The 55,164-nt window shown below is 70.3% G+C and carries 51 protein-coding genes (1 of these 51 only partly in view); 22 read left to right on the top strand and 29 right to left on the bottom strand.

Annotated features, from left to right (window positions below):
* A protein-coding gene (efp, locus tag ACG04Q_RS04825) for an elongation factor P (protein WP_394509732.1) crosses the window boundary here: on the top strand, positions 1–137 show its 3' end. 418 nt of this gene lie to the left of the window's left edge; the window shows 137 of its 555 coding nt (coding positions 419–555); the start codon falls outside the window, past its left edge; its stop codon occupies positions 135–137.
* Positions 138–193: 56 nt separating this feature from the next.
* On the opposite strand, the gene ACG04Q_RS04820 is transcribed toward efp, so the two are convergent.
* The 7 genes from ACG04Q_RS04820 to mltG form a co-directional block, all read right to left on the bottom strand.
* Positions 194–415, bottom strand: coding sequence for a hypothetical protein (locus ACG04Q_RS04820; protein ID WP_394509731.1), 222 nt, complete (start codon positions 413–415; stop codon positions 194–196).
* Between the two features lie 118 nt (positions 416–533).
* Positions 534–1,187, bottom strand: coding sequence for an ankyrin repeat domain-containing protein (locus ACG04Q_RS04815; protein ID WP_394509730.1), 654 nt, complete (start codon positions 1,185–1,187; stop codon positions 534–536).
* Positions 1,184–1,969: a TatD family hydrolase gene (locus tag ACG04Q_RS04810; protein WP_394509729.1), complete on the bottom strand. Its 786-nt coding sequence runs from the start codon at positions 1,967–1,969 to the stop codon at positions 1,184–1,186. Before ACG04Q_RS04810 ends, ACG04Q_RS04815 begins: the two co-directional genes overlap by 4 nt.
* A gap of 11 nt (positions 1,970–1,980) precedes the next feature.
* A complete protein-coding gene (locus ACG04Q_RS04805) occupies positions 1,981–2,430 on the bottom strand; it encodes a PilZ domain-containing protein (protein ID WP_394509727.1) in 450 nt (149 codons plus the stop codon).
* Between the two features lie 13 nt (positions 2,431–2,443).
* Positions 2,444–3,448, bottom strand: a complete 1,005-nt coding sequence (locus tag ACG04Q_RS04800) for a DNA polymerase III subunit delta' (protein ID WP_394509726.1) — start codon at positions 3,446–3,448, stop codon at positions 2,444–2,446.
* Entirely contained in the window at positions 3,448–4,062 is a 615-nt protein-coding gene (gene tmk, locus ACG04Q_RS04795) for a dTMP kinase (RefSeq protein WP_394509725.1), read from the bottom strand. The genes ACG04Q_RS04800 and tmk overlap by 1 nt, the downstream gene beginning before the upstream one ends.
* Positions 4,059–5,054 carry an endolytic transglycosylase MltG gene (mltG, locus tag ACG04Q_RS04790; protein ID WP_394509724.1) on the bottom strand — a complete coding sequence of 332 codons (996 nt, stop codon included), beginning with the start codon at positions 5,052–5,054 and terminating at the stop codon, positions 4,059–4,061. The genes tmk and mltG overlap by 4 nt, the downstream gene beginning before the upstream one ends.
* Before the next feature lie 47 nt (positions 5,055–5,101).
* Here mltG and ygfZ point away from each other — a divergent pair, with 47 nt between their 5' ends.
* Positions 5,102–5,983, top strand: coding sequence for a CAF17-like 4Fe-4S cluster assembly/insertion protein YgfZ (gene ygfZ, locus ACG04Q_RS04785; RefSeq protein ID WP_394509723.1), 882 nt, complete (start codon positions 5,102–5,104; stop codon positions 5,981–5,983).
* Positions 5,984–5,986: 3 nt separating this feature from the next.
* On the top strand, positions 5,987–6,235 hold the full coding sequence (locus tag ACG04Q_RS04780; RefSeq protein ID WP_394509722.1) for a DUF4936 family protein: 249 nt from the start codon (positions 5,987–5,989) through the stop codon (positions 6,233–6,235).
* Between the two features lie 25 nt (positions 6,236–6,260).
* Here ACG04Q_RS04780 and ACG04Q_RS04775 read toward each other — a convergent pair whose 3' ends face one another.
* From ACG04Q_RS04775 to ACG04Q_RS04765, 3 genes are read right to left on the bottom strand one after another with little or no spacing between them, the layout of a single operon-like run.
* Positions 6,261–7,118: a YbgC/FadM family acyl-CoA thioesterase gene (locus tag ACG04Q_RS04775; RefSeq protein ID WP_394509720.1), complete on the bottom strand. Its 858-nt coding sequence runs from the start codon at positions 7,116–7,118 to the stop codon at positions 6,261–6,263.
* On the bottom strand, positions 7,115–8,011 hold the full coding sequence (locus ACG04Q_RS04770; protein WP_394510471.1) for an alpha/beta hydrolase: 897 nt from the start codon (positions 8,009–8,011) through the stop codon (positions 7,115–7,117). Before ACG04Q_RS04770 ends, ACG04Q_RS04775 begins: the two co-directional genes overlap by 4 nt.
* Positions 8,012–8,040: 29 nt before the next feature.
* A complete protein-coding gene (locus ACG04Q_RS04765) occupies positions 8,041–9,732 on the bottom strand; it encodes a S10 family peptidase (RefSeq protein WP_394509718.1) in 1,692 nt (563 codons plus the stop codon).
* Between the two features lie 58 nt (positions 9,733–9,790).
* Here ACG04Q_RS04765 and ACG04Q_RS04760 point away from each other — a divergent pair, with 58 nt between their 5' ends.
* A complete protein-coding gene (locus ACG04Q_RS04760) occupies positions 9,791–10,930 on the top strand; it encodes an iron-containing alcohol dehydrogenase (protein ID WP_394509716.1) in 1,140 nt (379 codons plus the stop codon).
* Positions 10,931–11,123: 193 nt separating this feature from the next.
* Positions 11,124–12,674, top strand: coding sequence for a methyl-accepting chemotaxis protein (locus ACG04Q_RS04755; RefSeq protein ID WP_394509715.1), 1,551 nt, complete (start codon positions 11,124–11,126; stop codon positions 12,672–12,674).
* On the opposite strand, the gene ACG04Q_RS04750 is transcribed toward ACG04Q_RS04755, so the two are convergent.
* Together ACG04Q_RS04750 and aceA are read right to left on the bottom strand one after the other, a co-directional pair.
* A complete protein-coding gene (locus tag ACG04Q_RS04750; RefSeq protein ID WP_394509714.1) occupies positions 12,671–13,462 on the bottom strand; it encodes a hypothetical protein in 792 nt (263 codons plus the stop codon). The genes ACG04Q_RS04755 and ACG04Q_RS04750 overlap by 4 nt on opposite strands.
* Before the next feature lie 143 nt (positions 13,463–13,605).
* Positions 13,606–14,904, bottom strand: a complete 1,299-nt coding sequence (gene aceA / locus ACG04Q_RS04745) for an isocitrate lyase (RefSeq protein WP_394509713.1) — start codon at positions 14,902–14,904, stop codon at positions 13,606–13,608.
* A 250-nt stretch (positions 14,905–15,154) separates the two neighbouring features.
* Between aceA and ACG04Q_RS04740 the strand changes: the two genes are divergently transcribed.
* From ACG04Q_RS04740 to ACG04Q_RS04730, 3 genes are read left to right on the top strand one after another with little or no spacing between them, the layout of a single operon-like run.
* Positions 15,155–15,706, top strand: coding sequence for a GNAT family N-acetyltransferase (locus ACG04Q_RS04740; RefSeq protein WP_394509711.1), 552 nt, complete (start codon positions 15,155–15,157; stop codon positions 15,704–15,706).
* A 38-nt stretch (positions 15,707–15,744) separates the two neighbouring features.
* Positions 15,745–15,891 carry a hypothetical protein gene (locus ACG04Q_RS04735; protein ID WP_394487942.1) on the top strand — a complete coding sequence of 49 codons (147 nt, stop codon included), beginning with the start codon at positions 15,745–15,747 and terminating at the stop codon, positions 15,889–15,891.
* Positions 15,891–16,571 (top strand): GNAT family N-acetyltransferase, encoded by a 681-nt coding sequence (locus ACG04Q_RS04730; RefSeq protein WP_394509709.1) that lies wholly within the window; start codon positions 15,891–15,893, stop codon positions 16,569–16,571. Before ACG04Q_RS04735 ends, ACG04Q_RS04730 begins: the two co-directional genes overlap by 1 nt.
* Here ACG04Q_RS04730 and ACG04Q_RS04725 read toward each other — a convergent pair.
* The 6 genes from ACG04Q_RS04725 to queG all read right to left on the bottom strand — a co-directional run bounded on the left by ACG04Q_RS04725 (position 16,550) and on the right by queG (position 23,366).
* Complete coding sequence (locus ACG04Q_RS04725) at positions 16,550–17,152, bottom strand: MarC family protein (RefSeq protein ID WP_394509707.1); 603 nt, start codon at positions 17,150–17,152, stop codon at positions 16,550–16,552. The genes ACG04Q_RS04730 and ACG04Q_RS04725 overlap by 22 nt on opposite strands.
* 24 nt (positions 17,153–17,176) lie before the next feature.
* Positions 17,177–19,546: a TonB-dependent receptor plug domain-containing protein gene (locus ACG04Q_RS04720; protein ID WP_394509706.1), complete on the bottom strand. Its 2,370-nt coding sequence runs from the start codon at positions 19,544–19,546 to the stop codon at positions 17,177–17,179.
* Positions 19,547–19,742: 196 nt separating this feature from the next.
* Entirely contained in the window at positions 19,743–20,618 is an 876-nt protein-coding gene (gene xerD, locus ACG04Q_RS04715) for a site-specific tyrosine recombinase XerD (RefSeq protein WP_394509705.1), read from the bottom strand.
* Positions 20,611–21,585: a tripartite tricarboxylate transporter substrate binding protein BugE gene (locus ACG04Q_RS04710; protein WP_394509704.1), complete on the bottom strand. Its 975-nt coding sequence runs from the start codon at positions 21,583–21,585 to the stop codon at positions 20,611–20,613. The genes xerD and ACG04Q_RS04710 overlap by 8 nt, the downstream gene beginning before the upstream one ends.
* Positions 21,586–21,615: 30 nt before the next feature.
* Positions 21,616–22,221 (bottom strand): chalcone isomerase family protein, encoded by a 606-nt coding sequence (locus ACG04Q_RS04705; RefSeq protein WP_394509703.1) that lies wholly within the window; start codon positions 22,219–22,221, stop codon positions 21,616–21,618.
* Entirely contained in the window at positions 22,218–23,366 is a 1,149-nt protein-coding gene (queG, locus tag ACG04Q_RS04700) for a tRNA epoxyqueuosine(34) reductase QueG (protein ID WP_394509702.1), read from the bottom strand. Before queG ends, ACG04Q_RS04705 begins: the two co-directional genes overlap by 4 nt.
* On the opposite strand from queG, the gene tsaE reads away from it, so the two are divergent.
* Together tsaE and ACG04Q_RS04690 are read left to right on the top strand one after the other, a co-directional pair.
* The gene (gene tsaE, locus ACG04Q_RS04695; RefSeq protein WP_394509701.1) at positions 23,367–23,834 is read left to right on the top strand and encodes a tRNA (adenosine(37)-N6)-threonylcarbamoyltransferase complex ATPase subunit type 1 TsaE; all 468 of its coding nucleotides are present in this window, start codon (positions 23,367–23,369) and stop codon (positions 23,832–23,834) included.
* Positions 23,831–25,201, top strand: coding sequence for an N-acetylmuramoyl-L-alanine amidase (locus ACG04Q_RS04690; RefSeq protein WP_394509700.1), 1,371 nt, complete (start codon positions 23,831–23,833; stop codon positions 25,199–25,201). Before tsaE ends, ACG04Q_RS04690 begins: the two co-directional genes overlap by 4 nt.
* A gap of 4 nt (positions 25,202–25,205) precedes the next feature.
* On the opposite strand, the gene ACG04Q_RS04685 is transcribed toward ACG04Q_RS04690, so the two are convergent.
* The 5 genes from ACG04Q_RS04685 to ACG04Q_RS04665 are packed head-to-tail and all read right to left on the bottom strand — an operon-like array spanning position 25,206 to position 29,851.
* The gene (locus tag ACG04Q_RS04685; protein WP_394509698.1) at positions 25,206–25,889 is read right to left on the bottom strand and encodes a phytanoyl-CoA dioxygenase family protein; all 684 of its coding nucleotides are present in this window, start codon (positions 25,887–25,889) and stop codon (positions 25,206–25,208) included.
* Between the two features lie 16 nt (positions 25,890–25,905).
* A complete protein-coding gene (locus tag ACG04Q_RS04680; RefSeq protein ID WP_394509697.1) occupies positions 25,906–27,105 on the bottom strand; it encodes an FAD-binding domain-containing protein in 1,200 nt (399 codons plus the stop codon).
* Positions 27,098–28,645: a cryptochrome/photolyase family protein gene (locus tag ACG04Q_RS04675; RefSeq protein WP_394509696.1), complete on the bottom strand. Its 1,548-nt coding sequence runs from the start codon at positions 28,643–28,645 to the stop codon at positions 27,098–27,100. Before ACG04Q_RS04675 ends, ACG04Q_RS04680 begins: the two co-directional genes overlap by 8 nt.
* A complete protein-coding gene (locus tag ACG04Q_RS04670; RefSeq protein WP_394509695.1) occupies positions 28,638–28,808 on the bottom strand; it encodes a DUF2256 domain-containing protein in 171 nt (56 codons plus the stop codon). Before ACG04Q_RS04670 ends, ACG04Q_RS04675 begins: the two co-directional genes overlap by 8 nt.
* Positions 28,805–29,851, bottom strand: coding sequence for an NAD(P)/FAD-dependent oxidoreductase (locus ACG04Q_RS04665; protein ID WP_394509694.1), 1,047 nt, complete (start codon positions 29,849–29,851; stop codon positions 28,805–28,807). Before ACG04Q_RS04665 ends, ACG04Q_RS04670 begins: the two co-directional genes overlap by 4 nt.
* Positions 29,852–29,951: 100 nt before the next feature.
* Between ACG04Q_RS04665 and ACG04Q_RS04660 the strand changes: the two genes are divergently transcribed.
* Positions 29,952–30,953 carry a MerR family transcriptional regulator gene (locus ACG04Q_RS04660; protein WP_394509693.1) on the top strand — a complete coding sequence of 334 codons (1,002 nt, stop codon included), beginning with the start codon at positions 29,952–29,954 and terminating at the stop codon, positions 30,951–30,953.
* 56 nt (positions 30,954–31,009) lie between these two features.
* On the opposite strand, the gene ACG04Q_RS04655 is transcribed toward ACG04Q_RS04660, so the two are convergent.
* Positions 31,010–31,213: a YbdD/YjiX family protein gene (locus tag ACG04Q_RS04655; RefSeq protein WP_394510470.1), complete on the bottom strand. Its 204-nt coding sequence runs from the start codon at positions 31,211–31,213 to the stop codon at positions 31,010–31,012.
* A gap of 1 nt (position 31,214) precedes the next feature.
* Positions 31,215–33,278: a carbon starvation CstA family protein gene (locus ACG04Q_RS04650; protein WP_394509692.1), complete on the bottom strand. Its 2,064-nt coding sequence runs from the start codon at positions 33,276–33,278 to the stop codon at positions 31,215–31,217.
* A 246-nt stretch (positions 33,279–33,524) separates the two neighbouring features.
* Between ACG04Q_RS04650 and ACG04Q_RS04645 the strand changes: the two genes are divergently transcribed.
* Positions 33,525–33,905: a hypothetical protein gene (locus ACG04Q_RS04645; protein WP_394509691.1), complete on the top strand. Its 381-nt coding sequence runs from the start codon at positions 33,525–33,527 to the stop codon at positions 33,903–33,905.
* A gap of 6 nt (positions 33,906–33,911) precedes the next feature.
* Here ACG04Q_RS04645 and ACG04Q_RS04640 read toward each other — a convergent pair whose 3' ends face one another.
* The 4 genes from ACG04Q_RS04640 to ACG04Q_RS04625 form a co-directional block, all read right to left on the bottom strand.
* Complete coding sequence (locus ACG04Q_RS04640; RefSeq protein WP_394509690.1) at positions 33,912–34,547, bottom strand: response regulator transcription factor; 636 nt, start codon at positions 34,545–34,547, stop codon at positions 33,912–33,914.
* A complete protein-coding gene (locus ACG04Q_RS04635; protein ID WP_394509689.1) occupies positions 34,544–35,911 on the bottom strand; it encodes a cache domain-containing protein in 1,368 nt (455 codons plus the stop codon). The genes ACG04Q_RS04640 and ACG04Q_RS04635 overlap by 4 nt, the downstream gene beginning before the upstream one ends.
* Positions 35,911–39,270 (bottom strand): S41 family peptidase, encoded by a 3,360-nt coding sequence (locus tag ACG04Q_RS04630; RefSeq protein WP_394509688.1) that lies wholly within the window; start codon positions 39,268–39,270, stop codon positions 35,911–35,913. The genes ACG04Q_RS04635 and ACG04Q_RS04630 overlap by 1 nt, the downstream gene beginning before the upstream one ends.
* Positions 39,271–39,334: 64 nt before the next feature.
* Positions 39,335–39,982, bottom strand: a complete 648-nt coding sequence (locus tag ACG04Q_RS04625; protein ID WP_394509687.1) for a DedA family protein — start codon at positions 39,980–39,982, stop codon at positions 39,335–39,337.
* Between the two features lie 57 nt (positions 39,983–40,039).
* Between ACG04Q_RS04625 and mutL the strand changes: the two genes are divergently transcribed.
* From mutL to ACG04Q_RS04575, 10 genes are all read left to right on the top strand, one after another.
* Positions 40,040–41,905 (top strand): DNA mismatch repair endonuclease MutL, encoded by a 1,866-nt coding sequence (gene mutL, locus ACG04Q_RS04620; RefSeq protein ID WP_394509686.1) that lies wholly within the window; start codon positions 40,040–40,042, stop codon positions 41,903–41,905.
* Positions 41,906–41,908: 3 nt separating this feature from the next.
* Positions 41,909–43,237, top strand: a complete 1,329-nt coding sequence (locus ACG04Q_RS04615) for a pseudouridine synthase (RefSeq protein ID WP_394509685.1) — start codon at positions 41,909–41,911, stop codon at positions 43,235–43,237.
* Positions 43,204–44,151 carry a tRNA (adenosine(37)-N6)-dimethylallyltransferase MiaA gene (gene miaA, locus ACG04Q_RS04610; protein ID WP_394509684.1) on the top strand — a complete coding sequence of 316 codons (948 nt, stop codon included), beginning with the start codon at positions 43,204–43,206 and terminating at the stop codon, positions 44,149–44,151. Before ACG04Q_RS04615 ends, miaA begins: the two co-directional genes overlap by 34 nt.
* Positions 44,148–44,801: an ABC transporter ATP-binding protein gene (locus ACG04Q_RS04605; protein WP_394509683.1), complete on the top strand. Its 654-nt coding sequence runs from the start codon at positions 44,148–44,150 to the stop codon at positions 44,799–44,801. Before miaA ends, ACG04Q_RS04605 begins: the two co-directional genes overlap by 4 nt.
* A 634-nt stretch (positions 44,802–45,435) precedes the next feature.
* Positions 45,436–47,997, top strand: a complete 2,562-nt coding sequence (locus ACG04Q_RS04600) for an FtsX-like permease family protein (protein ID WP_394509682.1) — start codon at positions 45,436–45,438, stop codon at positions 47,995–47,997.
* The gene (locus ACG04Q_RS04595) at positions 47,994–49,025 is read left to right on the top strand and encodes a lipocalin-like domain-containing protein (protein ID WP_394509681.1); all 1,032 of its coding nucleotides are present in this window, start codon (positions 47,994–47,996) and stop codon (positions 49,023–49,025) included. Before ACG04Q_RS04600 ends, ACG04Q_RS04595 begins: the two co-directional genes overlap by 4 nt.
* Positions 49,026–49,105: 80 nt before the next feature.
* Positions 49,106–51,217 (top strand): acetyl-CoA hydrolase/transferase C-terminal domain-containing protein, encoded by a 2,112-nt coding sequence (locus tag ACG04Q_RS04590; protein ID WP_394509680.1) that lies wholly within the window; start codon positions 49,106–49,108, stop codon positions 51,215–51,217.
* A 40-nt stretch (positions 51,218–51,257) separates the two neighbouring features.
* The gene (locus ACG04Q_RS04585; protein WP_394509679.1) at positions 51,258–53,045 is read left to right on the top strand and encodes an ABC transporter transmembrane domain-containing protein; all 1,788 of its coding nucleotides are present in this window, start codon (positions 51,258–51,260) and stop codon (positions 53,043–53,045) included.
* Between the two features lie 117 nt (positions 53,046–53,162).
* The gene (locus ACG04Q_RS04580; RefSeq protein WP_394509678.1) at positions 53,163–54,440 is read left to right on the top strand and encodes a DNA sulfur modification protein DndB; all 1,278 of its coding nucleotides are present in this window, start codon (positions 53,163–53,165) and stop codon (positions 54,438–54,440) included.
* Positions 54,437–54,922, top strand: a complete 486-nt coding sequence (locus ACG04Q_RS04575) for a hypothetical protein (protein WP_394509677.1) — start codon at positions 54,437–54,439, stop codon at positions 54,920–54,922. Before ACG04Q_RS04580 ends, ACG04Q_RS04575 begins: the two co-directional genes overlap by 4 nt.
* The last annotated feature ends 242 nt before the right edge of the window (positions 54,923–55,164 follow it).

The raw sequence follows: 55,164 nt of genomic DNA, 5'->3' as shown, positions 1-55,164 counted from the left end.
GCGACACCTCGGGCAAGGTCATGAAGCCCGCCCGCCTGGTCGGCACCGGCTTCGAGATCTCCGTGCCGCTGTTCGTCGAGAACGGCGACAAGATCGAAATCGACACCCGCACGCACGAGTACCGCAAGCGCGTCTGAACGCCGCTCAGGTTCGGCCTGCAAGAAAACGCCCGCATCAGCGGGCGTTTTTGTTTTTACAGCGCATCGTTCGACAGGTCGGGCACGTCGGTCTCGGCATCGATCTCGCTGTCGAAGGCGGCGCTGGCCTTGACGGGAATCCACGGCCGGTCCAGCGGCCGGTAGACGCGGCGCTGCAGCCGGGCCAGACGGTCGGAGCGCTCGATGGCCGTCATCACCTCGGCAGGCGAGATCAGCATCGCGAACGGGTCGGCCAGGTTCGGGGTGGTGGACAGCATGGTGGGCCTCTTCAGGAAGTCGATGGCTTCACTGTAGGCAGCCGCCCCAAAACGCAACAGTCGGTTCAGCGCGCGAGGCGCTGTAAGACTTTCCCTTACACGCCCGCAGCGGCGTGCATTACTTGGCGCCGTCTGCCGCCCGCTGCCGATCGGCCATCGCGGCGCGCAGGTCGGCGGCCATGCGGTCCCGCCCGCCGCGCTTGGCGAAGTCGGCGGCCGTCAGTTCCTGCTCGTTGGCCGCGCGCGGCTCGGCGCCGGCCTTCAGCAGCAGCGGCACCAGGTCGCCGCTGCCGTAGCGGGCGGCCATCATCAACGGCGTGGTGCCGTTGTCGGAGCGCGCGTTCAACTCCGCGCCCTGCGCGATGAGGAACTCGGCCACGCCGTTGTCCGGCCCGCTGCAGGCGTAGTGCAGCGGCGTCCAGCCCTTGCGGTTGATGTCGGCGCCGCGCTTGACCAATGCCTTCACGGCGGGCAGCGAGCCGCGGATGGCAGCCAGCATCAGCGGCGTCTCGCCGTCGGCGTTGACGGCGTTCACGTTCGTCTGCGGCACGGCCAGCAACGCTTCCAGCGCGCGCTGCGAGCCTTCGCGCACGGCCGTGAACAGCGCCGTGCGGCCGCGGTTGTCGGTCAGGTTGGGGTCCACACCCTTGGCCAGCAGGGCCTGCACGACGCGCGGGTCGTTCATCTCGGCGGCGATCACGAGGTCGTCAACGGGCGTCGCATGGGCCAGCGCGGCCGCGGCCAGCGCCAGCGTGGCAATCAGCAGCTTCATGCGGCCTCCGGCAGCTTGAACAGGCGGCGCGTGTTGGCCGTCGCGATGGCAGCCAGCTCGTGCACGGGCAGGCCCACGGCGTCCGCCACGGCCTTGGCCACGTGCGGCACGTACGCCGGCGTGTTGGTCTTGCCGCGGAACGGCACGGGCGCCAGATAGGGGCTGTCGGTCTCGATCAGCACGCGGTCCAGCGGCAGCAGCTTCAGCAGGTCGCGCAGGTCCTGCGCGTTCTTGAAGCTGACGATGCCGGAGAACGAGATGTAGTAGCCGCGCTCCACCGCCGCCAGCGCCACCTCGGCCGTCTCGGTGAAGCAGTGGAATACGCCGCCTGCCTGCTCGCCGCCCTCCTCGTCCAGCACGCGCAGCGTGTCGGCGGCGCTCGCCCGGGTGTGGATGACCAGCGGTTTGCCCGCCCGCTTCGCGGCGCGGATGTGGGTGCGGAAGCGCTCGCGCTGCCACTCCATGTCGGCGATGCTGCGGCCGTTCAGGCGGTAGTAGTCCAGCCCCGTCTCGCCGATGGCGACGACGCGCGGCCGCGCCGCCAGCGCCACCAGCTCGGCCACGTCGGGCTCGCGCATGTCCTCGGTGTCGGGGTGCACGCCGACGGTGGACCACAACACGTCATGCGCCATGGCCAGCGCGTGGACGTCCTCGAACTCCTCCATCTGCGTGCAGATGCAGATGGCCTGCACCACCTGCGCGTTGCGCATGTCGGCCAGGATGTCGGGCAGCCGCTGCTTCAGTTCGGGGAAGCTGAGGTGGCAATGCGAGTCAACAAACATCGATCAGGGAATCAAAGCGTCTGGGTCGGCTTGCTCGACGACACGGCCGTGCCCAGGATTTCCTCGATGCGCACGCGGATCAGCCGCGTCTTCTCGTCGCCGGGGAAGCGCACGCCCACGCCCTGCGTGCGGCCACCGGACGCGTTGGCCGGTGTCAGCCACGCGACCTTGCCGGCCACCGGGTAGCGCTGGTTGTCCTCGGGCAGGGCCAGCAGCAGGTAGATGTCTTCGCCGAGCTTGTAGTCACGCGTGGTCGGCACGAACAGGCCGCCCTCGGTGAAGGCCGGGATGTAGGCCGCGTACAGCGCCGACTTCTCGCGGAATACCAGCTGGATGACGCTGGGCCGCGCGCCGGAACTCGCGCCCTGCCCGCCCACCGTGGGCAACGGCAGGGAACCGCCCAGCTGGCTGGGCTGGAATTGCAGGGAGGCCGGGCCTTGCTTGGATTGGGCGTCGCTCATGCGCGGAGTGTATTCACCGGAGAGACGCCATCATGGCCGCCTGGGCTTGCGCCACCAGCGCCTCGATCCACAGGCTGGCGTTCAGCGGGTGATCGGCATGCCGGGACGCCCGGCGCAGCTCCGCATCCCAGGCCAGCAGCGGTGCCGCCTTCTTCGGCGACGGCAGCGACGCTGCGGCGAAGAACTGCCCCGGCTGGCCATGGCTGCGGCGCAGCAGGTCGTGGCACAGCCGCTGCAGCGCGTCGATGGCGCGCGGCGGCGGCAGCTCTGACAGCGCCTGCACCTCGCCGCGCGCGACGCGCTTCGGCATGGCCTGCCAGGCGGCATCCGTCAGCCCGGCCTGAAACCATGCCAGCGCCTGCTGCGGCCGGCCGCCGGTCGCGTCCAGCAGACCCTCGGCGCCCTGCACACCCTTGGACGCCAGCCAGGCCAGCGCCGCCGAGCGCTCGGGCAGCGCCAGCGGCAGCGGCTGGCAGCGGCTGCGGATGGTGGGCAGCAGGCTGGCGCTGTCATGGCTGGCGAGTGCGAAGCGCAGCAGGCCGGACGGCTCCTCCAGCGTCTTCAGCAGCGCATTGGCCGCCACGCCATTGAGCGCCTCGGCCGGGAAGATGACGACGACCTTGGCCTTGCCACGCGCCGACGTCGCCTGCGCGAACGACAGCAGGCCGCGCACCGCCTCGACCTTGATCTCCTTGCTGGGCTTGGCCTTGCCGGCCTTGACGTCGATTTCCTCGAACGGCAGGCCCAGCGACTCGCGCGCGGTGGCGTCCAGTGCCTCCGGCAGCAGGAGCTGAAAGTCGGGGTGAGTGCCACTCGCGAACAGCTTGCAGCTGGCGCACTGGTTGCAGGCGGGCTGCCCGGGCGCGGCGGCCTCGCAGAGCCAGCTCTGCGCCAGCTTGACGGCCAGCTCCAGCTGCCCGACGCCGGCCGGCCCCTGCACCAGCAGCGCGTGCGAGCGGGCGCGCGTCAGCGCATCGGTCAGCGGCCCTTGCAGCCAGGGGAGATCGGCGTTCAGCATCAGGAATAGCGCGCGGCCAGCGCCGCGATCACGGCGGCGCCCACCTGCTCGACGGTGCCGCTGGCATCGATGCGCACGATGCGCTGCGGCGCCGCGGCCGCGCGGGCCGCGTAGCCGGCGCGCACGCGCTCGAAGAAGTCCAGGTCCAGCTGCTCGATGCGGTCCGCCTCGCGGGCGCTGGCGCGGCGGGCGGCGGCCTGCTCGGCGGGCAGGTCGAACCACAACGTCAGCTCGGGCTCGGTGCCTTCCTGCACCCAATCGGCCAGCGGGTTCAGCACCGTCAGCGGCAGGCCGCGGCCGCCGCCCTGGTAGGCGAAGCTCGCGTCCGTGAAGCGGTCGCACAGCAGCGTCTTGCCGGCTGCCAGCGCGGGCTTGATGACGGTCTCCACATGGTCGCGCCGGCCGGCGAACATCAGCAGCACCTCGGTCAGCGAGCCCATCGGCTGCTTCAGCACGATGTCGCGCAGCGTCTCGGCCAGCGGCGTGCCACCGGGCTCGCGGCTGAGCTGCACGTCGTCGCCGCGGGCGCGGAACCAGTCGGCCACCGCCTGGATGTGGGTGGACTTGCCGGCACCGTCGATGCCTTCGAAGCTGATGAAACGTCCTGAACTCACTTGCCGCCGCGTTGGTATTTGTTGACCGCGCGATTGTGCGCGGCGAGGTCGTCGCTGAATTCGCTGCTGCCGTCGCCGCGCGCCACGAAGTACAGCGACTTCACGGGCGCCGGGTTCAGCGCCGCCGCCAGCGACGCCGCGCCGGGCATCGCGATGGGCGTGGGCGGCAGGCCGCCACGCGTGTAGGTGTTGAACGGCGTGTCGGCCAGCAGGTCGCGCTTGCGCAGGTTGCCGTCGAAGGCCTCGCCCAGGCCGTAGATGACGGTCGGGTCGGTCTGCAGCGGCATGCCCAGGCGCAGCCGGTTCACAAACACGGCGGCGACGCGGCTGCGGTCGGCCGGCGTGCCGGTTTCCTTCTCGACGATGGAGGCGAGGATCAAGGCCTCGTCGGCCGACTTCAGCGGCAGGTTGGCGGCGCGCTTGTCCCAGGCGGCGGCGAGGCGCTTCTTCATCGCGTCGCGGGCGCGCTTGAGCACGGTCAGGTCGCTGACGCCGCGGCTGTACGCATAGGTGTCGGGGAAGAAGCGGCCCTCGGGCGCCACGCCCGGCTCGCCCAAGGCGGCCATCAGCTCGGCGTCGCTCATCCCGGCCGTTTTGGGCTTGAGCGACGGCGCGGCGGCCAGCGCGGCCCGCACCTGGCGCCAGTTCCAGCCTTCGATGAGGCGCAGCTGCTCCAGGATCTGGTCGCCGCGCACCATCTTGTCCAGCAGCTCGCGCGGCGTGACGCCGGCATGCACCTCATAGCTGCCGGCGCGGATCTGCTTGGCCTGCCCGGACCACTTGAACCACTGGTAGAGCCAGCGGGCATCGGTCTGCACGCCGGCGGCCACCCAGGCGCGCGCGACGTCGGCGGGGTTGGTGCCGGGCTCCACCGACAGCTCCACCGACGGCCCGGCCAGCCCCAGAGGGCTGCGCAGCCACTGCCAGGCGGCGCCGGCAGCCAGCGCCACGATCAACAACAACGCGAGCACCGCCCGCAACAGCCACTTCATGCCCTTGCTCAGGCTCCGTTCAAAGGGGGCTGATGATAATTGCCGCCATGTCCCAGACCTCCCGACTCCACCTCCGCGACTGGGGCGTCATCCGCGCCCTCGGCGCCGATGCCGCCAGCTTTCTCCACGGCCAACTGACCCAGGACTTCGCGCTGCTGGACCGCGACCACTCGCGGCTGGCTGGCTTCTGCACCGCCAAGGGCCGCTTGCTGGCGACGATGGTGGGCTGGCGCGGCGACGCCGAGGACGAGATCCTGCTGGCGCTGCCTGCCGAGACGCTGGCCGCCACGCTGAAGCGGCTGTCGATGTTCGTGCTGCGCGCCAAGTGCAAGTTGACGGACGCCAGCGCCGAGTTCGCCGTCTACGGCCTGCTGGGCACGCCGGCCGCCGGCGCGTGGACGCTGGTGCGCGAGGGTGATGCCGTGCAGATCGCACTGCCCGGCTCGGGCCGCGCGCTGCGCTTGCAGCCAGCGGCCGCCGCCGCACCTGCGGGCGCCGAGATCACGCCCGACGCCTGGGCCGGCGCCGAGGCCGCCGCCGGCCTGGCCTGGGTGCGCGGTGCCACCGTGGAGGCCTTCGTGCCGCAGATGATCAACTTCGAGGTGCTGGGCGGCGTGAACTTCAAGAAGGGCTGCTACCCGGGCCAGGAGATCGTCGCGCGCAGCCAGTACCGCGGCACGCTGAAGCGCCGGCTGCAGGTGTTCGAGACCGACGCGCCGGCCACCGTGGGCCAGGAGATCTTCCACAGCGCCGACCCCGAGCAGCCGGCCGGCGTCGTGGCAGGCGCCGGTTCGCGCGACGGCCGCACGGTCGTCGCCGCCGAGATCAAGCTCGCGGCGCTGGAAGGCGGCAGCCTGCACCTGGGGCAGGCCGGCGGTGCGACGCTGACGCCGCGCCCGCTGCCCTACGAGATTCCCCCGCAGGATTGAGTCGTGCAGCTCTACGTCTACTACCGCGTCGCCGCTGACAACGTCGACAGCGCACTCATCGCCTTCCGCAAGGCACGCGTCGAAGCGCCGATCGAGCTGCTGCAGCGCCCGGAGCCGGATGACCAGGGCCGCTGGACGTGGATGGAGATCTACCCCGCCGGCTGGGGCCACCGCGAGCCGCAGGTGGCGACGGCGATGGCGCCGTGGCTGGCGAGCGAGCGCCGCGTCGAGCGCTTCGAGATGCTGGGCTGAGGACTGGCGCCTGCGTGCGCCAGGCTTAGATCGCCCGCACCATTTCGACGTGGCCGATGCCGGCCTCCTCGAACGGCTCGCCGCGGCGCTGGAAGCCGGCGCGCAGGTAGAAGTTCTCGGCCGACAGCTGCGCATGCAGCAGCACCTCGCGGTAGCCCTGCTGCTTCGCCTGGGTCATCAACGCGTCCAGCACCAGCCGGCCGATCTGGCCGCCGCGCATGGAGCGCCGCACGGCCATGCGGCCGATCTTGGCCACACCCGGCACATGCTCCAGCAGCCGGCCCGTGGCCAGCGGCAGCCCGAAGCGGTTGCGCGCCAGCGCGTGCAGGCAGCTCGCGTCGGCGCTGTCCCATTCCATGTCGGCGGGGATGTGCTGCTCCTCGACGAACACCTCGCGGCGGATGGCCGTCGCGGCCTGGCCGTGCTCGGCCCAGCTTCCCAGCGTGATGTCGACGACCGGCTGACCGGCCTCGAAGTCGTGGATGAGCCCGCGCAGCGCGTCCGGCACCGGCTGCGGCGACTGCGTGGCCGGGTCGGCGAAGACGTAGACCATCTCCGCCTGCACCAGCATGTGCTCGCCGTGGAAGACGGCGCCGTCCACCTTCATCGAGCTGTTGCCGAACTCGCGGCAGCGGATGCCGATGTCCAGCCGGTCGTCGTAGCGGGCCGAGCCGCGGTAGTCCAGCGTCGCGCGGCGCACGTAAAGGTCGCCGCCCAGGCTCTTCATCGTTTCGGCGTAGGGCATGGCCAGCGCGCGCCAGTAGCCGCTGACGGCGGTGTCCAGGTAGGTGAGGTAATGCCCGTTGAAGACGATGCCCTGGGCGTCGATCTCGGCCCAGCGCACGCGCAGGGGTTCGAGGTGGCGGAAGTCGGTGCGCTTCATGGTTGGAGGTACTCCCTGATGGCGGTGGCGCAGGCATCCAAGGCGGTGAGCGCCTCGGGGATCTGACGCCCCATTTTGATGAAGTCGTGCGTGACGCCGCGGTACAGCTCCAGCTGCACCGGCACGCCGGCCGCGCGCAGCTTGTCGGCGTAGGCAATGCCCTCGTCCACCAGCGGGTCGCATTCGGCCAGCACGAGGCAGGCGGGCGCGAGGCCGGCATGGTCATCGGCCTCCAGCGGCGCGAAGCGCCAGTCGTGGCGCTGCGCGCGGTCAAGGTAATGACCGAAGAACCACTCGATGCTGGCGGCGTCGAGCAGGAAACCGTTGGAGAACAGTTTGTGCGACGGTGTGCCGGGCTGGCTGGCCGTGCCGGGCGTGATCAGCAACTGCCCCTTCAGCGGCAGGCCGCGGTCGCGGGCGAAGAAGGCGGTGCTGGCGGCCAGCGTGCCGCCGGCACTGTCGCCGCCGACGGCCAGGCGCGCGCCGTCCAGCCCGAGTGACGCCGCGTGCTCGTGCAACCAGGCCAGCGCGGCCCAGGCGTCGTCCACGGCGGCGGGGAAGCGGTGCTCGGGCGCGAGGCGGTAGTCCAACGCCAGCACCGCGGCGCCGCTGCGCAGGGCCAACTGGCGGCACAGGCTGTCGTGCGTCTCCAGGTCGCCGATCGTGAAGCCGCCGCCGTGCAGGTAGAGCAGCACGGGCAGCCGTTCGGCACTCGGGGCATACAGCCGCGCGGGACGGCCGGCGGCTTCGAGGTTGTCGACGCGGGGCAGCGGCGCGCGCGGCAGGTCCAGGATCTCGGCGCCCATGCGGTAGGCCAGCCGCGCGTCGCGGGGCGTGAGGCTGTGGAACGGCGGGCGGTTGGCGCGGTGGATGCGTTCAAGCACGCCGGCCATGCGCGGCGTCAGGAGCTGGGTGGGTGGCTTCATGGAGCGCGCATTCTCGGCGGCACCCACGGGTCGCGCAGCGGCGCCTGGAACACGGCCTCCTCCACCGGCACGACGCTACCCGGCGCCTGCGGCGTGCCGGCACGGTCCACGGCCACCGCGGGCCGGGCCGCCAGCGCGCGCCGCTCGGGCCCGAGGTCGGCCGTCGCGCGCAGCGCCAGCGTGTTGGCGTAGAAGGCCTTCATGTCGGCAAGTTGCGCGATGCGCGTCGCGTCGTCGAGATAGCTCATGTGGCCGCCGGCGTAGTTGCGTATCGCCACGCGGCGGGCGTCCACGCGGGACAGGTCGGTCTCGGTCAGGCGAAAGGGTGTGGCCAGGTCGTGGTAGCCGCTGACGGCCAGCACGCGCAGCCGCGGGTTCTGGGCCAGCGCGGCGGCGAGGTCGGGCACCGTGTCGGGCAGCGGGCGGCCGGCGTGGCTGAAGTCCCAGTCGTTGATGGCATTGCTGAGCACGACGTAGGTGGACGCGTTGCGGTAGCCGAGCTGGTCGCGCAGGTGGGTGGCGATGCCCTGCGCAAAGCTGTCGCCTATCCAGGTGCTGGACGGGTCGCCCTCGGCGGCCAGCGCACTGCCCACCGCGGCCTTCATGCGGCCGTCATAGCGCCCCAGCAGCTGGCCGGCGATCAGCCACTGCCGGTAGCCGCCGGCCGACACGTCGAGCGCCGTCTGCCAGCGGCCGGCCGGCAGCCCGGTCAGGTCGGCCAGCGGCTGCCACAGCGCGGGCGTGGGCTGGCGGTCGGCCAGCCAGGCCTGCAGCGCGGGGCCATAGACCGTGTCGGCATAGGTGCGAGCCTGCGTGGCCCAGGCGTTCACGTCCGTGGGCACGGGCTGCGTCAGGCGGTGGAAGGCGCCGACGGCGGCGAAGCTCGGCAGGTAGCCGGCGCAGCCCTGGCCGGTGGTGATGCCGCAGTTGCTGTTGTAGTCCATGGCCGGGGACTGCAGCACCAACCCGTCCAGCATGACGCCCGCCTCCTGCAGGCGCCGCGCCAGCACGGCCGTGCGCGGGCCGCCATAGCTCTCGCCGAACAGGTACTTGGGCGACGCGGCGCGGTTGTTGGCGGCGAGGTAGCGCAGGATGAAGTCGCGGAACAGCGCCGCGTCGGCATCCACGCCCCAGAAGCTGCGGTTCGTGAACGGCGCGATGGCCTGCGAATAGCCGGTGCCGACGGCGTTGATGAAGACGAGGTCGCTCTCGCCCAGCAGGTGCTCGGCGTTGTCCACCATCGCGAACGGCCGGGGCAGCGCCGTGTCGGGCACGCCGGTCACCAGGCGCTTCGGCCCGAAGCTGCCCAGCTGCAGCCACACCGATGCCGAGCCCGGGCCGCCGTTGTAGAAAAAGGTCACCGGCCGCGTGGCCGCATCGGCGCCCGGCCGCGTGTAGGCGACGTAGAACACCGACGCCTGCGCGGCGCCGGCCGCGTCGCGCGCGATGAGGTGGCCGGCGGTGGCGGTGTAGCTCAGCGTCTGCCCGCCCACGCTCAGCGTCTGCGTGCTGACCGCGGCTGCCTCGACGGCGCCGGGCAGCGACGCGTCGCGCGCCGAGGAATAGACCGTCGTGTCGGTCAGGCCTGGGCGGTCGTCGACGGGCGGCGTTGCGGGAGACGGACTGCCACCGCCGCCCCCGCAGGCGGCCAGCGTGAGCAGCAGGGGCAGGAGCAGAGTCGCGCGCATGACGGCGAGTCTAGACAGGCGGCACTAGGATGAATGAAGACACCCTGAAGAGCACGCCATGGCCCAGATCCTGTACCTGACCCGCGTTGAACTCGAATTCGGCGCCAGCCGGCTGCTGCCTGCGGAATGCGAACGCGCGGGCATGCGCCGGCCGCTGGTGGTCACCGATGCCGGCGTGCGCGCCGCTGGCGTGCTGGACAAGGCGCTGGCCGCGTTCACAGAACCACCCGCGGTGTTCGACCGCACGCCGCCCAACCCCACCGAGGCCGCCGTGCGGCTGGCGGTCGAGCAACTGCGCGAGGCGGGCTGCGACGGGCTCATCGCCATCGGCGGCGGCTCCAGCATCGACCTCGCCAAGGGGGTGGCCATCGCCGCCACGCACGAGGGGCCGCTCAAGCGCTGGGCCACCATCGAGGGCGGCGCCGTCAACATCACGTCCAAGGTGCTGCCCGTCATCGCCGTGCCCACGACGGCCGGCACCGGCAGCGAGGTGGCGCGTGGCGCCATCCTCATCGTCGACGACGGCCGCAAGCTGGGCTTCCACAACTGGGAGCTGCTGCCCAAGGCCGCCATCTGCGACCCCGAGCTGACGCTGGCGCTGCCGCCCCACTTGACGGCGGCCACCGGCATGGACGCCATCGCCCACTGCATCGAGACCTTCCTCGCGCCGGCCTTCAACCCGCCGGCCGACGGCATCGCGCTGGAGGGCCTGCGGCGCGGCTGGCAGAGCATCGAGCGCGCCACGCGCGACGGCCAGGACCGCGACGCGCGGCTGGACATGATGTGTGCCAGCGTGCACGGCGCGATGGCCTTCCAGAAGGGCCTGGGCGCCGTGCATTCGCTGAGCCACGCGCTGGGCGGGCTGAACCCGCGTCTGCACCACGGCACGCTGAACGCGGTGTTCCTGCCGGCGGTCATCCGCTTCAACGCCGAGGCGGACAGCGTGCGGCGCGACGACCGCATCGCGCGTCTGGCTCAGGCAATGAACCTGCCCGGCCGCGACGCCGACGCCGTCGCCGACGCCATCACGGCGCTGAACACCCGGCTGGGCCTGCCCGCGGGCCTGACGGCGATGGGGGTGACACCCGAGTTGGACGATGCCATCGTCGAGCGCGCGCTGCTGGACCACTGCCACAAGACCAACCCGCGCATCGCCAGCCCCGACGACTACCGCGCGCTGCTGGCCGCGTCGCGCTAGAGCCTGTCAACACGGTGGCAGCAGCCCCCCGCTCCGGGTCCAGCACGCAACCACCGATATCGTTTGCAGGCGGCTTGGCGTGACCGAAGTCCCGGATTGACGCCGACGCCACGCCTTCAGCGGCCCTAGCATCACCTGTTGGCCCGCGTCACTGACGACGGGCATGACGACAAGAAGACAAGGGGCAGATTTCATGAGCAAGTTATCCATCGGCAATCGGTTGGCAGCAGGCTTTGCGCTGGTGCTGGCGCTGGCTGCCTGCGTCATCGTGGTGGCCTCGTGGCGGCTGGCGTCCACGGCCGCGGCCACCCAGCAGATGATGGCCGAGCCGCTCGCCAAGGAGCGGCTCATTTCGGACTGGAGCCGCAACATCAACGCCGGCGTGCGCCGCACGATGGCCATTGCGAAGAGCGCCGACCCGTCGCTGGTGGAGCTGTTCAAGGAAGACGCGGCACAGTCCACCAAGTCCTCCGGCGAGATGCAGGAGAAGCTCAAGGCCCTGGTGCGTTCGCCCGAAGAGCAGAAGCTGTTCGACGCCGTCGGCGAGGCGCGCAAGGTCTACCTGGCGTCACGCGACAAGATCACGCAGCTGAAGAAGGACGGGGACGCCGAAGGCGCCGACAAGCTGCTGACCGAGGTGTTCGTGCCGGGCTCCAAGGTCTATCTGCAACGCATGGAAGAGTTCCTGGACCACCAGCGCCGCAGCATCGATCAGACCGCCGCCAGCATCAACGATGCCAACAGCAACAGCCGCCTGCTGCTGATCGGCTTCGGCCTGGCCATGCTGGCACTGGGCATCGCGGCGGCGTGGAGCATCACGCGCAGCATCACGGTGCCGCTGGCCGCCGCCAACGAGCTGGCCGAGCGCGTCGCCAGCGGCGATCTGACACGCTCGGGCAAGGGCATGAAGGCCGGCTCCGACGAGATCGGCCAGCTGCAGATGACGCTGCGCCGGATGCGCGAATCGCTGTCGGCCACCATCGCCGGCATCCGCGACACGGCGGAATCCATCGGCAATGCGTCGTCCGAGATCGCCGTCGGCAACCAGGACCTGAGCGCGCGGACCGAGAAGGCTGCATCCAGCCTGGAGGAAACCGCCAGCGCGATGGAGGAACTGACCGGCACCGTGCAGCAGTCCGCCGCGTCAGCGGGCCAGGCCAATCAGCTGGCCCAGTCCGCCGCGAGCGTGGCGCAGCGTGGCGGCGAGGTGGTGGCGCAGGTGGTGCACACCATGGACGAGATCAACGGCAGCTCGCGCAAGATCGCCGACATCATCGGCGTCATCGACGGCATCGCCTTCCAGACCAACATCCTGGCGCTGAATGCCGCCGTCGAGGCCGCGCGCGCCGGCGAGCAGGGCCGCGGCTTCGCGGTCGTGGCCGGTGAAGTGCGCTCGCTGGCCGGCCGCTCGGCCGACGCCGCCAAGGAGATCAAGAGCCTGATCGGCAGCAGCGTGGAGCGTGTGGAAGCGGGCTCACGGCTGGTGGCCGAGGCCGGCAAGACGATGGACGAGCTGGTGGGGGCCGTTCAGCGCGTCAAGGACATCATGGGCGAGATCACCACCGCCACGGCCGAGCAGTCCGACGGCATCGCGCAGGTCAACATCGCGATCGCCCAGCTGGACCAGGTCACGCAGCAGAACGCCGCGCTGGTGGAGGAGTCCACCGCCGCGGCCGAGAGCCTGCGCGAGCAGGCGCAGACGCTGAACGGCGCGGTCGGGATCTTCCAGGTCGCGCGGCGCTAGCTTCCGCCACCGCCACCGCCGCAGCCGGAGCCGCCACAACTGCAACCGCTGCTGCCATCGGCGCAGCCGCCGTCAACCGCGGCCGCACCGCCACAGCTGCTGCCGCCCGAGGCTGCCTGGCGACGCAGCGAGGCCAGCTCGGCCTCGCTGACCAGCCCCAGCGCCACCAGCCCAGAAGCGGCCACCGCAAGGTGTGCCACCGGGCGACCGGCGGGCTTGCCGAAACCATCGATGCCGCGGTGCACGAGCCGGCCACCCGCGTGCCGGTACGCCCAGCCGGTGGGCAGGCGCAGCAGCGCATCCAGCGCAAACAGCAGCGGCAAGCGCGGGCCCAGCGGGCTCAACCCCTCGCTGCGGCAGGCCCCCACCCACGTGCGGGCCAGACATGCATCCAGCGGCGCGCCCAGTGCGTCGGCCTCGCGATGCTCGACGACGCGGTCGAAGAAACGCCGTTGCCATTCGGCCAGGCCGGCCGGGTCGGCATGCAGCCATGCATGCCAGACCGAGTCGGCCGCCTTGCTCGGCAGCGCGCAGGCGCCCTGCTCCTGCTGCAGGCGGCAGGCCTCGAAGAACTGAGCCAGGCCCAGCGCGCAGCGCAGCCACGCGGCATCGTCGACGGCCAGACCGGGGAACTCTGCGGGAGCGTGCCGCACCCACGCGGCACGAACCGTCGGCGGGATCTGGCCCACCGCCACGGTAGCCGGCGGGCAGCGGCGCTGCAGGGCCTGCACGCGGCCACCCTCACGGCGCCGGGCCCACCAGGCGCCGACGCGCGCGGGGAGGTTCAACCTTGTCTGAGTTGTCGCGTTGTCCATGACGTTGGTCCTTGACGCGAGTGTGCCGCACCGAAGACGAACGAAAAAAGGCCCGCCGAAGCGGGCCAACGTCGGGGAGTTGACTTTCCCTGATCTGATCAACGGTTTCGGTGTGCTCAACCGTGCTTGGCGTCGAAGAACTGTTCGTCTTCGGTCGAGCCCTTCAGAGCCGCGGTGGAGGCCTGGGCTTCGATGGTGGTGGTGACGGCGTCGAAATAGCCCGTGCCGACCTCGCGCTGGTGCTTCACGGCGGTGAAGCCCTTCTCGGCGGCGGCGAACTCCTTCTCCTGCAGCTGGACGAAGGCGCTCATCTGCTGGCGCGCATAGCCGTGGGCCAGCTCGAACATCGAGTAGTTCAGGCTGTGGAAGCCGGCCAGCGTGATGAACTGGAACTTGTAGCCCATGGCGCCCAGTTCGCGCTGGAACTTGGCGATGGTGGCGTCGTCCAGGTTCTTCTTCCAGTTGAACGACGGCGAGCAGTTGTAAGCCAGCAGCTTGCCGGGGAACTTGGCGTGGATGGCGTCGGCGAAAGCCTTGGCGAAGGCCAGGTCGGGCTTGCCGGTCTCGCACCAGATCAGGTCGGCATACGGCGCGTAGGCCAGGCCGCGGCTGATGGCCTGGTCCAGACCGTTCTTCGTGCGGTAGAAGCCTTCCACGGTGCGCTCGCCGGTGCAGAAGGGCTTGTCGTTGTCGTCGATGTCGCTGGTGACGAGGTCACCGGCTTCGGCGTCGGTGCGGGCCACCAGCAGCGTGGGCACGCCCATGGTGTCGGCCGCCAGGCGGGCCGCCACCAGCTTGGCCACGGCTTCACGGGTGGGAACGAGCACCTTGCCGCCCATGTGGCCGCACTTCTTGGCGCTGGCCAGTTGGTCTTCGAAGTGCACGCCCGAAGCGCCGGCTTCGATCATGGCCTTCATCAGCTCGAACGCGTTCAGCACGCCGCCGAAGCCGGCTTCCGCGTCGGCCACGATCGGGGCGAAGAAGTCGATGTCGTCTTTGCCTTCGCTCCACTGGATCTCGTCCGCGCGCTTGAACGTGGCATTGATCTTCTTGACGACCTTGGGCACCGAGTCCACCGAGTACAGCGACTGGTCGGGGTACATCTCGCCGTTGCTGTTGGCGTCACCGGCGACCTGCCAGCCGGACAGGTAGATGGCTTTCAGGCCGGCCTTGACCTGCTGCATGGCCTGGTTGCCGGTCAGCGCGCCCAGCGCGTTGACGAAGGGCTCGGTGTTCACCAGGCCCCACAGCTTCTCGGCACCGCGCTTGGCCAGCGTGTGCTCGATCTCGACGGAGCCGCGCAGGCGCACGACGTCGGCGGCGGTGTAGCCGCGGGTGATGCCCTTCCAGCGGGGGTTCTCGGCCCAGTCTTTTTCGAGGGCGGCGATCTGTTGTTCACGGGTCAGGCGGGTCATGGAAAGCTCCTTGCAAAACATCAAAACCGATGCCTCAAGCGTAGTCCTGCACCGGACCGCCGCATAGCCCCAAGTCTTATATAAGACAAAAAACTTTCTCCAAATAAAACAACAACTTATCAATCATTTTTCAAATCACAAAACGCAATTCACCATAATGAGAAATCTTGCGGCAGCGCAACATGGCGTCTTTTCACCATTTGAAAAGTGACTTTCGAATCGTGAGAGCGCACGGTTCCAGAATCACCGCATGAGCTTGCTGATCACCCCCAGGCTGCGCCTGGAGCCGCTGGATGACCGCCATTTCGACGGTCTGCACGAACTCAACCGCGACCCCGTCGTCATGCGCTACATCACCGGCCGGCCGGACACGCCGGACGACACGCGGCTGATGATCGAGCGCGTGAAGGCGCGCTGGGCCGAGTTCGGCTACTCCTGGTGGGCCTTTGTCCGCCAGGACACCGGCCAGTTGATCGGCAGCGGCTGCATCCAGCACCTCAACCGCGACCCGGCCGGCCCGCTGGAAACCGGCTGGCGGCTGCGCCAGGACGCCTGGGGCCAAGGCTTCGCCAGCGAGGCGGCGCGGCACATGCTGGGCTGGGCGTTCGCCACGCTGCGGCCGGAGCGCGTTTGCGCCGTGTGCCAGCCGGCGAACACGCCCTCTGCCACCGTCATGGAGCGGTTGGGCATGACGTATACCGGCCTGGGCCGCTGGTACGACATGGACTGCAAGCGCTACGACCTCACCACGGCGCAATGGGCCGCCAGCCCTGCCAAGGCGCGCTACGAGGCTGAGGCATAGTCCTGCCTTCTTCTTTTCTCACTCTGCACGGAGGACGCATGGCCAACACCGAACAACGCAGCAACAAGATGACCAAGAAGCCCAAGAAGGACGCACCGCAAGGCAAGTCCGCCGGCAGCGACCGCCCGGTGGCGCCGATGACGTCCGTGATCCCCAAGGGCAAGGAAGCCAAGAAGAACAAGTGATGCCTGATGCGCAGGCCGGCCGGCCCGAACTGGTGCAGATCTGGGCGTTGGGCTGGGCCCTCAACCGGCAGACACCCGCTCCCGTGCCGCATGCCGACGGCCTGCGCATCGACGTCGGGCAGCCGCGGCACACGCGGCGCTTTCTTTTCGCAGGGCTGTCGCCGGCGCTGGCCGAACTGGGCCGCGGCGTTGACGAGCCCTGGATCTTCCTGAAGGCCTGCGCGCCGGCTGAGTCACTGCGTGCGCTGCTGCCGCCGCACTGGCGCCTGGAGGCCGACGGCTTCCTGATGACCTGCGGTGACCAGCCCTTTCCCGCCGCCGGGCCACTGCCGCCGGGCTACGCGCTGGCCGCGACGGACGACGGTGCCGTCGTCCATGTGCAGGTGCATGCGCCGGACGGCAGCCCGGCCGCGGCCGGCTTCGCGGCATTGGGCAAGGGCTGGGCCACCTACGACCGGATCGTCACCGCGCCTGCCCACCAGCGCCGAGGTCTGGGCCGCGCGGTCATGGCCGCACTGCAGGCCCGCGCCCATGCACAGGGCCGCCGCGCCGGCGTGCTGGTGGCCACGCCAGAAGGGCGCAGGCTGTATGAGTCGCTGGGCTGGCGGCTGCGCTCACCGTGGGCCACGGCCGTCATCCCCGGCCCCGACGACGAGGTTCAGAGCCCGCCGACGAAGTAGCGCTTCAGACCAGCCAGCACCATCTCGACGGCGATGGCCGTCAGCACCAGGCCCATCAGCTTCTCAAGCGCCGAGACCACCGAGTCGCCGAGCAGCTTGCGAATGCGGTCGGCCAGCACCAGCACGATGCCCGACACCAGCAGCGCCGCGCTCAGCGCGCCTATCCATTCGTAGATGCGGTCCGGCTGGCGCGACGCCAGCAGCAGCACCGTGGCCATGGCCGACGGCCCTGCCAGCAGCGGCACGGCCAGCGGGAAGATCAGCGGCTCCTTGCCCGGCTCCAGCCCGTAGGCCGACTCCCCGGAGCCGCCGAAGATCATGCGGATCGCGATGATCATCAGGATGACACCGCCGGCCACCTCCAGCGAGCGCTCCGACAGGTGCATGACGCGCAGGAAGCCTTCGCCGAGGAACATGAAGGCGAACAGCACGCAGAACGCGATGCCCACCTCGCGCAGCGCCACGCGCGTGCGGCGCTCCTTGGGCACCGACCGCATGATGGGGATGAAGACGGGCAGGCTGCCGAGCGGGTCCAGCACCAGCAGCAGCAGGATCAGGGCGGAGAGAAAACTGTGGTCCATCCGCCCGGATTGTCCCTGAGTGCGTCAGAAGCGGTAGTGAGCCCGCGCGTAGTACGACGCGCCGTTCAGGCCGAACTGCACGCTGTCGTAGTAGAAGCCGTTGTCGGTCTCGAACGGGTCCTGCTTGGAAGGCTTCACGTTGAACACGTTGTTGCCACCGATGCTGAGCTTGAGCGCCGGCGTGGCCTGCCAAGACGCGCCCAGGTCCATCGAGGTCTTGGGCTTGTACTTCAGCAGCACGCCCTCGGTGAAGCCGCCCTGGGTCTGCTTGCCGAAATGGACGATCTTGGCCTCGCCCGTCCAGGCGCCCTGGGCATATTCGAAACCCAGCGTGCCCTTCATGCGCGGGCCGGCTTCCTCGATGAACAGGCGCTCGCGCGTGGACAGCAGCACGTCCTCGTAGCCCTGCAGCGCCGCCGGCGCATTGCGGCCGGTCACCGTCGTGCGGCTGACGTTCAGCGCCAGGAAGGTGCTGAGTTGACCCGCACCCAGCTTCGTGCGGTTGGACGCGGTCAAGTCCAGGCCACGGGTGCGCGTGTTGACCGAATTGACGAAGAACTGCGCCTGGCCCACGCCCAGCCCCTGCAGGATCGCGCCCAGGGCCGGGTAGTTGTCGGCATCGAAGCGGCCCGACAGCACGATGCGGTCCTTGATGTTGATCTGGTACAGGTCGGCCGTGACGGCGGTGTCGCTGCCGGGCTTGAAGGTGAAGCCCACCGACAGGTTCTTGGCCTTCTCCTGCTTCAGTGCCGGCACGCCTGCGGCGTTGGTGATCTTGCTGCCGTTGGGCGCCAGCACGACGTCCAGCGGCTGGCCGCTGATGAAGTCGGTGAACGTGGACGAGAAATAGAGCTGCTGCAGACTGGGCGCGCGGAAGCCCGTGCTCGCGGCGCCGCGCAGCAGCAACTCCTTGCTGAGCTTGTAGCTGCCGGCCAGCTTGGCCGTCGTCGTGGAACCGAAGTCGCTGTAGTGCTCGGCACGGATGGCCGCATCCACCGTCAGCGCAGGCGTAAGGCTGGCCTCCCAGTCGGCGTAGATCGCCTGGCTGTTGCGGCGCTTGTTGGTGGCATCGCCCGGCTGGAAGCCGGGGAAGCCCTGGCTGCCGGCGTTGCCACCCTGCCCGACGCCGTCGGCGTCGATGTAGGAGCCCGGCTCGCCGGCCACGATGTCGTACTTCTCGCGGCGGTACTCGGCGCCGAACGCGATGTTGCTGCCGCCCAGCAGATCGGGGAAGTAGCGGCTGACGTCGAGGTTGGTCGTCGCCTGGCTGAAGCCGAAGCCGCCGGCATCGAAGCTCGTCGGGCTGATCCCCTTGCCGCCCGCCAGCAGGTCCTTGTTGGCGATGGACGCGTTCAGCGTGTTGCTGATGTTGTAGCGCATCCGGTTGGAGCCATAGGTCTGCGACAGGTCGGTGTCCCAGCCGGCGAGGGTCGACTTCCAGCCGACGATGACGTAGCGGTCCTTCACGTCGCCGTTGATGAAGGGCACGAAGCCGTTGGGGTACATCGCGGCCGAGTTGCGGTCGGGGATGTCGTCGGAGCCCACACCGCCGCGAGCCCAGGCGCCCGATGACGCATCACGGTCCTGCGCGCCGGCCGTCAGGTAGACCTTGCTGTCGCCCGCCAGCGGGAACTCGCCGTTCAGGTAGACGGTCTTGTTCTTGACGGCGGTGTCGCCGATGGTGCGTGGGCCGACGTTCTCGTCGTTGGGGTCGTTGCGGTTGGAACGGCCGCGGTCCTGCCATTCGCCGGTGATGCCCAGCGTGCCGTCGCCCAGCTTCACGCCGCAGTAGGCCGACGCGAGGTAGTTCTTGCCATCGCCGGCCGAGTACTGGCCGTAACCGGCCACGGCCTCGCAGCCGGCCTTCTTCTTCAGCTGGATGTTCAGCACACCGGCGATGGCATCGGAGCCGTACTGCGCCGCGGCGCCGTCGCGCAGCACCTGCACGTTGTCGATGGCCAGCAGCGGCAGCGAGTTCATGTCGGTGCCCGTCGAGCCGCGGTTGCGGGCGCCGAACAGGTTGACCAGCGCCACCGTGTGGCGGCGCTTGCCGTTGACGAGCACCAGCGTCTGGTCCGACCCCAGGCCGCGCAGCGCGGCGGAGTCGATCAGGTCGGCGCCGTCCGCGCCGGTCTGGCGCGTCGAGTTGAACGAGGGCGACAGGTACTGCAGGCTCTGCGCAAGGTCGAACTGGCCGCCGCCTTCGACGATCTTGCCCATCGAGTAGATGTCCACCGGCACGAGCGTGTCGGTGCTGGACGCGGCGGGCAGCGTCTTGCGAGAGCCGACAACGCTGACTCGCTCCAGGCTGGTGGTGTCCTGGGCCACGGCGGCCACAGAGGCAAACAGGCTCAACGCGGCCAGGGCTGTCGGCAGCAGGCGGGGGGCGGGCATGGGGAACTCCATCAAGTAGTCTGTGATGGCGGCGCAGTTTGCTCGCGGCAAGACCGGCGTGGGGCCACCTGTTGCGGCCTGCCGACGGGATTGAAACCAACGAAACGAACGAAGCCGCTGTGCAACCCGCCGAGCGAGAACTATGCCTGGGTAGGGGCGGGAAAAACCCCTGCGGGCTTGCCACCCCCGCCCCGACTCAGCCCCTCGGATGGTGCTGCGCGTGCAGCGCTTTCAGCCGTTCCCGCGCCACATGGGTGTAGATCTGCGTCGTGGACAGGTCGGCATGCCCCAAAAGGAGCTGCACGGCGCGCAGGTCCGCACCATGGTTGAGCAGATGCGTGGCGAAGGCGTGGCGCAAGGTGTGCGGCGACAGCGGCACCGTGATGCCCGCGCTCAGCGCGTGGCGCTTGATCAGCGTCCAGAACATCTGCCGCGTCATGCCGGCGCCGCGGGCGGTGACGAACAGGTCGTCGCTGCTCTGGCCGGCCAGGATCTCCGCCCGCGCCTCGCGCAGATAGCGCGCCATCCAGTCGCGCGCATGCTCGCCGAACGGCACGAGCCGGCTCTTGCTGCCCTTGCCGGTCACGTGCAGCACGGCGTCCTTGAAGGCCACATGCGCGCTCTTCAGCGTGACCAGCTCGGTCACGCGCAGGCCGCTGGCATACATCAGCTCCAGCATCGCGCGGTCGCGCAGGCCCAGTGCGGTGTTCACGTCGGGCGCGGCCAGCAGCGCGCCGACCTGTGCCTCGCTGAGCAGCTTGGGCACGCGCAGCGGCTGCCTGGCGGCGGTGAGCTTCAGCGTCGGGTCGGCCGTGATGCGGCCCTCGCGCAGCGCCCAGCGGAAGTAGCGCTTGAACACCGACAGCCGCCGGTTCGCGCTCGTTGCCTTGCCCGCCGGCTTCTCGACCGCGTATGCGAACAGCTGGGCCTCGGAGCAGGCATCCAGCGGCGCTGGCGCCAGCCATCGGGCCAGCGCCGCAAGATCGCGCCGGTAGGCCGCCTGCGTGTTGGCGCTCAGGCCGTCTTCCAGCCAGAGCGCCTCGATGAAGGACTCGATGGCCGGATCAATCAAGCGTCAACTTCTGCTGCGCGACAACTTTCTTGTAGACCTCGAACTCCGCCGCGATCTGCGCCGCGAACTCGGCCGGCGAGTTCGCCACGATCAGCGAGCCGGTGTCCTCGATGCGCTTTCGCACGTCCGGGATCTCGACCGCCTTCTTGACGGCGGCGCTGATCCTGTCGACGACGTCCTTGGGCAGCCCCTTGGGGCCGTGGATGCCGTAGTAGGCCATGCGGTTGACGGCGTCCAGGCCGACTTCCTTGAATGTCGGCACGTTGGGCAGCGAAGCCACGCGCTGCGGTGCGGCGACAACGATGGGGATGAGTCGCCCGTCCTTGATGAAGGGCAGCGCCGACGGCAGGTTGTCGAAAATCATCGGCACCTGGCCCGCCACCGTGTCGTTCAGCGCCGGGCCGGCGCCACGGTACGGGATGTGCAGCACGAAGGTGCCGGTCAGCGTCTTGTACAGCTCCATCTGCAGGTGGCCGATGCCGCCGGTGCCGGACGTCGCGAAGCTGTGCTTGCCGGGGTTCTTCTTGAGCTCGGCGATGAAGGACTTGTAGTCCTTGGCCGGGAAGCTCGGGTGCACCGCGATGACGTTGGGCGTCGCCGCGATGTTGATGATGGGCGTGAAGTCAGTCAGCGGGTTGTACGCGATCTTCTTGTTGATGGCCGGGTTGGCGGCCGTCGTCGACACCGTGGCCACCCCCAGCGTGTAGCCGTCGGGCGCGGCACGGGCGATCTCGGTGGCCCCGATCGTGCCGCCGCCACCGGCCTTGTTGTCCACCACCATGGTCTGGCCCAGCAGCTGCGGCATGCGCTCGGAGATGATGCGGGCAATGATGTCCGTCGTGCCGCCCGGCGCAAACGGCACGACGAGCCGGACCGGCTTGGCGGGATAGCCCTGGGCCCAGGCCAGTTGGGCCAACGGGCCCATGCCGGTGATTGCGGCAGCTTGAAGGATGGCGCGGCGTTGCATGGTCTCTCCTCGTGGTTGGGTGCGCGGATGCTAGCCCGGCTGGCCCAGCAGTCCGGCGCGCAGCTTGGCATCGCTGTTGTGTTCGCCGATGAACACCTTCAGGAAGGCGTTGTAGAAGTCCTGCCCCTCGATGGGCTTGCCCCAGACCTTGCCGTTGACGGTGAGCACCGTGCCGCCCTGCGCAGGCAGGTAGTCGATGACCAGCAGGTCACCCTTCTTCACGCGGCCAACCTCGCTGATCGCCGCGTTGAACTGCTTCACGCGCTCCTCCACCGCCGCCTTCTCGGCGTCCGTGGAGTTGCGGCTGACGCCCTTGTTGATGGCCTTCACGAACTCCTGCGTGGACACGTCCTTCACGAGCGGAATGACGATGCGCAGCTCCACCCGCTTCGGGCCGCTCTGCGCAAAGACCGCCTCCGGCGTCGTCGCCTTCTGCGGCAGGTACAGCGCGGCCAGATAGGCCGAGTAGCGCATGACGAACACCTTGGCGCCGACGCCGTTCAGGTGCAGCGTGCTGCCGCCCAGTTGCACCGCGTCGGCGAAGTCCTGGCCTTCAAAGCGAACGGCCAGCGCCGGGGAAGACGCAGCCACGGCCAGGGCGAGAACAGCGGCGCGGCGGCGGATGGACAAACTCATGCAGGGGCTCCAACGATAGGCGGTGCGGAAGATAACGCGGTGGACGACGACGGCGCGGACAAGGCCCAGCCGACATGCTCGGCCACCAGCGCATCGGCGCCCTGCACCGCGCGTGCCAGCGCGTCACGCAGCGCGGGGTCGTCGCGCTGACGCAGCGCATTCCCGGCCGCCACGGCCAGGTTGCGCCGCCAGCGCTGGAAGCCGATGCGGCGGATGGCCGAGCCCTCGGTGCGGCGCAGGAACTCGGCCTCGTCCCATGCCAGCAACTCGGCAATCGACGTGCCCGCCAGGCCCGGGCGAACGTCGAAGTCGGCCAGCACGGCGGGCTGCGCGAACTTGTTCCACGGGCAGGCCAGCTGGCAGTCGTCGCAACCGTAGATGCGGTTGCCCAGCGCCGGCCGCAGTTCGACCGGGATGGGGCCGTCGTGCTCGATGGTCAGGTAGGAAATGCAGCGCCGCGCGTCGACGCGGTACGGCGCGGTGATGGCCGCGGTGGGGCAGACGTCCAGGCACGCGCGGCACTCGCCGCAGTGCGCGGTGACGGCGTCGGTCAGCGGCAGCGCCAGGTCGATGAACAGCTCACCGAGGAAGAACATCGAGCCGGCGTCGCGGTGCAGCGTCAACGTGTGCTTGCCGCGCCAGCCCAGGCCCGAGCGCGTGGCCAGCTCCACCTCCAGCACGGGGGCGGAGTCGGTGAACACGCGGTAGCCCAGCGGGCCGACGTCCGCCTCCAGCTTCTCGGCCAGCTTCTGCAGCCGGTTGCGCAGCACCTTGTGATAGTCCCGGCCACGGGCATACAGCGAGATCTGCGCCTGCGCCGGCCGCCCCAGGCCCGCCCATTCGACGGCCTGCCAGCCGGGCGCGGTGCCTCGCGGCAGGTAGTCCATGCGCGCGGTGATGACGCGCAGCGTGCCCGGCACCAGCTCCGCCGGCCGCGCGCGCTTCATGCCGTGCGCGGCCATGTAGTGCATGCCGCCATGGTGGCCCGCGTCCAGCCAGGCCTGCAGGCCTGGCTCGGCACTGCTGAGGTCCACATCGGCCACGGCGATCTGTGAGAATCCCAGCTCACGCGCCCAGCCGCGAAGCTTCACCATGAGAGGCTCCAGCAGCGCGGCAGCATCGACAGTGGACGAGACCTCTTGCATTTGGCTGCGATTCTAGAAACCGAACTGCCCTGGCCCGACGAGGCTGCGGCCCAGTCCTCCGCCGAGAAACTCGCGGCGGCGCTGCTCCCCTCCCCCAACGCGCTCATCGAACTGCACGGGCCGCTGGGCGCCGGCAAGACGACGTTCACGCGGCTGCTGCTGCGCGCGCTGGGTGTGCAGGGCCGCATCAAGAGCCCCAGCTACGCCGTCATGGAGAGCTACGAGCTGCCGAGCGGCGGCGTGGCCAGCCACTTCGACTTCTACCGCTTCGGCGACCCGCGCGAGTGGGAGGATGCCGGCTTCCGGGACGTCTTCGCCGCGCCGGGCCTGAAGGTCTGCGAGTGGCCCGAGAAGGCCGCCGGCCAGTTGCCGCCGCCCGACCTGCAGCTGTTCATCGAGCTGCTGCCCGACGACAGCCGCCGCGTGCGTGCGGTGGGTGTGCCGCGGCTCGTGGAGGCCTTGTCGTGAAGCGCCGCGAATCGCTGGGTTTCCTCGCGCTGCTGCTGCAGGCGCCGCACACGCTGGCGGCAGACAGCCAGGCCAGCATCGTCGCCGTGCGCGTGTGGCCGGCGGCCGACTACACGCGGGTCACCATCGAGTCCGACCGCCCGCTGGCGGCCAAGCACTTCCTCGTCGACTCGCCGCACCGCCTCGTCATCGATGTGGATGGCCTGACGCTGAGCCCCGGCTTGCGCGAGCTGATCGGCAAGGTCAAGGCCGACGACCCCTACATCTCCGGCGTGCGCGTGGGCCAGAACACGCCCACTGTCGTGCGCATCGTGCTGGACCTGAAGCAGCCCGCCGCGCCGCAGGTCTTCACGCTGGCGCCGGTGGCCGCCTACAAGCACCGGCTGGTGCTGGACCTGCGCCCCGCCGTGGAGGCCGACCCGCTGGCCGCGCTCGTGAAGGCGCATGACCAGCCGCCCGCCGCCGCGCGGCGCGCCGAGGCGGCGGCCAGCGCCGTCAACGACGCGCTGGAGGAGCTGATCCAGAAGATCGAGCGCCCGGCCCCGCCGCCGCCCAAGGCCCCGCCGCCACCGGTCGTCGCCGCGGCGTCCAGACCCGCCCCAGCACCGCCCCCCGAGCCCAAGCCGCCGGCCGCCGCCGCGGTGGACAGCCTCATCGTCATCGCGCTGGACCCCGGCCATGGCGGCGAGGACCCCGGCGCGGTCGGCCCGTCCGGACTGAAGGAGAAGGACGTCGTGCTGGCCGTGGGCCTGAAGCTGCGCGAGCGACTCCAGAGCAACCCCAACATCCGCGTGCTGATGACGCGCGACGCCGACTTCTTCGTGCCGCTGCAGGACCGCGTGCGCAAGGCCCGGCGCGTGCAGGCCGACCTGTTCGTCTCCATCCACGCCGATGCCTTCATCACGCCGCAGGCGCGTGGCGCGTCGGTGTTCGTCCTGTCGGACGGCGCCGCCACGAGCGCCGCCGCGCGCTGGATGGCCAACAAGGAGAACGCGGCCGACATGGTGGGCGGCGTCAACGTCGGCGCGGCCACCAAGGACGCCAACGTGCTGCGCGCGCTGCTGGACATGAGCACCACCGCGCAGATCAAGGACAGCCTCAAGCTCGGCGGCGAGGTGCTGGGCCAGATCGGGCGCATCGGCAAGCTGCACAAGCCCCGCGTGGAACAGGCGGGCTTCGCGGTGCTGAAGGCGCCGGACATCCCCAGCATCCTGGTCGAGACGGCCTTCATCTCCAACCCCGAGGAGGAGAAGAAGCTGCGCGACCCCGACTACCAGGACCAGCTCGTGGACGCGCTGGCGTCCGGCATCGCGAAGTACTTTGCGAAGAACCCGCCGATGGCGAGGAAACGCAGCACGACGCTGTGACGCGTCAGACGGCCTGATGCCAGCGCAGCCCCAGCGGCAGCTCGCGCGGCCCGAACAGCAGGTGCAGCACGCGCCGCCGCCCGGTCGGCGCGGTTGCCTTGGACGACGCGTGCAGCACCAGCGGCCGCATCAGCAGCGCATCACCGGCCCGCGCATCAACGGCCACCTCGCCATGCCGCTCGCGCGAGGCCCGGACACCGGCGTCATCCAGCACGCCCGCCCGGTGCGAACCCGGCACGAAGCGCAGCCCACCATCGGCTTCGGTCGCGTCGTCCAGATGCAGCCGCAACGCCACCATCTGCGCCAGCAGCGCGGCCGGTGCCAGCACGAAATGGCGTCCGCCCTTGACGGACCAGCCGCTCAGCGCGGCGTGCTCGACGCGCTCGGCCACCGGCACGGCCAGGTCCTGGTGCGGCGCCACCAGCCAGTTGCGGTCAGGCGACTTCTCGAACAGCGTGCACTGCACGGCCACGCCGCCGGCCGGCAGGAAGGGCTGCAGCGCCGGCAGTGCCTGCAGCCAACGCGCCAATGCCTGGCACCAGGGCTGCGTCAGCAGCTCACGCTGCCCGGCCGCACCGGGCGGCAACGCGGCCAGCTCGGCGATCAGCGCCTGGCGCCGCTCGGGCGTCAGCAGGCCGGGGAGGAGGCGGAAGCCTTCGGGCAGGGCATCGTCGTGCGGGAGCGGCATGACCCGCGCTTGTACCTCACCAGCCGGGCACCTCGTTGACCGCCAGCAGGTCGATGGCCGACGCCAGCCCGCGGGTCGCGCGCGTCCACCACTGCGAGAAGGAGTCGCAGCGGCGCTCCACCGGCGGGAACAGCACCGGCGCGGGCAGGCAGTCGGCCCAGCGGGGGAGCCAGGGCGCCAGGTGCGGCTCCGCCACGCTGCGCACGCTCGCCGCCCCTTGCAGCGCGGCGGTGATGGCCGCCGCGTCGCCATGCCAGACCTCGTCCACCAGCCCGGCCAGCCGCGGGCCGACAAAGCGCCAGCGGCGCTCGCTCCACGGCCAGGCGCGGTGGAAGTCGGCCACATAGAGGCCGATGACGCGCGTGCCGGCCGGCAGCGCGGCTGGCAACTCGCCCAGGTTCCAGGGGTGGACCAGCCAGACCTCGGCGCCTGCCACGCGGGCCGGGTTGGGCGCGATGGCACCCAGGTCGGCCGGCGGCAGGCTGCTCAAGCCGGGCTCGACGGCGGCCGTGACCCGGCCGGCCTCCAAAGCGCCCGGCCGGCGCTCGCGCGCCATGCGGTCCAGCGCCTCGTAGGACGTGTCGATGACGCTGCCCGGGCTGTGCCAGGCCGCGGGCGCATAGCGCGCCACGTTGTCGGCATTGAACAGATAGGGCTTGTGGCTGCCCGTGCCGGCCACCCACTGCCAGCTGAGGTGGTTGCTGGCCAGGTCACCGTCCAGCAGGTGGGCGTAGAGCCAGTCGGCGCCGGCGCGCCAGTGCACCTGGCGCACGTGCACCACGTAGCTGGCCAGCCACATGCGCGCATGGTTGTGCAGCATGCCGGTGGCGTAGAGCGTGCGCACGGCCTCGTCCACCACGGGCACGCCGGTGCAGGCCTGGCGGATGTCGTCGGGCAGCGCGCGGGCGTAGGCGTCCTCGGGCAGCGGGCCGTCGTGCAGCGATTGCAGGATGCCCTCACCCCGGTGAGCCCACACATGGCGGAAGTAGGCCCGCCAGCCCAGCTCGTAGACGAACTTGTGCTGCACGTCCATCGGGTGGCGGGCCGCCACGCCGGCCAGCACCTCGGGCAGCGTGACCAGGCCATGTGTGAGGTACGGCGACAGGCCGGTGACCGCGCCGTCCAGCGCGTTGCGCGTGCGGGCATAGACCGACGGCCGGACGGCGGCGATGCGCGCCCGGGCGGCCTCCAGCGTCGGGGCGAACGCGTCAGCCATGGCCCACCTCGCCGCGGCGGATGGCGCCGGCGCGTTCCAGCACCGCCTGCCGGTCCGCGTCGCTGAGCCGGGCCACGTTTTTCACCTGCAGGGCCATGCGCGGGTTGCGCGCCAGTGCCTGCTCGTGGCGCATCAGGAAGTCCCAGTACAGCGTCGTGAACGGGCAGGCGCGGTCCCCGGTGCGCTGCGCGGGGTCGTAGCGGCAGCCCTGGCAGTGCGGGCTCATGCGCTGGATGTACTTGCCGGTGGCGACATACGGCTTGCTGCCCATCAGCCCGCCGTCGGCGTACTGGCTCATGCCCAGCGTGTTGGGCAGCTCCACCCATTCGACCGCGTCCACGTACACGGCCAGATACCAGGCATGCACCTGCTGCGGTTGCACGCCCAGCATCAGCGCGAACAGGCCCGTCACCATCAGGCGCTGGATGTGGTTGGCGTAGCCATGCGCCAGCGTCTGCGCCAGTGCGTCGCGCAGGCAGGCCATGTCGGTGGCGCCGGTCCAGTACCAGGCGGGCAGGTCCTCGTGCGCGTCCAGCGCGTTGCCGTCGGCGTAGGCCGGCATGCGCGTCCAGTAGATGCCGCGCACGTACTCGCGCCAGCCGAGGATCTGGCGGATGAAGCCTTCCACGCTGGCCAGCGGCGCGTGGCCGGCGCGCCAGGCGGCCTCGGCGGCGGCCACCACCTCGCGCGGGTTCAGCAGCTTGAGGTTGAGCGCGGCGGACAGATGCGAGTGGTACAGCCACGGGTCGCCCGGCCACATCGCGTCCTGGTAGCGGCCGAACAGCGGCAGGCGGTGCGTGATGAAGTCCTGCAGCGACTGCAGCGCCTGCTCGCGCGTGACCGGCCAGGCAAAGGTGTCCAGCCGGCCGGGGTGGCTGGCGAAGCGGCGCTGTACCAGCGCGATGACGTCGCGCGTGACCACATCGGGCTCGAAGCCCGCGCGCGGCGGCAGCAGGCCCGGGCCTGCCGAGCCGAAGGCCTCGCGGTTGTCGGCGTCGAAGTTCCACTGGCCGCCCTCGGGCTGGCCGTCCTGCATCAGCACGCCGTGCCGCTGGCGCTGCTCGCGGTAGAAGTACTCCATGCGCAGCGACTTGCGGCCCTTGGCATGGGCGGCGAACTCGCGCACGGTGACGAAGAAGTGGCGGTCTTCGCGGATGTCCAGCGGCAGGCCCGCCGCCGCGGCCACCGCCTTGATGGCCTGCAGCACGCGCCAGTCGCCGGGCGCTGTCATCACCAGGCCGGCGGGCCGCAGCCGCGCGATGTCCGCCGCCAACTGCGCGGCCAGCGAGCCGGCATTGCCTGCATCCTCCAGCCGCGTGTAGTGCAGCGGCCGGCCCGCCGCCTGCAGCGCCAGCGCGAAATGGCGCATCGCGGCGAGGAACAGCGCCGTGCGCGGCTGGCTGCTCCAGACGTGGGTGGACTCCTCCGCCACCTCGGCCATCCAGACGGCATCCGTCGCGGCGTCGAAGCCGTCGAAGCCCGACGCGTCCAGGTCCAGCTGGTCGCCCAGCACGACCACAAGGTGGCGCAGCTCAGCCACGCGCGTCTCCGCGGCGGCGGCAGGCGTCGGAGCAGTACTTCACCTCGGCCCAGGTCTTGGCCCAGCGGCGCCGCCAGGTCATGGGCAGGCCGCAGGCCACGCAGGGCTTGCTGGGCAGCGCGGCCTTGTTGCCGCGAAAGCCCTGGCGTTCACGCGGGCTCATGCGGCCTCCGCCGCCCGGTGCGCCCAGCCCCGCACCGCCGCCGCCAGCGACTGCGCCGACATCCACGCGCCCTCCACGCCCGCGCCGCCCAGGAAGTCGCCGCAGACGCCCAGGCCTTGCGCACCGTCCCACCAGAAGGCGTCGCCGGCTGCCGTGAGGCGTGGCTGCGGCAGCGCGTAGCGCCAGCGATGCACCGTGCAGTGCAGCCAGTCCACCGGCCGGCCCAGGAGTTCGTCCACCGCGACCTGCAGTTGCTGCAGCACCGAGTCAGGCGGCTGCTCCAGGTGCTGGCGGCTCCAGCCGGCGCGGGCATGGGCCACCCAGTGCGCCTGCCCAGGCACGCGCTGCCGGCCGGGGCGCGCATCGTTGCGCATCACCCAGGCCAGCGGACCGGCGGCGGGTCGCGCCAGCGTCCAGGCCGGCGCGCCATGCTCGGCGGCCACGCCCATCAGCGTCCAGCACGGCTGCATGGGTGCCAGCGCGGCATGCCGCGCCCAGTCGCTGCGGTGCGGGCCCAGCAGCGGCGCGGCCTGGGCGGGCGGCAGCGCCAGCACGACGGCGTCGAAGGGCTCGCCCAGGCGCTCGCCGGCAGCCGCCAGCTGCCAGCCGGGCGACCGCCACTGCAGCTCATCGACGGCGCAAGACCAGGTGGCCGCCACGCCGGCCAGCAGGCGGCGGCACAGCTCGGGGTTGTCCGGCACGGGCACATGGAACACGGCGTCATCGCCCGCCGCCTGGCCGGCCTCTGCCAGCACCGGCCGCCACTCGGCCAGCCAGCCGGCCTGCAGGCCCTGGTCGACAAAGGCGGCGAAGGGCTCGGCATGGGCGGCCAGCCCTGGCGTGCCGTGATCCAGTCGCGTCTCGCAGGGCTGGCCGCCCTCGCCCCGCCAGGCCATGCGCCGCGTGGCCAGCCGCCCGCCCGCCCCGCGAGCCTTGTCAAACACCTGCACCTGGTGCCCGGCCTGCGCCAGCGCCTGCGCGCAGGCTGCACCCGCAATGCCGGCGCCAATGACCGCCACGCGCCTGATTTGATCCTTCAACATGGCCCGATCGTATCGGCGATGAATTCATTTCCATATCAACCGCGAAACGACGACCTGAAATTCACCATAATGCGATTCAAATACGCTTCAATCAGGATTCATGACCCGCTCTTCCCGCCCCGCCACCCAGCACCGCAGCGGCGCCGTGGCGCGCATGTTGGGCATTCCCGTGGCCACGTTGCGCAACTGGGAGCGCCGCTACGCGCTGACGCAGGCGGCCACATCGCCCAGCGGCCAGCGCCTCTATTCGGCGGACGACATGCGCCGGCTCACGCTCGTCAAGCAGCTGAATGACCTGGGCCACGCCATCGGCCAGTTGGCGGCACTGGACATGGCACAGCTGCAACAGGTGGCGTCCACCCACGCCACCACACTGGCCGCCACGCAGCCGGGCGGGCACGCGGTCGCGGCAGCACCGCCACCCCGCCAGGCGCTGTGCCTGGCCGTCATCGGGCCCGATCTGGGCGAACGCCTGCGCCGCCCTGCGCTGCTGCAGCGGCTGGGCGGGGGCCTGACGCTGCTGGGCCCGTTCGATGATGCCGCGCAGGCCGGCGCCGCGCTGGCCAACGCTGCCGTGGACGCCGTGCTCGTGCAGCAGCCCCAACTGCACGCGGGCTGGCTGGCCAGCTTCGACGCCGCGGCGCCGGCGCTGGCAGGCGTGCCCAAGGCCGTGCTGTACCGCTTCGGCGCCGAGGCAAGCTGCGACGCATTGGCAGACGCCGGCACGCGGCTGCTGCGCGAGCCACAACCCGACGCAGCGCTGGCTCAATGGCTGCGCGACCTGGCAACGGCCCGACCGGCCAGCGCGACCGCGGCGTCCGCGCTGCCCGGCGCCGTGTCGCCGCGCCGCTGGAGCGACGCCGCGCTGGCCGACTTCGCCCGCCTGTCACCCACCATTGCCTGCGAATGCCCGCGCCACCTGGCCGAGCTGCTGGTGCAGCTGTCGCACTTCGAGGCCTACAGCGCCGACTGCGAGCACCGCAACGCGGCCGACGCCGCGCTGCACGGCCACCTCGTCCGCGTCACGGCGGCCTGCCGCAGCAGCCTGGAAGCGGCGCTGGAGCATGTGGCAAGGCACGAAGGCCTGTTGCTGCCGCGCTGAGTGGGCGGCGCCGGCCAGTGGTCTTCGGGGAGAGGCGTGTCGTTCGCGCTGCTCGGTCAGCAGCACTTCCCGACACGCGCGCTGTAGCGCGCGGCCTGCCTCTCCCTGAAGAACTCCTCATAACTCATGGGCTCACGCTCCGGGTGCGTGGCCTGGTGGTGGGCCAGGTAGCTGCCGTAGTCCGGCACGCCCACCATCAGGCGCAGGCTCTGCGTGAGATACCGCCCGGCACGGGCGGTATCGCGGGCCAGTTCGCCCAGGTCAAGCACGTTGAGCAGCCAGCAGCGGCACGAAGGCCGTTTCCTGCGCCGTGGCCTTGGCCGTGCCGCGTGCGGCCAGGATGGCCTTCACGCTGTAGATCAGCACGCTGATCACCACGCCCATGAACAGCGCGCACAGCGCCGCATCCAGCCGGTCGTTGAACACCACGCGCGACATCGCATCCAGCGTCTTGGCCGGCGCCAGCACCTTGCCTTCGGCAATCGCCGTGGCGTACTTGTCGGCATGGGCCAGGAAGCCCAGCTTGGGGTCGGCCGAGAAGATCTTCAGCCAGCCGGCCGTCATCGTGCAGACCAGCAGCCAGGCGGCCGGCACGGCCGTCACCCAGGCGTAGCGGTCCTTCTTCATCTTGAACAGCACGACCGTGCCCAGCAGCAGCGCGACGGCGGCCAGCATCTGGTTGGCGATGCCGAACAGCGGCCACAGCGTGTTGATGCCGCCCAGCGGATCGACAACGCCCTGGTACAGGAAGTAGCCCCAGGCCGCCACACACAGGCCGGTGGCCAGCAGGTTGGCCACCCAGCTCTCGGTGCGCTTGAGGGACGGCACGAAGCTGCCCAGCAGGTCTTGCAGCATGAAGCGGCCGGCGCGCGTGCCGGCGTCCACGGCGGTCAGGATGAACAGCGCCTCGAACAGGATGGCGAAGTGGTACCAGAAGGCCATCATGGCCTTGCCGCCGATCACCTGGTGCAGGATCTCGGCCATGCCCACGGCCAGCGTGGGTGCGCCGCCGGCACGGGCCAGGATGGTCTTCTCGCCCACGTCGGCCGCGGCCTGGGTCAGCATCTCGGGCGTGACGACAAAGCCCCAGGTGGACAGCGTCTGCGCCACCGTGGCGGCGTCCTTGCCGACGACCGCCGCCGGGCTGTTCATCGCGAAGTACACGCCCGGCTCGATGCACGAGGCGGCCACCAGGGCCATCACGGCCACGAAGCTCTCGGCCAGCATGCCGCCGTAGCCGATGTAGCGGGCGTGGGTCTCGTTCTCCAGCAGCTTCGGCGTGGTGCCCGAGGAGATCAGCGAGTGGAAGCCCGACACCGCGCCGCAGGCGATGGTGATGAACAGGAACGGGAACAGGTTGCCGGCCCACACCGGGCCGTTGCCGGCGGAGAACTGCGTCAGCGCAGGCATCTTCAGCGGCGGCGCCACGATGATGATGCCGATGGCCAGCGCGACGATGGTGCCGATCTTCAGGAAGGTGCTGAGGTAGTCACGCGGCGCCAGCAGCAGCCACACGGGGATGCAGGCGGCCACGAAGCCGTAGCCGATCAGTGCCCACACCAGCTGCACCGGCGTGAAGGTGAACGCATGCGCCAGCGTTGGATGCTCGCTGACCCACTGGCCGCCGAAGATGGCGGCCATCAGCAGCGCGAAGCCGATGACCGACACCTCACCGATGCGGCCCGGGCGGATGAAGCGCAGGTACACACCCATGAACAGCGCGACCGGAATCGTCGCCGCCACGGTGAACGTGCCCCACGGCGAGTCGGCCAGCGCCTTCACGACGATGAGCGCCAGCACCGCCAGGATGATGATCATGATCATGAACGCGCCGAACAGCGCGATCAGCCCCGGCACCGTACCCATCTCCTGCTTGACGAGGTCGCCCAGCGACCGGCCGTCACGGCGCGTGGAGACGAACAGCACGATGAAGTCCTGCACCGCGCCGGCAAACACCACGCCGGCCAGGATCCACAGCAGCCCGGGCAGATAGCCCATCTGCGCGGCGAGCACTGGACCCACCAGCGGACCGGCGCCGGCGATGGCCGCGAAGTGGTGGCCGTACAGCACGTGCTTGTTGGTGGGCACGTAGTCCAGCCCGTCGTTGTACTTCCAGGCGGGCGTCTGGCGCTTGGCGTCCAAGCCCAGCACGCGGTTCGCAATGAACAGGCTGTAGTAGCGGTAGGCGATGAGGTAGGTGCACAGCGCGGCGGCCACGACCCACAGCGCACTGATCGTCTCGCCGCGGCTCAGGGCCACGGTGGCGAGGGATGCAGCGCCGAGGATGGCAACGCCCGCCCAGGCAAGGTGGCGGCGCAGATTCATAAGGGCTTGTCTCCGTTGCGGCGCGCACGTCGGAATGGGCGGCGCTACCGTGGCGGCAGTTTCGGAAAACGCCGCCACCGGGGCATCGGTCAAGCCACGCGGGCCGGGCACGCGGCATCACCTAGGGGTCAACCCTGGCGCCCGGCCTCACACACGCTTACGCCTGCTCACGCGGCCCGCGTCAACGGCGGCGGACCGACCGCGTTGATCATCCATCGCCAAGCACATCGTCCGAGGAGGTTCGCCATGCTTCGCACCCTGACCGCCGGTCTCGTCACCACTGCAGCCCTGCTGGGCGCCACCGCCGCGCACGCCGGCACCAGCTGGTCCATCGGCATCAACCTGCCGCCCGCGGCGGTGGTGGTCAGCGACGGCCCGCGCTACTACGCCGAACCCGCGCCGGTCTACTACGCGCCGCCGCCGGTGCGCTACGTGCCGGCACCGCGCTACGTGGAACGCGAGGTGGTCTACGTGCCGCCGCCGCGCGTGGTGTACGAACACCGCTGGGATGACCGCCGTTGGGACGATCGTCGTTGGGAAGAGCGCCGCGAGCACTGGCACCACGAGCGGCACGAGCACCGCTGGGACGACCGGCGTGACGACTACGGCCCGCGCCGCGGGCGCTGAGCACCGTCAGGGCGCGTCGCTGCCCCTGGCGTGCTCCACCGCATACCGGATCAACTCCGCCTGCCCGTCCAGCGCCAGCTTGCGCTTGATGCTCTGCCGGTGCGCCTCCACCGTGCGCACGGACAGGTCCAGATCCCGCGCGATCTGCTTGCTGGACGCGCCCTGCCCCAGCTTGGCGAGGATCTCGCTCTCGCGCGGCGTCAGCACCGGCTTCGGGCTCTGGCCGCGGAACAACCGGCCCGACACGGCCGCGCTCAGGAAGGTGCCGCCGGCCGCCACCGCATCGATGGCCGACACGATCTCGGTGGCTGGCGCATCCTTCAGCACATAGCCGCGCGCGCCGGCCTGCAGTGCCCGCTGCACGTACTCCGGGTTGTCGTACATGCTGAACATCAGCAGCTTGATGCTGGGCCGCGCGGCCAGCATCTCGGCGCCCAGCGTGATGCCGTTGGCGTCCTTCAGCCCCACATCCATCAGCACCACATCGGGCGCCGTCGCCGCCAGCTGCGCCAGCGCCTCGTCGCGGGTGCCGGCCTCGCCGACGACGTCGAAACGCGGCACCGCCGCCAGCCGCGCAACCAGCCCTTCGCGCACCATCGGGTGGTCGTCGACAAGCAGGATGCGGATGGGAGGCGGAGTCATGCGGCGGCGCGGGCAAGGTCGGCAGCCGACAGTGTCACCGCAAGCCGCGCACCGATGCCCGGCGAGGTCATCAGGCTGAGCCGCGCGCCCAGCGCATCGGCCCGCTCGCGCATGCTGCGCAGCCCCAGCCCGCGGTCGGCCACCGCCTGCGCGGCGTCGGCGTCGAAGCCCTGGCCGTCGTCCGCCACCTCCAGCGCCAGGCCGCCGTCGCGCTGGAAGCGCAGCGTCACGGTCACCGCCGTCGCGTGCGCATGGCGGGCCGCGTTGTTCAGCGCCTCCTGCGCGATGCGGAACAGCGCGGTCTTCACCGCCTCGGGCGGGTCGACCTCGTCGCCATCGACGACGGCCGAGAAATGCGTGCCGCCCGCCGCATCGAACTCGCCGGCCAGGTGCTGCAGCGCGGCGGCCAGGCCCAGCGTGTCCAGCAGCGCGGGCCGCAGCGCGTGCGACAGGTGGCGCACCTCGGCCAGCGTGCTGTTCAGGCGCTTCAAGGCCAGGTCCTGCAGCCGCGCCGCGGCGGCCGGCTCGTGCTGGGCCGACTCGATGAGCAGCTTGGTGGCCACCAGCGCCTGGCTGACGCCGTCGTGCAGCTCGCGCGCCAGCCTGGCGCGCTCGTCCTCCTGGCTCTGCACCACCTCGCGGGCCAGCGCGCGCAGCTTGGCCTCGGCGCTGCGGTGCTCGCTGAGGTTCAGCGCCAGCGCGCCGGCGCTGATCAGCGCGATGCCGAACACCGCCACCGCGCCCACCCACAGCATGGTGGCCGTGATGTTCTGGCGCGCGCCGCGCTCCAGTTCGGCCATCGTCGCCTCGATGCCGTCCAGGTACAGCCCCGTGCCCAGCATCCAACCCCACTCGGGCACCGCCACCACGTAGCCCAGCTTGGGCGCCAGGAGGCTGCTGGACGGCTTGCGCCACAGGTACTCCACGTAGCCGCCGCCGGCCTTGGCCTGGCCGATGAGCTGCTGGATGGTGGGCCGCCCCTTCTGGTCGCGCAGCTCCCACAGGTTCTGGCCGATCAGCTCGGGCTGGCGCGAGTGCATCAGCACGCGCCCTTGCAGGTCGTAGACGAAGAAGTAGCCGTCGGGCCCGTAGTCCAGCGAGCGCAGGATGGCCAGCGCCCGCTCCTGCCCGCCCGGCTGGCCCAGCAGCGGCTTGACGGTGCTGACGGCCAGGTCCACATAGTGCTTGAGCTCCGTGCGGCGCGCGTCCATGTAGCTGGCGCGCACGAGGGCATGCTCGCGCTCGGCGAGCGAGCGTTCCTGCTGGCGCACGGCAAAAGCGATCAGCGCCAGCGACGCGAGCAGCGGCAGCAGCGCGAGCAGGAACAGGCGCCCCCGCAGGGACAGCGACGCCCAGGCCTTCATCACTTGCCCAGACTTGCCGGTGCCGGCGCGGTCTTGCGCTGGATGGGCTTCCAGGTCTCCAGCCGCTTCATCACGTCCGCGATGGCGGCATCCAGCTGTGTGTCCTCGCCGCGGTTGACGGCGGCGGGGTCCAGCTCGACGTCGATGTCCGGCGCCACGCCCTCGTTCTCGATGCGCCACTCGCCCTCCGGCGTGTAGAAGCGGAAGTACGGCACCGTCACGAAGCCGCCATCGATCAGCGGCGGGTTCGCCGAGATACCGATCAGCCCGCCCCAGGTGCGCTTGCCGATCAGCGGCCCCAGGCCCACGCGCTTGAACGCATAGGGCATGAAGTCGCCGCCCGAGCCGGCATCCTGGTCGATGAGCATGGCCTTGGGGCCGTAGATGGCACCGCCCGGCGTGTCGAAGACCAGCCCGTCACGGTCCTTCCAGCTGCCGAGGTACGGCCGGGCCAGCAGTTCCGTCACGTAGTTGGCCGCCTGGCCACCGCCGTTGCGGCGGTCGTCGACGATGAGCGCCTGCTTGTCCACCTGCGCGAAGAACATGCGGTTGAAGTGCTCGAAGCCCTGGCCCGCCGTGTCGGGCATGTAGACGTAGGCGACCTTGCCGCCGGTCTTCTGCTGCACCTTCTGGCGGTTGCCCTCGATCCACGCCCAGCGACGCAGCAGACCCTCGTTGGCGATGGGCTCGACGGTGATGTCACGGCGCCCCTTGCCAGCGGCGTCCTGCGCGACGCTCAGCACCACCTGCTTGCCGACGGTGTTCTCCAGCAACGCGTACAGGTTGGTCTTGTCATCCAGCTCATGGCCGCCCACGGCGAGGATGAAGTCGCCCTCCTTCACGCCCAGGCCCGGCACGGCCAGCGGCGCGCGCAGGTTGGGATTCAGGCGGTCGCCGGCGTAGATCCTGGCGACACGGTAGCGGCCCTGCTCGACCGTGAAGTCCGCGCCCAGCAGGCCCACGGCCACCGGCGCTTCCTGGTGCAGGTCGCCGCCGCCGGTGCGGTTGTGGCCCACCTGCAGCTCGGCAATCATCTGCACCAGCAGGTCGTTCAGGTCCTCGCGGCGCTGCACGTGCGCCAGCTGCGGCAGGTAGCGGTCGTAGACGGCCTGCCAGTCCAGCCCGTGCATGGCGGGGTCGTAGAAGAACTCCTTCTGCATCCACCAGGTCTCGTCGAAGATCTGCTTCCACTCGGCGCGCAGGTCCACGCGCGTGCGCAGGCCGGACAGGTCCAGCGGCTTGCTCTCCGCCTTGTCGTTCGCGTCGCCCACCTCCAGCTTGCCGCCGGCCACGGTCAGCAGCAGCTTCTTGCGGTCCTCGCTCAGCGAGTACTCGGCGACGCCGCTGCGCAGCATCTTGGGCTTACGCTCCTCGAAGTCGAAGCGCCACAGCTCGGCCGTCGCGCGGCGCTCGGCCTGCGGCGGCTCGTTGCTGGCGCCGGGCTGCGGGCGCTGCAGGTAGTACAGCGCGCCATCGGACGCCACGGCCAGCGCGTCGTAATTGCGCTCGGCCACCGGCAGCGCCACGATGCGGTCGGCCAGGCCGTCGAGGTCGATGCGCACCGGCTTGACCTTCTCGTCCTTCTTGGGCTCATCCTTCTTGGCGTCGGCCTTCTTCTCTTCCTTCTTGTCGTCCTTCTTGTCGTCCTTCTTGTCGTCCTTCTTCTCGTCCTTCTTGCCCTCTTCGTCGCCCGCCTTGGGCGCCAGCGGCGACTTGCCGTCGGCGGCCAGCACGGCGGCATAGAGGCCGGCGCGGCGCGGGCGCTCCTGCGTGGACAGGTCCAGCCCCACCTGGCTGGGCCCGGAGTTGATGGACGCCATGAAGTAGAGGTAGTCGCCCTTGGGCGAGAACGCCGGCGCGCCGGCCTGCGACAGCCCGTCGGTCACCGCATGGTTGCGGCCCGTGGACAGGTCGTGCAGCCAGATGCGGCCAAAGTAGTTGTCGCCCGACGTCGTGTAGGCCAGCCAGCGGCTGTCCGGCGAGAACGCCACGTCGAAGCCGACGCCGCCCAGCCGGCGCACGTCGCTGGCCACCTTGGCGAGCTGGCCGCGCTGCGGGCCATTCGGAACACTCACCAGGCTGAGCTTGTAGAGGTTCAGGTGGTTGTCCTGCAGCACCAGCCACTGGCCGTCGGCCGACCAGTCCATCAGCGTGAAGTACCCCGCCTCGGGCAGCGCGATGCGCTCCTTGGAGCCGAGCCCGGTCTGCGCCTGCAGCACCAGCTCGTGGCGCATGCCGGGCGCGTCGGACAGGTAGGCCACGCGCTGGCCGTCGGGGCTCCACAGCGCATCCTTCTCGCGCACGCCGGAGGTCTCGGTCAGGTTGCGCACCGTGCCGTTCTTGACCGGCACCGTGAACACCTCGCCGCGCGCGCTGACCACCACGCGCTTGCCGGTGCTGGACAGCCGTGCCGACGTCAGCGCCTTGCCGGCGTCCTTCCACTGCGTGCGAGCCTGCGGCGCCACGCTGGCGAGCTGGATGTCCAGCACACGGGGTTCGCCGCCGGCCAGCTCGATCTGCTTGATGCGGCCGCCGGTCTCGTAGACCAGCGTCGTGCCGACGGCGTCCACACTGCGCACGTCCCACTGCGTCTCGCGGGTCAGCTGGCGCAGCGCCTTGGTGGCCGGGTTGAAGGCAAACAGGTTGGCCGTGCCCCGGGTCTCGCCATCGCGGTCGGAGATGAACACCACCTCGCCGCCCGCCCACACCGGCGCGGAGTCCGTCGCGTTGACGTGCGGGATCTGCTCCCAGGTCTGGCTGGCCATGTCCATGATCCAGACCGGCGGCGTCGTGCCGCCGCGGCTCTGGCGCCAGCCGGACTCGGCCACGTAGGCCGCGCGGTAGGGCCGGTAGGCCAGCCGCTTGCCGTCGGCCGACCAGGCGCCCTCGTAGGCCACCGCCTTCATGACCTGCTTCTCGTAGCCGCCCTCCACGCTCACTTCGTAGAGCTGGTTGCTGCGGTTGTTCAGCACCTCGCGCGGCGACGCGAACAGCACGCGCTTGCCGTCGGGGCTCCAGCCGCTGACGACGTCCGGCGTCGGGTGCCAGGTCAGGCGTCTGGGCTGGCCGCCGTCCAGGCCGATGACGTAGATGTCCGTGTTGCCGTCATAGCTGGCCGAGAACGCGATCTGCCGGCCATCCGGCGAGAAGCGCGGCGCGAACTCGCTGGCGGCGTGGCTGGTGAGCCGGCGGGCGTTGGCGCCGCTGCGGTCGGCCAGCCACAGGTCACCGGCGTAGACGAAGGCCAGGTGGTCTTTGGAGACGGCGGGCTGGCGCAGCATCAGCGTCGGCTCGGCCGCCTGGGCCGCCAGGCTGGAGGTCATCCACGCCAGGGCCAGGGCAAGACGGGTCAGGGTCATCGGGGTCTCCGACAGAGTCGCAAAACCGGCGACTCTAGACCGGAAGGCCGCCCCCGCCTGAAAGTCAGCCCGGCTGGCGCTTGAGCTTGCTCTTGATGCCGCCGGCGATGACCACCACGCCGGGGATCAGGATCATGGCCCAGATGATCTTGTCCAGATTCGTCTTCACCCAGGGCACGTTGCCGAAGATGTAGCCGATGACCGTGATGCCGCACACCCACAGCACGCCGCCGGTCACGTCGTAGAACGTGAACTTGCGCCGCGTCATCTGCGCCACGCCGGCCACGAACGGCGCGAAGGTGCGCAGGAACGGCATGAAGCGCGCCGCGATCAGCGTGAAGCCACCGTACTTCTCATAGAAGGCATGCGCCTTCTCGAACGCGTCCTTGTTGAAGAACTTCGAGTTCTCCCACTGGAACACGCGCGGCCCGAAATGCCGCCCGATCGTGTAGTTGCACTGGTTGCCCAGGATGGCCGCCGCCGTCAGCAGGCCCATGGACAGCCACAGGTCCATCAGCCCCACGCCGCACATCGCGCCGACGACGAACAGCAGCGAGTCGCCCGGCAGGAAGGGCATCACGACGACGCCGGTCTCCACGAAGATGATGAGGAACAGCAGCGCATACACCCAGGCGCCATAGCTGGCGACGAAGCTGGCCAGATGCTGGTCCACGTGCAGGATGAAGTCGAGGAGGAAGTGAAGCAGGTCCATGGCGCGGCATTATCAGGACGACTTCGTGACGCCTCGGGGGAAACGATAATCCGGCGGATGGATTTGCCCCTGCCCGACGTTGCACCGCCTCGCGTGATCCGCGAACTGCCCGATGAGCTGATCAGCCAGATCGCCGCCGGCGAGGTCGTCGAGCGGCCCGCGTCGGTGGTGCGCGAGCTGGTCGACAACGCGCTGGACGCCGGCGCGAAGAACGTGCTGGTCAAACTGATGGCCGGCGGCGTGCGGGCCATCGTCGTCGAGGACGACGGCTGCGGCATCCCGGCCGCGCAGCTGCCGCTGGCGCTCAAGCGCCATGCCACCAGCAAGATCGCGTCGCTGCACGAGCTGGAGTCCGTCGCCACCATGGGCTTCCGCGGCGAGGCGCTGGCCGCCATCGCCTCGGTGTCGGAGATGGCCATCGCCAGCCGCACCGCCGAGGCCGCGCACGCCCACCGGCTGGACGCGCGCAGCGGCGAGCTGGCCGCCGCCGCTCGCTCGCGCGGCACCAGCGTGGAAGTGCGCGAGCTGTTCTTCGCCACACCCGCACGCCGCAAGTTCCTCAAGACCGACGCCACCGAGCTGGCGCACTGCGTGGAGGCCGTGCGCCGCCACGCGCTGGCGCGGCCGGACGTGGGCTTCGCGATCTGGCACGAGGGCAAGCTGGTGGACCAGTGGCGCGCCGCGTCGGTGGAGCAGCGCATCGCGGACGTGCTGGGCCAGGATTTCGTCGAAGACAGCCGCGCCTTCGACCACAGCGCCGGGCCGCTGGCATTGACCGGCCGCGCCGGCCTGCCCGAGGCCGCCCGCTCTCGGGCCGACCAGCAGTACGTCTGGGTCAACGGCCGCTACGTGCGCGACAAGCTCATCAGCCACGCCATCCGCTCGGCCTACGAAGACGTGCTGCACGGCCAGCGCCAGCCCAGCTACGTGCTGTTCATCGAGATCGCGCCGGAGCTGGTGGACGTCAACGTGCATCCCACCAAGATCGAGGTGCGCTTCCGCGACGGCCGCGCCATCCACCAGGCCGTGCGCCGTGCCTTCATCGACGCGCTGGCCCAGTCGCGCAGCGCCGAGGCGGCGGCCGAGCCGATCGAGTCGGCCATGGCGCCGCTGGCCTTCGAGGCCACCATGCCGGCCACGCTGTACGTGTCCGAGCCGCGCCAGAGCTACACCGCCCCCGCCTTCTCGCCGCCGGTGCCGCCCACGGCCGAGCAGGTGCGGCTGTCGCTGGTGCAGACCGAGGCGCTGTGGCAGCCGGCCAAGCCGGTCGTCCCCACGTCGCTGCCCGACAGCCGCCCCGCGCCGCTGATCGACCTGCCCGCGCTGTCCAAGAAGGACGACTGGCCGCTGGGCCGCGCCATCGCGCAGATCCAGGGCGTCTACATCCTGGCCGAGAACAAGCAGGGCCTGGTCATCGTCGACATGCACGCGGCGCACGAGCGCGTTGTCTACGAACGGCTCAAGGCCAAGCTGGGCTCCACCACCATCGAGAGCCAGCCGCTGCTGATCCCGGTCAGCTTCGCGGCCACGGCCGAAGAGGTGGCCGCCGCCGAGCAGCATGCCGACACGCTGAGCCAGTTGGGGCTGGACGTGTCGCCGCTGTCCACGCGCACGCTCGCCGTGCGCTCGCGGCCGGCGCTGCTGGCGGCCAGCGACCTCGTCGCGCTGACCCGCGAGCTGCTGGCCGAGATGGCGCAGTTCGACGCCAGCTCGGTGCTGGAGCGCGCCCAGCACGAGATCCTGGCGACGATGGCCTGCCACGGCGCCGTGCGGGCCAACCGGCAGCTGACGCTGGACGAGATGAACGCGCTGCTGCGCGACATGGAAGCCACCGAACGCGCCGACCAGTGCAACCACGGCCGCCCCACCTGGCGCCAGCTCGACATGAAAGAGCTGGACGCCCTTTTCCTCCGCGGACGTTGAACCATGGCCACGCTGACCCTCAAGAACAAGAAACCCGCCGCCAAGACCCCCAAATCTCGAACGGCCGACGGCGAGAAGCGCGGCCCCTTGCGTGGCAAGGGCGTCTCCAAACCCCGCCCGACGCTGGCCAAGGCGCAGGCCGACCGCGCCGAGCGCGAGGAGCAGTTCCAGAAGGCGCAGGCGCAGCGCCACGAGCGCCCCGCGCCGCGGCGCGACGAGCGCCCGGCCCGGCCGAAGCCTGAGGGTTTCCGGCCCGAGCAGCCGCCGCAGCGCGGCGAGCCCTTCCGCCGCGATGACCGCGGTGATCGTGGAGACCGCGGCGACTGGCCGCGCGACGACCGCCCGGGCCGCCCCGGCCCGCGGCCCGGTGGCTTCCACGCCGACGGCCCGCAGCGCGCGCAACGCGGCGAGCCGGTGCGCCGCAACGAGCACCGCGACGAACGCCCCGCAGACCGGCCGCGCGACGACCGGCCGCCGCGCGTCGACCAGCGCCGCGTGGCCCACCGCGGCCCGGGCTTCGAGCCGCCGCAGCCGCGCCGCAACCCCGTGCGGGAGGTCGAGGCCGAGGACGGCGACCGGCTGTCCAAGCGCATGAGCGAGCTGAAGCTCGCGTCGCGCCGCGAGGCGGACGAATGGATTGCCGCCGGCTGGGTGCGCGTGAACGGCAAGGTGGCCGTGCTGGGCCAGCGCGTCGTCGGCGACGTGCAGATCGACATCGACCCCGCCGCCCGCCAGGCGCAGGCCCAACTCGTCACCGTGCTGCTGCACAAGCCCATCGGCTACGTGTCCGGCCAGGCCGAGGACGGCTACGAGCCGGCCGTCGTGCTGTTCCAGCCCGAGAACCGCTGGAAAGACGACCCGTCGGGCATCAAGCCCCACCCCAACCACCACCGCCACCTGGCCCCCGCCGGCCGGCTGGACATCGACTCCACCGGCCTGCTCGTGCTGACGCAGGACGGCCGCATCGCCAAGGCGCTGATCGGCGACGACTCGGACATCGAGAAGGAGTACCTCGTGCGCGTCGAGTTCGTCGCGCATGACGTGCCCGAGGGCACGCTGCCCAACGCAGCGCTGGCGCCGGAGAAGCTCGCGCTGCTGAACCACGGCCTGGAACTGGACGGCGAGGCGCTCAAGCCCGCCAAGGTCAGCTGGCAGAACGAGCAGCAGCTGCGCTTTGTGCTGCGCGAGGGCAAGAAGCGCCAGATCCGCCGCATGTGCGAGCTGGTCGGGCTCAAGGTCGTGGGCCTGAAGCGCGTGCGCATCGGCCGCATCCCGCTGGGGCACCTGCCCGTCGGGCAATGGCGTTACCTGGCGCCTTGGGAGCGCTTCTGACCCCGATTTGTTTGGCCGGCCCCACCGGCTGCGGCAAGACGGCGGCGGCCTTGGCCATCGCCGAGGTGCTGCCGGTCGAGATCATCAGCGTCGACTCGGCGCTGGTGTACCGCGGCATGGACATCGGCACCGCCAAGCCCACGGCCGCCGAGCAGGCCGCGGTGCCGCATCACCTGATCGACATCCTCGACCCGACTGACAGCTACTCCGCCGCCGAGTTCGTGCGCGACGCGAAGCGCCTAGCCGCCGAGATCGCCGCGCGCGGCCGGCTGCCGCTGCTGGTGGGCGGCACCATGCTGTATTTCAAGGCCTTGTTCGACGGCCTGTCGACGCTGCCGCAGGCCGATGCTGAGTTGCGCGCCGCCATCGACGCCGAAGCGGCCGAGCGCGGCTGGCCGGCGATGCATGCCGAGCTGACCAAGCTGGACCCCGAGACCGGCGCACGCCTGGCCCCCAACGACAGCCAGCGCATCCAGCGCGCGCTGGAAGTCATCCGCCTGACCGGCCAGCCGCTGAGTGCGCTGCACGCCGCGTCGCGCGACGACGGCGTGGACTGGCCGCTGTTCTCGCTGGAGCCCGCCGACCGGGCTTGGCTGCACGAGCGGCTGGCGCAGCGGTTCGACCAGATGCTGGCGCATGGGTTGATCGACGAGGTGAAGGCGCTGCGCGCGCGCGGCGACCTGTCGCTGGCGCTGCCGTCCATGCGCTGCGTGGGCTACCGGCAGGTGTGGGAGGCGCTGGACGCCGATGACTTCGATGATTTGCGCGAACGCGGCATCGCGGCGACTCGGCAGCTCGCCAAGCGCCAGGTCACCTGGCTGCGCAGCATGCCCAGGCGGCGCGTCATCGCCTGCGATGGCGCGCAGCCCATCCCCGAGCTGCTGGCTGGATTGCAGAGGTTGATGAACGCATGACGGTGCTTTCCGCCCGCGGGCTCGCGAAGAGCTACGCCGACACGCCGGTGTTCACCGGCATTGACCTGGACCTGGCCGCGGGCGAGATCGTCGCGCTGCTGGGCGAATCGGGCAGCGGCAAGTCAACGCTGCTGAACTGCCTGGCGGGGCTGGACGAGGCCGATGCCGGCTCGATCACGCTGGCCGGGCAGGACCTGCGGCCGCTGGGCGACGAGGCGCGCTCGGCCTTGCGGCGGCAGTCGCTGGGCTTCATCTTCCAGGCCTTCCACCTGCTGCCGCACCTGAGCGTGGCGGACAACGTGGCGCTGCCGTTGCGGCTGCTGGGGCAGCGGGACGATGGGCGGGTGGCGGCGATGCTGGACGCGGTGAACCTCGGTGCGTTGTCTGCGCGGATGCCGCGGCAGTTGTCGGGCGGGCAGTTGCAGCGGGTGGCGATTGCCCGCGCGCTGGTACACCGGCCGCGGCTGGTGCTGGCGGATGAGCCGACGGGCAACCTGGATGCACGGCATGCGGCCGAAGTGCTGGAGCTGCTGCGGCGCTGCACGCAGGAGGCTGGCGCGGCATGCCTGCTGGTGACGCACTCCGAGGTGGCGGCGCAGGCGGCGGATCGTCGACTGCGGTTGGACGCGATGGGGTTGCATCCGGCATGACGGTGAGGGGTGGTTTGACGGGGTTTGGCTTGGCGCCCACTGACGTGCCGGGAGTTCGCCCCGGCGGGCGACCTACTTTCTTGCACGCGCAAGAAAGTAGGCAAAGAAAGCGCCCCTGCAAAACCGCCCCTGCGGGGTTCCCTGCGCTGCTTGAATCCCAAGGCCGCGCCGAACTCGCGTCGCTACGCTCTGCTCGGACAGTCGTCGCGAGTCAGTTCTTGAAGCGTGCTGCGCACGCGCCTTGGGATTCAAGCATCACAGGCGGTTTTGAAGGGGAGGCCCCGAACAGCCCACCCCAACAGCCAACAGCCAGGCCCACAAGCCGGCTGTCGCCGGCTGTTCTTCACTCCCCCTTGGAGCCCGCCGAGCAGCGCAAGGCCTTGAGGGCGCGAGCGAAGCTCGCATCGACAACTGACTCCGCGCAACTGTTTGACCGCAGCGTAGCGGAGGGAGTTTTGCGCGGGCCCGCAAGGCCTGAGCAGCGCAGGGCAGCCCGCTGCGAAGCAAAGGGCCGGGCGGATCGGGGGCGACTTTTTGCCTTCTTTTTGGTCGCTCAAAAAGAAGGTCGCCCGCCGGGGCGACGTCCCGGCTGGGCCTCCCGCGGCAACCCACACCAGCGCGCAGGCCGCACCCCATGACGTCCCTCTGGCGCCACTTCACCTGGCCCGCCTGGCGCGACCACCCCGGCCGCGTGCTGCTGGCCATCGTCGCCGTCATGCTGGGCGTCGCCCTCGCCTTCGGCGTGCACCTGCTCAACGGCGCCGCGCTGGCCGAATTCGCCAGAGCCGCCCGCAGCGTCAACGGCCAGCCCGACCTCGTGCTGCGCGCGGCCAACGGCCCGCTCACCGATGCCGACCTCGCCGACGTGCTCAACCGCCCCGAGGTCGCCGCCGCCAACCCGGTGGTCGAAGGCCAGGCCGTCTGGCCCGGCCAGACCGGCCGTGACGGCCGGCCGCTGCTGATCCGCCTCGTCGGTGCCGACTCGCTGGCGCTGCTCGCATCCGCCAGCGGCGCGCGGCCCCTCGCGCCCGATCTCATCCCGCAGGTCGACGACGGCGGCGGCACCGCCGCCATGCTGGCGGCACGCACGCTGCACCTGAACGCCGCCGCCCGCCGCCACCTCGCCGACGGCCAGACCACGCTGACGCTGCGCATCGCCCGCCCCGGCACCACGACGCCGCTGGACGTCGAGTTCAGCGTCGGCGGCCGCACCACGGCCGGCAACGAGCCGCTGGCGATGCTGGACATTGCCGACGCGCAGCAGGTGCTGGGGCGCCTGGGCGCACTCGACCGCATCGACCTCCAGCTAGTCGACGGCACCGACGCCAAGACCTGGGCCGCCAGCCTGCCACCGCGCTGGCGCGCCACGCCGCCCGACGACGAAGGCGCGCGCCTGTCGGACCTGACCCGCGCCTACCGCATCAACCTCGGCCTGCTGGCGCTGATGGCGCTGTTCACCGGCAGCTTCCTCGTCTACGCGGTGCTGTCGCTGGCCACCGCGCAGCGGCTGCCGCAGTGGGCGCTGGTGGGCGTGCTGGGTGTGTCGGCGCGCATGCGCTGGCGGCTCATCCTGCTGGAAGGCGCCGCCATCGGTGTCGCCGGCACCGTGCTGGGCCTGGCGCTGGGCGTGGGCCTGGCGGCCGGCGCGCTGGCGCGGCTGGGCAGCGACCTGGGCCTGCACGGCGCCAGCCACTCGTCGGGCGACCTGCTGCTGGGCCAGCCGCTGCTGTGGCCCGCGCTGGCCTACGGCGCGCTGGGCCTGGCCGCGGCGCTCGTCGCCGCGCTGGCGCCGGCGCTCACCGTGCGCCGCATCGCGCCAGCGCTGGTGCTCAAGGGCCTGGGCCTGCCCGCCGGGCGCACGCTGCCGGCCTGGGTGGGCGGCGGGCTGCTGGCGCTGGGCGCGGCGCTGGCCCTGCTGCCGCCGCTGTGGGGCGACACGCCCGTGGGCGCGTACGCGGCGATGTTCTGCCTGCTGATCGGCGGCCTGGCGCTGGTGCCGGCGCTGGTGCGCGGCATGACGGCCGCGCTGGCCCGCCTGCCGGCCGGCCCCCTGCTGCTGCTGGCGCGCGAGCGCAGCCGCGACCAGGCCACCGAGGCGCGCCGCTCGCTGGCCGGCGTGCTGGTGGCGCTGGCGCTGGCGGTGGCGATGACGGTGATGATCGGCAGCTTCCGCGAGTCGCTGATGCAGTGGCTGGACCACGCGCTGCCGGCCGACCTGTACGTGCGCTCGTCGCTGCGCGGCGCCGACGGCCTGCCCGCGCCGCTGCCGCCGGCCTACCTGCAGGCCGTGGACCAACTGCCCGCCGTGGCCCGCAGCGCGCCGCAGCGCAGCACCCGCGCACGGCTGGCGCCCGGCGCCGCGCCGGTGGCGCTGACCGCGCGGCGCATGGACGCCGGCAACCTGCCGCTGCTGGCGCGCTGGACGGGCCGGCGCGAGGCCGGCGCGCTGCCGGTGTGGGTCAACGAGGCCGGGCGCGACCAGCTGGGCCTGGTGCCCGGCCGCGTGCTGACGGTGGAGCTGCTGGACGGCGGCCGCACCGTGCCGCTGCAGGTGATGGGCGTGTGGCGCGACTACTCGCGCCAGAACGGCGCGCTGTGGATGGCGCTGGACGACTACCGCCAGGCCAGCGGCGACGAGGCCATCACCGAACTCGCGCTGTGGCTGGCGCCCGGCCAGACGCCGGACGCCGCCCGTGCCGCGGTGCGCGCCGCCGCCGCGCAGCCGGACGACATCGACACCGCCGCCGCCGGCGAGCTGCGCGCGCTGTCGCTGCAGATCTTCGACCGCAGCTTCGCCATCACCGTGTGGCTGAAGGCGGTAGCGCTGGCGGTGGGGCTGTTCGGCGTCATCGCCAGCCAGTCGGCGCAGGCGCTGGCGCGGCGGCGCGAGTTCGGGCTGCTGCGCCACCTGGGGCTGTCGCGCGGCGCGCTGATGAAGCTGCTGCTGCTGGAGGCCAGCCTCACCGGCGGCGCCGGCGCGCTGGCCGGCCTGGGGCTGGGCCTGGGGCTGAGCGCGGTGCTGGTGTTCGTCGTCAACCCGCAGAGTTTTCACTGGAGCATGGAGATGCACCTGCCTGCGGCCCGCCTCGCGGCGCTGGTGGGCCTCGCGTTCGCCGCAGCCGTCGGCGCGTCGCTGCTGGCCGGCCGACGTGCGCTCGGGCAAGACGCCGTGCGCGCCGTGCGGGAGGATTCATGAAGCGACGCACCCTGCTGCTGGCCGCCCTGCCCCTGCCGGCGCGCGCGGCGATGAACTTCCCCGCCGACTTCGGCGCGCACCCGCGCCAGAGCATCGAGTGGTGGTACGTGACCGGCCTGCTGGGCGAGCCCGGCGGGCCGCCGCGCTACGGCTACCAGCTCACCTTCTTCCGCGTGCCCGGCCCGGCACCGAGCGACCACCCCAGCCCGCTGGCCGCCAAGCAGCTGCTGCTGGGCCACGTGGCGCTGTCGGACCTGGGCGCCCGGACGCAGCGCCACACGCAGCGGCTGCTGCGCACGCTGCCCGGCGCCGTGCATGCCCGCGTGGGCGACTGCGACCTCAAGCTGCGCGACTGGACGCTGGCCCGCACGCCCGAGGGCTACCGCGCCGCCTTCACCGGCCCCGGCTTCACGATGGCGCTGCAGCTGGCCACCCCCGCGCCGCCGCTGCTGCAGGGCGATGCCGGCATCTCGCGCAAGGGCTCGGACCCCGAGCAGTTCAGCCACTACTACTCCCGCCCCCAGCTCGCGACGACGGCCGACCTCGTGCTGGACGGCCGCCCGCAGCGCCTGGCCGGCCGCGCCTGGCTGGACCACGAGTGGAGCGACAACTACCTCGGCGACACCGCCGGCTGGGACTGGCTGGGCATCAACCTGCACGACGGCCGCGCGCTCACGCTGTTCCAGCTGCGCCGGCAGGACGGCACGCGCGACTGGGCTGGCGGCAGCCTGCGCGCGCCGGGCCAGCCCGACCGCAGCTTCGCGGCCGGCGACGTCGACATGACGCCCGTGCGGCACTGGACCAGCCCCGCCACCGGCGGCCGCTGGCCGGTGGAATGGCGGCTGAAGAGCCCCGCCGGCGACATGCGGCTGGTGGCCGCGTTCGACGCCCAGGAGGTGGACGCCCGCCGCAGCAGCGCCCTCGTCTACTGGGAAGGCGCCGCGCGGCTGCTGGACGCCGCCGGCCAGGAGATCGGCTGGGGCTACCTGGAGCTGACCGGCTACGTCGGCAAGCCGCCCATGGTCTGACGAGGGTCTGACGAGGGTTTGACAAACGGGCCCTGCGCCAGGTCAAGCCGCGCCGCCGGGCGATCGTCGAGACTCGGGCCATGCCCGCCCTGCTGACCGACCTCGACACCGCCGTCAACACCCTGCTGGCCCGCGTGGACGGCCCCGTCCACCTGGCGCTGCCGCTGGGCATCGGCAAGCCCAACGCGCTGGTCAACGCGCTGTACCACCGCATGGCCACCGACCCGTCGCGGCCGCTGCGCATCCTGACCGCGCTGTCGCTGGAGAAGCCCGCCGGCGCCAGCGAGCTGGAGCGCCACTTCCTCGCGCCGCTGGTGGCCCGCGTGTTCGGCGACTACCCCGACCTCGCCTACGTGAAGGCCGCCCGCGCGCAAGCGCTGCCGGCGCACATCGAGCTGCGCGAGTTCTTCGTCAAGACGGCCGACTACCTCGGCAACGACGCCGCGCAGCAGGGCTTCATCTGCAGCAACTACAGCCTGGCCGTGCGCGACATGCTGGCCCAGGGCGCCAACGTGCTGGCCCAGGCCGTGGCGGTGCGCCGCGAGGCGGGCGGGCGGCGGCGCTATTCCCTCTCGGGCAACCCCGACCTCACGGCCGACTTCGTCGACCAGTGCCGCACGCTGGGCCAGCCGCTGCTGGTGGTGGCCGTGCTGAACGAGCAGCTGCCCTTCATGCCCGGCACCGCCGAGGTGGGCGAGGATTTCTTCGACCTGATCGTGGACGCGCCCGAAGGCCACCACGCGCTGTTCGCGCCACCCAACCCGGCCGTCTCCAAGGCCGACTACGCCATCGGCCTGCACGCCGCCAGCCTGCTGCCCGACGGCGGCACGCTGCAGATCGGCATCGGCTCGCTGGGCGACGCCATCGCGCAGGCGCTGCTGCTGCGCGAGCGCCGCAACGGCGAGTTCCGCGCGCTCATCGACACGCTGGGCCGCGCCGCGCCGCTGGCCGGCCGGCACACGGGCCGCTTCGAGCAAGGCCTGTACGGCTGCTCCGAGATGTTCGCCAACGGCCTGCTGCAGCTGCTGGACGCAGGCCTCATCCGCCGCCGCGTCTACCCCGACCTCGCGCTGCAGCGCCTGGCCAACGCCGGCCGTCTGCCCGCCGCCCCCAGCCTGGCCGCCGTGCAGGCGCTGCTGGCCGACGGCGCGCTGGCGCCCCAGCTCACGCCCGCCGCGCTGGCGCACTGGCAACACCTGGGCCTGCTGCACCCCGCGCTGCGGCTGGACGGCGACCGCCTGCACTGCGAGGGCCTGAGCTGCGCCAACGACGTGAACCTGCTGCCCGCCGGCATGCTGGGCGCCGCCTGGCGCGGCACGGTGGCGATGCACGGCGGCTTCTTCCTCGGCCCGCGCGCCTTCTACCAGCGGCTGCGGGACATGAGCGACGGCGAGCTGGCCGACATCGCGATGACCCGCATCGCCTTTGTCAACGAGCTGTACGACAGCCCCGGCGCGCCCGAGGCGCTCAAGCGCGCCCAGCGCCGCGACGCCCGCTTCATCAACACCACGATGAAGATGACGCTGCTGGGCGCCGCGTCGTCCGACGCGCTGGCCGACGGCCGCGTCGTCTCCGGCGTGGGCGGGCAGTACAACTTCGTCGCCCAGGCGCACGCGCTGGCCGGCGCCCGCTCCGTGCTGGCGCTGCGCGCCACGCACGACAACGCCGCCGGCCTGCAGTCCAACCTCGTGTGGAGCCACGCCAACTGCACCATCCCGCGCCACCTGCGCGACCTCGTCGTCACCGAGTACGGCGTGGCCGACCTGCGCGGCGCCACCGACGCCGAATGCGTGCAGCGCCTGCTGTGCATCGCCGACTCGCGCTTCCAGCAAGGCCTGATGCACGAGGCCCAGGCCCACGGCAAGCTCGCGCCCGACTGGCAGCTGCCCGAGGCGGCGCGCCACAACACGCCCGAGGCGCTGAAGGCGCTGCTGCGCCCGGCCCGCGAGGCCGGCGCGCTGCCCGACTTCCCGTTTGGCACCGACCTGGACGACGACGAGCTGCGCATCGTCCGTGCGCTGAAGAAACTCAAGCACGCCAGCCACCACCCGCTGGAGCTGCTGCAGCTGGCGCTCGCCAGCCTGGGCCCGCAGCGCGCCGTGCCCGCCGCCTACCTGCAGCGGCTGGGGCTGGACGACGCCCGCAGCCTGAAGGACGTGGTGCTGCGCCGGCTGCTGGCCGCCAATCTCTGAGTAACCTGGCCGGGACACACGCTGTCCCTACACTGCCCCGATGCCCGAAACCTCCCAACGCCCGGCCTCGCGCCAGGCCCGTTCGCTGTCCGGACTCGCCCCCTTCCTCAAGCCCTACCGCGGCCGCATCGCGCTGGCGCTGCTGACGCTGGTGCTCGCCGCACTGGCGACGCTGGCCTTCCCCATCGCGCTGCGCGGCCTCATCGACGCCGGCTTCGGCGCCGCCAACGCTGGCGAGCGGCTGATGGCGCTGCGCGAGCACTTCCTGGCGATGTTCGCGGTGGGCGCCGCGTTGGGCATCTTCTCGGCCTCGCGCTTCTACATGGTCACCTGGCTGGGCGAGCGCGTCACGGCCGACCTGCGCAACGCCGTCTACACCCACGTGCTGCGCCAGAGCCCGGAGTTCTTCGAGACCACGCAGACCGGCGAGGTGCTGTCCCGCATCACGACGGACACGACCGTGGTGCAGACCGTCGTGGGTTCCAGCCTGTCCATGGGCCTGCGCAACACGGTGATGGGCATAGGTGCCTTGGTGATGCTGGTCGTCACCAACCCCTACGTGATGGGCCAGGTGCTGGGCATCCTGGTGCTCATCGTGGCGCCGGCGCTGTACTTCGGCCGCCGCGTGCGCAAGCTGTCGCGCGCCAGCCAGGACCGCGTGGCCGACACCTCGGCCATTGCCGCCGAGGTGCTGAACGCCGTCACCGTGGTGCAGAGCTACACGCAGGAAGGCGCTGAAGGCCGGCGCTTCGCCGCCGCCAGCGAGGCCGCGTTCGACGTCGCCCGCAAGCGCACCATCGTGCGCAGCTTCCTCGTCGCCTTCCTCATCACCGCCGTGTTCGGCGCCATGCTGTGGGGGCTGTACCAGGGCACGCAGGCCGTCATCGCCGGCAAGATTTCGGCCGGCCACCTGGGGCAGACGGTGGTGTACGTGACGCTGCTGGTCAGCAGCGTGGCCGTGCTGGCCGAGGTGTGGGGCGATGTGCTGCGCGCCGCCGGCGCCACCGAGCGGCTGGTGGAGCTGATGGAGGCCAAGTCTCCCGTGGCCGACCCGGCCTCACCCCAACCGCTGCCCGCCACGGCCGGCGGCTCGCGCGTGGAGTTCAGCAACGTGCTGTTCCACTACCCCTCCCGCCCGCAGACCGCGGCGCTGGACGGCGTGCAGCTCACCATCCAGCCCGGCGAAACGGTGGCGCTGGTGGGCCCCAGCGGCGCCGGCAAGACGACGCTGTTCCAACTGCTGCTGCGCTTTTACGACCCGCAGGCCGGCGTCATCCGCCTGAACGGCCAGCCCACGCAGACGCTGCGCCTGGCCGACCTGCGCGCCGCCATCGGCCTGGTGCCGCAGGACAGCGTCATCTTCTCCACCACCGCGATGGAGAACATCCGCTACGGCCGGCCCGAGGCCACCGACGAGGAAGTGATGGCCGCCGCCAAGGCCGCCTTCGCCGACGACTTCATCCGCGCACTGCCGGAGGGCTATGCCAGTTTCCTGGGCGAACGCGGCGTGCGCCTGTCCGGCGGCCAGCGCCAGCGCATCAGCATCGCCCGCGCGATGCTGAAGAACCCGCCACTGCTGCTGCTGGACGAGGCGACCAGCGCGCTGGACGCCGAAAGCGAACGCGTCGTGCAGGCCGCGCTGGAAGCGGCCATGCAGCACCGCACGACGCTGGTCATTGCGCACCGGCTGGCGACCATCCAGAAGGCCGACCGCATCGTCGTGCTGGAGGCCGGGCGCATCGTCGACATCGGCCGCCACGACGAACTGGTGGCGCGCGGCGGGCTGTATGCGAAGTTGGCGGCGATGCAGTTTGGGTTGGAGGCGTGATAAACGCCGCGTCCCGGGTTTCTGTGGGTTGAGATACGGCAGCGTCTTAGGCATCTTCCCGTTCGGAGTTCAGGAAGCCACAACAGCCCAATTTATTTCCAAAAATATTTTTCCACCATGTCAACACCTGAAATTCTCGGCTTTCGCGACCAACCAGAGCGTACTGCGAGCAACTCCGTATATACCGGGAGACTTTGCTGCGACGATGTTCAAATCACAGGAGATGGCGCGGACGCCATCGCCACTTTTACAGTTACTGCGCGTCAACTGGTTGATGCGGCCAAGACTGAGATGCTTTGGACGGATCAGGACGTGCAGCGCGGCGTTCGGCCTGAAATCACAAACCGAGTTGAAAAGGAGCTATCACTTTCAAGGGGCTATCCTCCGACGGACATCTACGTTTTCAACGCAGAATCCGCAGATGACATGACCGAGAAGCTCTTGCGAGGACAGCGCCTATTCATAAATCCCCTGGTATGGAATCTTCGACCAAGCTCATTTGACGCGTATTTTGATGCCACGGAAAGAAAAATATATATCTACGATGGAAAAATATATCTTCCAGACTCCCATCATCGACATCAGGCCATCCTAAAGGCGGCGGCAATATACAAAAGCGCACCCAACGAATATCCACACTTTGATCTTAACAAACAATTTAAAGTTGAGCTGTACTTCTTAAAGAAAACAGACGAAGGCAATTACTTTTTTGACAAAAATCAACGCCCCACTCCAACGGCAAAATCCAAAGCCTACGACTTGACATCGCTAGACGATTTGTCCGTTTTGGCAAAAAGGGTTATTGATCTTACTCCGTCATTGACAGGGAACGTCAATCGAGTCACTGATCGACTTACCGCGCAAAATCCAAATGTCGTCACTCTCTCCACTTTGAGAGAAACACTAAAACATGCTTCAGAGTCTGAAGGGCTAGACGAGTCTGAAATTGAGGGCTTTGCGACCGTTGCGTCAAAACTATTCCAGCTTTTGACTGAAGTACGTCCTGAATTAGGAAATCTGCATCTTGCCGAACGCAAGCGCATAAGATCGCTATCGCTCGTAGACGCGCCCATCATGTTCCAGGGGTACAGCGCACTAATAAGCGATTTTAATATTGACGTTGTAAAGCTCGGCCTTTCCAAAGCCACTGAAACATGGCGCAGACGCCTAAGCAAGCTTTCATCAGCAGTGTCATATTCCGAGGATGGCTGGACTGGAGATTTCTTTGAAAAATCAAATCCTTTGTGGACGCGATTGGGAATCGTTAAACCGGGCGTTTCTGGTCGTCCTACAGTGAGCAACAATCGAGCAGCTCGCATTCAAGCAATGAGAGCATTGCGCGGCGTGATAGCTAACAGCACTGGCACAACAGACATACGTCAATTCTTGCCATGAGAAACAATCAGCGCTTTGCTTCACTGCTTGATGGCCGCAACGCAGCCCCACTCACAGAGAAAGAGCAAAAGCGAGCTGCAAATACATTTATTGGCCTAGATAGGAACGTCAACGCTCGATACGAGGAAGGCGCTCGCACACGCTTTGTCACGGCTGAAGATGAAAATGGCGAAGAGTACGGCGAGATAATTTTTTCGTCCGACATATATCCGGGCGCCAACCTTGTCAATCCGAACGCGTCGTTGTCTTTGGATGGCGCCGCCGCGCACGAACTTGCCCACCATTACCGCTGGCTCAATAAATCGGAACTGCCGCATGGTCATCTGACGCACATAGATGAGGCAATGACTAGCCTCGAAGCGGCACTTAGGTTTTCTGGGGCATTGTCGGCCAATGACATACAAGGGCTAATATCTGACGCACTCCACCGCCTGAGAAAATACGTCGAAGAAATGCCCGCGAATTTGGGGGCAGGTCTATAGAATTCGCAATTCGGGGTCAGGTCTTCGGATCGGGGTCGGGTCTCAAATCTGCCTGATTAGGCACCTACGTCCGCTGGCTCACGTGCAAGATTCGCAAGATTCGCGCAAGATTCGGGGTCACCCATTAGCCGTCCCCGTCAAGTGGCAAACAAACGCCCCTGCACCGCAAGAGCGCATCTCGTCGTTGCTTCCAACTGCGGCCGGGCTGCCGAATTCACCGCACGCTTGGTTCTCGATGTTTG

This window comes from Pelomonas lactea, assembly GCF_043555885.1.
Taxonomy (GTDB): domain Bacteria; phylum Pseudomonadota; class Gammaproteobacteria; order Burkholderiales; family Burkholderiaceae_C; genus Pelomonas; species Pelomonas lactea.
The sequence above is the reverse complement of the archived record's forward strand: the minus strand, read 5'-3'. Positions and strand labels throughout refer to the sequence as shown.

What these genes read in the sequence shown, in the direction of transcription:
- ACG04Q_RS04820 (WP_394509731.1), bottom strand. Translation starts at nt 415, where the DNA reads ATGCTGTCCACCACCCCGAACCTGGCCGACCCGTTCGCGATGCTGATC.
- ACG04Q_RS04815 (WP_394509730.1), bottom strand. Translation starts at nt 1,187, where the DNA reads ATGAAGCTGCTGATTGCCACGCTGGCGCTGGCCGCGGCCGCGCTGGCC.
- ACG04Q_RS04810 (WP_394509729.1), bottom strand. Translation starts at nt 1,969, where the DNA reads ATGTTTGTTGACTCGCATTGCCACCTCAGCTTCCCCGAACTGAAGCAG.
- ACG04Q_RS04805 (WP_394509727.1), bottom strand. Translation starts at nt 2,430, where the DNA reads ATGAGCGACGCCCAATCCAAGCAAGGCCCGGCCTCCCTGCAATTCCAG.
- ACG04Q_RS04800 (WP_394509726.1), bottom strand. Translation starts at nt 3,448, where the DNA reads ATGCTGAACGCCGATCTCCCCTGGCTGCAAGGGCCGCTGACCGATGCG.
- mltG (WP_394509724.1), bottom strand. Translation starts at nt 5,054, where the DNA reads ATGAAGTGGCTGTTGCGGGCGGTGCTCGCGTTGTTGTTGATCGTGGCG.
- ygfZ (WP_394509723.1), top strand. Translation starts at nt 5,102, where the DNA reads ATGTCCCAGACCTCCCGACTCCACCTCCGCGACTGGGGCGTCATCCGC.
- ACG04Q_RS04775 (WP_394509720.1), bottom strand. Translation starts at nt 7,118, where the DNA reads ATGAAGCGCACCGACTTCCGCCACCTCGAACCCCTGCGCGTGCGCTGG.
- ACG04Q_RS04770 (WP_394510471.1), bottom strand. Translation starts at nt 8,011, where the DNA reads ATGGCCGGCGTGCTTGAACGCATCCACCGCGCCAACCGCCCGCCGTTC.
- ACG04Q_RS04765 (WP_394509718.1), bottom strand. Translation starts at nt 9,732, where the DNA reads ATGCGCGCGACTCTGCTCCTGCCCCTGCTGCTCACGCTGGCCGCCTGC.
- ACG04Q_RS04760 (WP_394509716.1), top strand. Translation starts at nt 9,791, where the DNA reads ATGGCCCAGATCCTGTACCTGACCCGCGTTGAACTCGAATTCGGCGCC.
- ACG04Q_RS04755 (WP_394509715.1), top strand. Translation starts at nt 11,124, where the DNA reads ATGAGCAAGTTATCCATCGGCAATCGGTTGGCAGCAGGCTTTGCGCTG.
- aceA (WP_394509713.1), bottom strand. Translation starts at nt 14,904, where the DNA reads ATGACCCGCCTGACCCGTGAACAACAGATCGCCGCCCTCGAAAAAGAC.
- ACG04Q_RS04740 (WP_394509711.1), top strand. Translation starts at nt 15,155, where the DNA reads ATGAGCTTGCTGATCACCCCCAGGCTGCGCCTGGAGCCGCTGGATGAC.
- ACG04Q_RS04735 (WP_394487942.1), top strand. Translation starts at nt 15,745, where the DNA reads ATGGCCAACACCGAACAACGCAGCAACAAGATGACCAAGAAGCCCAAG.
- ACG04Q_RS04730 (WP_394509709.1), top strand. Translation starts at nt 15,891, where the DNA reads ATGCCTGATGCGCAGGCCGGCCGGCCCGAACTGGTGCAGATCTGGGCG.
- ACG04Q_RS04725 (WP_394509707.1), bottom strand. Translation starts at nt 17,152, where the DNA reads ATGGACCACAGTTTTCTCTCCGCCCTGATCCTGCTGCTGCTGGTGCTG.
- ACG04Q_RS04720 (WP_394509706.1), bottom strand. Translation starts at nt 19,546, where the DNA reads ATGCCCGCCCCCCGCCTGCTGCCGACAGCCCTGGCCGCGTTGAGCCTG.
- ACG04Q_RS04710 (WP_394509704.1), bottom strand. Translation starts at nt 21,585, where the DNA reads ATGCAACGCCGCGCCATCCTTCAAGCTGCCGCAATCACCGGCATGGGC.
- ACG04Q_RS04705 (WP_394509703.1), bottom strand. Translation starts at nt 22,221, where the DNA reads ATGAGTTTGTCCATCCGCCGCCGCGCCGCTGTTCTCGCCCTGGCCGTG.
- queG (WP_394509702.1), bottom strand. Translation starts at nt 23,366, where the DNA reads ATGCAAGAGGTCTCGTCCACTGTCGATGCTGCCGCGCTGCTGGAGCCT.
- ACG04Q_RS04685 (WP_394509698.1), bottom strand. Translation starts at nt 25,889, where the DNA reads ATGCCGCTCCCGCACGACGATGCCCTGCCCGAAGGCTTCCGCCTCCTC.
- ACG04Q_RS04680 (WP_394509697.1), bottom strand. Translation starts at nt 27,105, where the DNA reads ATGGCTGACGCGTTCGCCCCGACGCTGGAGGCCGCCCGGGCGCGCATC.
- ACG04Q_RS04670 (WP_394509695.1), bottom strand. Translation starts at nt 28,808, where the DNA reads ATGAGCCCGCGTGAACGCCAGGGCTTTCGCGGCAACAAGGCCGCGCTG.
- ACG04Q_RS04665 (WP_394509694.1), bottom strand. Translation starts at nt 29,851, where the DNA reads ATGTTGAAGGATCAAATCAGGCGCGTGGCGGTCATTGGCGCCGGCATT.
- ACG04Q_RS04660 (WP_394509693.1), top strand. Translation starts at nt 29,952, where the DNA reads ATGACCCGCTCTTCCCGCCCCGCCACCCAGCACCGCAGCGGCGCCGTG.
- ACG04Q_RS04650 (WP_394509692.1), bottom strand. Translation starts at nt 33,278, where the DNA reads ATGAATCTGCGCCGCCACCTTGCCTGGGCGGGCGTTGCCATCCTCGGC.
- ACG04Q_RS04645 (WP_394509691.1), top strand. Translation starts at nt 33,525, where the DNA reads ATGCTTCGCACCCTGACCGCCGGTCTCGTCACCACTGCAGCCCTGCTG.
- ACG04Q_RS04640 (WP_394509690.1), bottom strand. Translation starts at nt 34,547, where the DNA reads ATGACTCCGCCTCCCATCCGCATCCTGCTTGTCGACGACCACCCGATG.
- ACG04Q_RS04635 (WP_394509689.1), bottom strand. Translation starts at nt 35,911, where the DNA reads ATGAAGGCCTGGGCGTCGCTGTCCCTGCGGGGGCGCCTGTTCCTGCTC.
- ACG04Q_RS04630 (WP_394509688.1), bottom strand. Translation starts at nt 39,270, where the DNA reads ATGACCCTGACCCGTCTTGCCCTGGCCCTGGCGTGGATGACCTCCAGC.
- ACG04Q_RS04625 (WP_394509687.1), bottom strand. Translation starts at nt 39,982, where the DNA reads ATGGACCTGCTTCACTTCCTCCTCGACTTCATCCTGCACGTGGACCAG.
- mutL (WP_394509686.1), top strand. Translation starts at nt 40,040, where the DNA reads ATGGATTTGCCCCTGCCCGACGTTGCACCGCCTCGCGTGATCCGCGAA.
- ACG04Q_RS04615 (WP_394509685.1), top strand. Translation starts at nt 41,909, where the DNA reads ATGGCCACGCTGACCCTCAAGAACAAGAAACCCGCCGCCAAGACCCCC.
- miaA (WP_394509684.1), top strand. Translation starts at nt 43,204, where the DNA reads ATGGCGTTACCTGGCGCCTTGGGAGCGCTTCTGACCCCGATTTGTTTG.
- ACG04Q_RS04605 (WP_394509683.1), top strand. Translation starts at nt 44,148, where the DNA reads ATGACGGTGCTTTCCGCCCGCGGGCTCGCGAAGAGCTACGCCGACACG.
- ACG04Q_RS04600 (WP_394509682.1), top strand. Translation starts at nt 45,436, where the DNA reads ATGACGTCCCTCTGGCGCCACTTCACCTGGCCCGCCTGGCGCGACCAC.
- ACG04Q_RS04595 (WP_394509681.1), top strand. Translation starts at nt 47,994, where the DNA reads ATGAAGCGACGCACCCTGCTGCTGGCCGCCCTGCCCCTGCCGGCGCGC.
- ACG04Q_RS04590 (WP_394509680.1), top strand. Translation starts at nt 49,106, where the DNA reads ATGCCCGCCCTGCTGACCGACCTCGACACCGCCGTCAACACCCTGCTG.
- ACG04Q_RS04585 (WP_394509679.1), top strand. Translation starts at nt 51,258, where the DNA reads ATGCCCGAAACCTCCCAACGCCCGGCCTCGCGCCAGGCCCGTTCGCTG.
- ACG04Q_RS04580 (WP_394509678.1), top strand. Translation starts at nt 53,163, where the DNA reads ATGTCAACACCTGAAATTCTCGGCTTTCGCGACCAACCAGAGCGTACT.
- ACG04Q_RS04575 (WP_394509677.1), top strand. Translation starts at nt 54,437, where the DNA reads ATGAGAAACAATCAGCGCTTTGCTTCACTGCTTGATGGCCGCAACGCA.